The sequence below is a fragment of the Psychrobacter sp. DD43 genome, assembly GCF_904846555.1.
In the GTDB taxonomy this organism is placed as follows: Bacteria; Pseudomonadota; Gammaproteobacteria; order Pseudomonadales; family Moraxellaceae; genus Psychrobacter; species Psychrobacter cryohalolentis.
This window is the reverse complement of the sequence record NZ_CAJHBE010000009.1, coordinates 57,672-111,240: the sequence shown is the minus strand read 5'-3', so window position 1 is coordinate 111,240 and position 53,569 is coordinate 57,672. Positions and strand designations below refer to the sequence as shown.

Here is a 53,569-nt window from a genome sequence, read left to right as displayed (position 1 = left end):
CTCTAAGTTTGTCACTAAGCTCTGCTGCTGTGGGTGTGTATTATATAGATTTACACATGGCTGTCAAACACTATTTTGATATTTATCACAGATTTTTGCTTATTTTGGTGATTAAATTTATAAGCATCTGTTTTAATTGATTTTATAATTTCGCAGAATAGTTAATCTTTTTCACTCTAGTACTTACTTTGCCGCCAGCGCTTGTTCTATATCAGCCTTGAGCGCTTCAGGTTTGGTCGTTGGTGCATAACGAGCAATTACCTGCCCTTTACTATCAATTAAAAACTTGGAGAAATTCCATTTGATACTGTCTGTGAGCAGCCCGCCTTTTTGATTTTTTAGCCATTCAAACACACGATGAGCATCACTGCCATTGACGTCGACTTTTGCCATCATTGGAAAGCTCACACCATAGTTCTTTTGGCAAAATGCGCCAATTTCATCATTATTAGCAGGATCTTGATTGGCGAATTGATTACAGGGAAAACCGATAATTACCAAACCTTGATCTTTATATTGCTGATACAGCGCTTCTAAGCCTTCAAACTGCGGCGTAAAGCCACACTTGCTTGCGGTATTAACGATTAGCAACACTTGATCTTTATAGTCAGAGAAATTTTGCGTCGTGCCATCGATACGCTCAGCACTAAAATCATAAATAGTAGTCATTATTCATCCTTAAATGAGTTATTTGTTTGCTATCAAAGGTTAGACACTGTGGTTAATAAGCTTAGTGATATTAATAATAAGTAGGGAGATATCAATACTCCCTACTCTTTTTACTACTACCTCATTAGCTTACACGCCGCTGTCACTATTCTTCAGACTTATCTAAATCGATAGACAACGAGTTGATGCAATAGCGCATGCCAGTGGTCTCACTTGGACCGTCAGGGAATACATGGCCCAAATGCGCGCCGCAATTGCTGCAAGTCACTTCAGTACGGCGCATGCCTAGCGAATCATCGATATGCTCATCGATGGCGCTATTATCGATACCTTGATCAAAGCTTGGCCAACCGCACCCTGCATCAAACTTATTGTCTGATTCAAACAAGTTAGCACCGCAGCCTTTACAGCGATAAATACCCTTATCATTAATATCATTGTAAACGCCCGTAAATGGTCGCTCTGTGCCCTTCTCGCGCAACACATGATACTCCTCAGCACTTAAGCGCTCTTTCCAGTCAGCCTCGGTCAATTGGCTGATTTTTTCTTTGCTCAGTTGATTGTCTTGCATAACGTATCCTTATGGAATGACTGATTGTCTACTCTATTGTGAGTAATGGTTTATCGAGGCTTTATCGCTATTTTTTATAAAAACGATAGGCTTTATCTGTTGGCGAGCGTCTTATTATTCAAGATGTTTATAACAAGAATACTCACTGCATGGAATGGCAGTGCCAGATACTGTAGGCAATTTGATATCGAAAAATCACAAGTTAGATCGTTTATTATTGAGCTGAAGTCTCTTAATGCATTATAAATCTCTGCAATGCAAGATTTTCTTACATTTTAAAAATCTATAATATACAAAGAACTTGCATTTAATTTCTATATGCAATAATATCTTGCATTGACAGTTAATTAAAAGTAGTTCTCTTTTAAAGCATTAGCTTAATACTTATCCAAGAGAGTTGGTTTCGTTACCTGATTAATGACAGATTCATAAAATAAAAAAGGCTTACATAATGACGGCTGATGACAAGACTAAAAGCACACAGGCTGAACGACTGGTACAGCTGCGCCGTGACAAAGGCATGACGGCAGAGCAGCTGGCACAAGCGATGACTGCTGCTGGCGCTAAAGTCAGCCGCGGTGCTATCTCTAATTGGGAGCGTGGGACCAATGGGATTGTCTCATCTAAGCTACCTACCCTTGCACGACTCTTAGGTTGTAGCGAAGGGTATTTGTTGCGCGGTGAGCTTGAAAGTGATAGCAAATCAGATGACGATTCTGACAGTATATCGTCTGATAATGATAAAGCTGTCGATGCAGGTGAGCAACCTCATAGCACTAGTCAAAATACACCAACAACAACTACCTCTTCTACTCCCCACAAAAATTCACCAAATAACCTGATGAGTGGTCACTCTATGAACTCAATAAAAAAATCTGATAAATTACAAAACGTCTGCTACGACATTCGCGGTCCTCTGCTGCAAACTGCCAATAAAATGGAAGCCGAAGGCAAGCGTATCTTAAAGCTAAATATCGGCAACCCTGCTCCTTTTGGTTTAGAAGCACCGCATGAGATTTTGCGTGATGTGGCGATGAATCTGCCGGAAGCGACGGGCTACTCAGACTCGCAAGGGATTTTTTCAGCGCGTAAAGCCGTATTGCAATATTACCAATCAAAGGGACTGCTATCGGCAGTTGATGTTCGTGATGTCTATCTAGGTAATGGCGTCTCTGAGCTGATTGTCATGACCCTGCAAGCGCTGATGAATGATGGCGATGAAGTGCTGGTTCCGATGCCAGACTACCCACTGTGGACGGCAGCTGCCAATCTCGCAGGCGGTACGGCGGTACATTATCGCTGTAATGAAGAAGATAACTGGCATCCTGATATTGAAGACATCAAATCTAAAATCACCAGCAAAACCAAAGGCATCGTAGTTATTAATCCCAATAATCCGACAGGCGCGCTGTACAGTGATGAAGTACTGCTGCAAATCGTCGAGGTCGCAAAAGAGCATGATTTAATCATCATGGCGGATGAGATTTATGACCGTATTCTCTATGATGATATGGAACATACGCCGATGAGCACTTTGACCGATGAAGTATTGGTGTTGTCCTATAATGGTTTATCAAAATCACATCGTATCGCAGGCTTTCGTGCCGGTTGGATGATGGTTTCAGGTCGTAAAGAACATGCGGCTGACTTTATCGAAGGTTTAGATATGCTTGCATCTATGCGTCTGTGTTCTAACGTTCAAGGACAATATGCGATTCAGACAGCGATGGGTGGCTATCAAAGCATGAAGGACCTAACGTCTAAAAAAGGGCGCTTGTACAAGCAGCGCGAGTTGGCAGTGACCCGTCTTAATGCGATAAAAGGTATCTCTTGTACCATGCCACAAGGCGCGTTTTACTGCTTTCCAAAGATGGATCCTGAGATTTACCCTATCAAAGATGATATGCAGTTTATGATGGATTTATTGTTAGAAGAAAACGTCTTGATGGTACAAGGCACAGGATTTAACTGGGATAAAAATGACCATTTCCGCTTGGTGTTTTTACCCAACTTACACGACTTAGAAGACGCTATGGATCGCTTAGACCGCTTTTTTGCTAAGAAGCGTAAGCAGTTTGGTACTGACTAATATATAGATGACACCTATATTTTTCTATAAAAAAACGCTTACCGATATGATATCGATAAGCGTTTTTTATTTGTATTAATCAAAAATTAAATGACTTTGATTTCAACTTTTAAAAGATATTTATCAGCACTATATAACTGATTGCAGACATACTTGCTGCTGCAGGAAGGGTAATAATCCATGCCAAACCAATTGGTTTCATCAGCGCCCAGTTGGTATCTCTATTGACGATACCAATGCCAAGTACAGCACCGACCAAGGTATGCGTGCTCGATACTGGTAGGCCCATCGTCGACGCACCCATCACAACCGCAGCTGCAGCCAACTCAGCTGAGAAACCAGAAGCAGGATGCATTTTTGCCAAATTGGTACCGACAGTCTGAATCACTTCTTTACCGATGAACCAAAGACCGACAATCAATGCCACACCAAAGGTTAACATCACAGCAGGTGGTACTGCTGCTTCTGTTGAGATACTATTGGTACGGATAACATCCATAATCGCTGCAAATGGACCAACAGCGTTGGCAATATCGTTAGAACCATGACTAAAAGCAAACGCTGATGCAGTAAAGACTTGCATCCAGCTAAACATAATAAACGTGGCTTTGGTCAAATCTTCTTTGTGCTTACCGCGGATACTCTTAGTATAAATATAAGTCGCAAGCCATACTAATGCTGCGATCATCCCCATAATTAAAAAGCCTTGCAACGTCGTCATACCATTATTGACGTTTTTTAAACCTTTGAAGATGACCAAAGAGGCCATGACTGCGCCGCCTGCAGCCGCAATAATAGGCACCCATTGCTTGAGTGCTTTTAAGGTATCGAGGTTGCTGCGCTCGTTTTCAATCTCATAAAGTTCTTTGTAATAGTTCGTCTCTAAATCTTCAACGACGCAATCATCATCTTTATAGATTTCTTGGTCACGCAACATCGCTGACGTATAAGACAACTGCTCAGACTCGGTTAAACCATCCAAGTACTCTTTGTGCGTCAGCTTTAACGTCTTTTTACTGTCTTTCAGAGTAGCAATATGCGCCTCTGTTTTATCATTATATTCAATGATGTTTTTCTTAATCTGTCCATATAGCAGATAAGACAAAACGCCGCCTAGTAGCGGTGACAAAACCCAAGAGATGGCGATCGTGCCAATCTTGCCCCAATTCACTGTCGACAATGCCATTTCAGTACCACCTAAGGTGATACCCAATACAATAGAGCTACCAACTACGCCGCCAATAATCGCGTGTGTAGTCGAAACCGGCAGGCCTTTTTTGGTGGCAAACAACAGCCAAAATGCAGCAGCAATGAGCGCTGAAAGCATGACATAAATGAACTGGTTGGGCGTTACTGAAAGACCATCTAAATCGACAATGCCGCTTCGAATCGTATCGGTCACTTCACCGCCTGCCAGCACGGCGCCTGATACTTCAAATATCGCCGCGATACCTAGCGCTTGCGGGATGGTTAAGGTCCCTGCACCGACTGAGGTACCAAAAGAGTTGGCGACATCATTACCGCCGATATTGAATGCCATAAAAACACCAAAAGCAGTAGCGACAATAAATAGCGTCGTCTGCTGGTGCATGGTGTAATCTAGACCCCACCACAAAAAGTAGGCGGTCATTCCAATCATTAAAATGGCAAAAAATAGATTGATTCTCATAGAGCCGACTGATTTTGTTGGTTCTGTAGAGCTGCTGCTAATACCCATACGTTGATACGTCCTGCGTAAGCTGATTGAAATTATTGACAAATGATGACATTACGCGGCTATTAATGATGTGATTATTACTACCCAAAAATACAATAACATGCGCGCAACGTGGTTATTTGAAATACAATTTTAGAATACTGTGTTGAGACAGCTGCCTCAATGCTTTGACACCCTCCTTATTATCTTATCTTAGCGGTTATAGCCATTTGCAAATAAGCAATTGAGCTTAACGACAATCAGAAACTAAGATAAAACGCCTAAGTAAAATGTCATAAAGCCGCAAGTGGTATTGCCAAATCGTCTGATTAAAGCATCTTGCGGCTTACGTTTTTATGATAATAGCGTTCTTCTATACAAGCTATTTATCGTGAATAATACATTGATATTAAAGACAAATAAACAGAAGACCAAGCTATTTTAATAGATAGCAACGCTCATTACGCGCCTATTATATTAAATATAGACGCATAATGCATGATGATATTACAAGATTTGTAACTGTGAATATAAGATTTAAGAAATATACACTTTAGATCAGACGTTATAGGGTTATTTTTAGCCAACACACACTTGAATTGCCATAGTCAATTCAAGTGATAACAGCGGAAATTAATAGCTATAAATGAATAGGTAGCTGCTTAAGAATAGGCTTAAAAGTGCTTCTATAAGATAAATAATTTCCGCTTAGCATTTGCTACGCATTCCAAGGCTTTAAGAAAACTTATCTATGTAGCACTTTATGACTTAGCTGGCAGCAAGCAACGCGGATAGCTGCTCGATAGCGTGGTCTAACACCTCTAAACGCGCTTGGCGCTTGTCATTATTAGCGATCACACACCAAGGGGCGTTCTTAGTATCCGTACGTGCCAGCATATCAGCCGCCGATTGTACATAATCTGACCATTTATCACGGTTACGCCAATCGTCGTCGGTCAATTTAAATTGTTTGTATGCAGTTTCTTCACGTTCCTCAAAACGCTTAAGCTGCTCTTTTTTATCGATTGCCAGCCAGTACTTGATGACCAGAGTACCTGACGCTGCCAAGGCAGCTTCAAAGCGATTGATTTCATCATAAGCGCGCTGCCACTCATCATCCGTCGCAAAGACTTCAATACGTTCTACCAAGACACGCCCATACCAAGTACGATCAAAAATACCAATACGGCTGATGCGGTCTGTCTGCTCGTTCGGAAGCTTTTGCCAAAAACGCCACAAATAAGGATGCTGTAGCTCATATAACATGGGCGCGCCAATATTATAAATTTGATATTCACGTGGATCAAGTGGCGCCACCAGTCTTTTAATAGCGCCGCCCTTTCCTGCTGCATCCATACCTTCAAAGGCAAACACCACATGTTGACCTTGACGCGCACGTAACAGTTCTGCCAAGCGTGCCTGCTTCTTAGCCAATGCGTCATTGTAGTCAGATTTATCAATATCTGAATCTTCGATATCAGTAAGTACCTTAGGTATTTTTACTCGCTCAAACTTTATTGACTGATACTCTATTTGATTATTATGAGTACCCTTTGAATCTTGTGCTTGATCTGATTCTGCACTGTTTTCTCCTCGGCTGCTAAACAACGCTTTTTGCATCGCATGTAAGACTTCATGACAAAAATGTATGGCTGCTTGCAATTTATCTGCGCCATCGATGATAATCCAATCGCCTTGCTGGCGTAATAATTCGGCAGCAACTTCATTGAACTTAGCCACTATCGTCATATCATGCCAATCAATTTGGTATAGAAATTTCGGATCTGGCTCGTCATCATTAAGCCTCGCCTGCAAAGTCTCGATATCGACATGAAACCAGCACTTTAGTAGCTGCGTTTGATTTGCCACAAGGTCTTGCTCAAAAGCTTGCAATTCTGTTAGCTGCTGGCGTAAATAGTCTTGCCATTGACCAATTGGTAACGCTTCAATACCCCTATTCTTCTTATTTTTTTCTGACTTTTCGCTCTCTGCGCTTGCCATGCGCATCACGTTATAAAGTAAATCTGCATACCAGTTGCCAAAATATACCATCACATCACCGTGGCGCGGCATGGCTTTGGTATGCGTCTGCCAAATCGGTTGGTGTGCTAAAGGACAATAACCAATGGTCGCTTCGACCTTAAGCAGGCGCGGATCGACCCACTGGCGCAATTGCGTTACCGCCGTCCCCTTACCTGCCTGCTCCATACCATTGACTAATACTAATAGCCCAATGGCTTTATCAGTACTCGGTGATTCTGGCTGGCGCGTCGCACGCAGAGCGAACTGGGCTGTAACCAATGCCAATCGCAGCGCATCTTCATCCATTGAAAATTTGCTCAAAGGATTGGGCATCAGACGCTGCTCGACGACTTGCTCGTTAAATGGCGCGCTCACATCTTTTGCTGACTTGTCTGTTTTATTCTTTTTTTTGCTCATGTTTATGCTCGCTATAGTCTTATCAAATAACTGGTTTAAAATAATCGTCTAAAATAGCTAAGTTGTTTTATCATAGCATTACGCTCTTTTAGTAAATAACGTGGCTATGTAATTTGTGTTATAAAGTCTTATAAATTGACTACCTGAAAGCGCTGTGCAATCTTTATATGTAACAGTTTGGCATTTGTATTCTGTCTTATTTTCTTTTAAGGTGAACAAAATCTTAAGAGCATGGTTTAATAGCTGCCTATAAGCAGAAAACTTAGCGCTAACCAGCCCCCCTTATTATCCAGCTTTTATTATCAACTTGATGACTATTATTATTTTTATAGGATGACCTGCCATGTCTGCTTTAGCCAACTTACAACAGCACCTTGACCGCTTTTGGGCGCTGCCACATCATGAAGACGCTGCATTGAATGAGAAGCTTAATGAAGTACAATCATGGCAACAAGAGCGCATCAAACGTACCCATAGCACGCTGTTTGAGCAACCAAAAAACCAGCTAATGGCAGATTATTTTTTAACGCAGCTGTATGGTGGTGATGAATTTAAAGTACTGGCAGAACAATTAGGACGCATTCTCCCTAAAGCCAAGAAACTTGAGCGTCTTGCCAAAGAGTCATCTTTAGAAGCTGGCAGTATGGGTATTCAAGCGTCTATATTGGCGATTGAGCTCGACTTGCATTTGGCGCAGTGGTTACTCGAACAAGAGTTAGCTGTCAATGAAGAAAACATGCTACTCGCTTACCGTACGGTTGATGAAGCTATTGAGCGTCGCGTACAGATTAATAATTTAAAAGACGTTTGCTATCGTACTGACAAAGACTTGAATTCATTTATGCTCAAAAAAGCTTTTGCGATGGCTAAAGGCACCGCGTATCGCTATAACTTTCAGCCGCTTTATGATTTTATCGATTCAGGCTTTAAAGCTATGAAACCACTAAAAAGTGTGAGCAGCTTTATTGAACCGTTTTGCGCGCGCGAGCTTGAAGTTATTGATGAAGTCCATGCCATGGATAATGACGGTAAGCCCGCTGCGTTTGCTGTATGATAAGCGCTATTGTCTCAACAACTATTAGTATTTTATCTGACTAAAAACAAGCATAAAAATAAATCATAGGACACCGCGATGACTGATCATGTAAATAATAAAACGACTACTAATGGCCGTATACAAGATAAATTGGTTCAAGACAGTATCACTCATAACCAAAATATTACCGCTCAAGTAAAAGCACGTCAAAATACCGCTACAAGTGTTAATAACGTTATTAACAATGACTTTACTCATGTTGAAGATTTACCCATAGGAACGCCACAAGGGCAACAAACCACTATGCCAAATGCCAATACTGAAAACCACGCCCAAAATAGCACTGTAAATGACGCTGCACAGACAAATACTCAAGCCCCTAAGCAAACGCTTTTTAACCAGCGTGACGATATCAATAATCCACATACGTCTGATACTGATGGTCATGAAGAAACCCATTTTGGCTATAAGACCGTTAATAAAGCAGAAAAACAAGCACGCGTGGCTGACGTATTTACCTCTGTCGCCAAAAAATACGACATCATGAATGACTTGATGTCATTTGGTATTCATCGCTTGTGGAAGCGTTATGCCATCAGCTTATCTGGCGTGCGTGCTGGTCAACATGTATTAGATATCGCTGGCGGTACGGGTGATTTAGCCAAAGTCTTTAGCCGTGAAGTCGGTCGCAACGGTAAAGTCGTGTTGTCTGATATCAATGCGGCAATGCTAGAAGTTGGTCGTGAGCGCTTGATTAATGCTGGCTGTAATAATGTCGATTTTGTTTTGGCGAACGCTGAAACCCTAGCGCCATTTGATGATAATAGCTTTGATCTGCTGACCATCAGCTTTGGTCTACGTAACGTTACAGATAAAGATGCTGCATTAAAATCGATGTACCGTGTGCTTAAGCCAGGTGGTCGCTTATTAATACTAGAGTTCTCAAAACCTATCTTTGAGCCATTATCAAAAGCCTATGATTTATATTCATTCACAGCGCTACCGATGATGGGTAAGCTGGTTGCTAACGATTCCGAAAGCTATAAATATTTAGCTGAATCGATTCGTATGCACCCTGATCAGCAGACGCTAAAGCAGATGATGGAGCAAGCAGGCTTTGAAAATTGTGATTATCATAATCTGACCGCTGGTATCGTCGCGGTACATCGCGGCTTTAAAGCATAAGATTAAGTTTTAAATTACAATACATAGCGATAAAAATGCCATTATGTAAAATGATGGCAACTTATATTTATAAATAATGCGCTCTTTTAAGGCGCTCAACTGACTATGCGAGAGCCTTATGCTGACTGTTCTACTTTTGGCCGGTGCTGAAAAGCTGATTAATATGGCTATTGCCAGTGATGAGATTACCAAAGCGGGTTTAGCGCCACTTGCTGGCAAAGTGCTGCGTCTCAACATGGGCACGCCTGATGTGAATTTAGATGTGCTATTCACTGAAGAGCGCTTGCGTTTTGAGCCAGTGACGACTGAAAGTGTGTTTGAGCAAAGTGGCGCTATGAATGAGCGTCAAAAAGCCAGTATGGATCGTGCGCGTCTTGGTCATAGCCGCCCAGATTGTATTATTACCGTCGATAACCCTGCCCAGCTACTGAATCTCATGCGCGGTACAGAAGGCAACTTGCCTATTGAGGGCGATTACAAAGTACTTATGCAACTCAATCAATTGGTTGCAGGCTTTGATCCTGATGTTGCAGGACAACTTGAACCATTTATTGGTAAATCGATGGCAAGTCAGCTGCACCTCCTGATATCGCAGCTTAAAGGCAGCTGGCGTCATAGTGCCAAGCGTGCTTTTAACGATGTTAGCGATTGGGCAAACGATGTTGCAGGTAATAGTGCACCTGACCCAATAGATGTAACTGAAGTAAATGCGCTTAAGCAGCAACTACTGAAACTGCGCGCCGATGTTGAACGTGAAGAAGCCAAACTAGCCGCTATCAAAGATGAGCAAGCACGTTTAACTCATAGTAGATAATTGCCTTTTCTACAACGCCTACCTTATTTTTGACTTTATCTAGAGTATTTATATCTCATGCTATTATCCCATCGCGCCCGTTTACTTGAGCTATGGCGCATTGCCGCCACTTATCGTATTGACACCCATTTTTCTGTCGAAGAGGCGCCGCAGCTACAGCCTTTGGTGCGTTTAATCCGTATGCATCCAGCTGCGTGGGGTAAAAAGCATCAGCCTAATGCGATTAAATACGCGCTTGAAGATATGGGGACTCTATTTTTAAAGCTTGGACAATTACTCTCGACCCGCCGTGACCTCGTGCCACCTGAGATTATTGCGCAACTTATTCAACTGCAAGATAAAGTTAAATCTTTCGATTCTGATATCGCGATTGCGCAAATTCAAGACCCTAGACACGGTCTTGGTCAATCTATTGGCTCTTTATTTGCACGTTTTGACGTCAAGCCTTTAGCAGCTGCTTCTATTGCCCAAGTACATACCGCTGCGCTGCATGATGGGCGTGAAGTGGTGGTCAAAGTGGTTCGTCCTGATATTCGCACGACCATTATTGCAGATTTTGAATTGCTACGAGAACTCGCCAATTGGGCATCGGCGCGTATCGAAGCAGCTCGTGCAATACACATCATCGATATTGTTGAAGACTACCGTCAAGTCATGCTCAACGAGTTAGATTTGACATTAGAGGCAGACAATACAACGCAAATGCGCAACAACTTCTTGGGCTCGGCATTGATGTATGTGCCAGAAGTCTATGATGCCAATAAAAACGTCATGGTCATGGAGCGTATACAAGGCGTTCCAATCTCACAAATTGAGGTATTTGATCAATTAGGCTATGACCGTGCAGCACTGGCAGAAAAAGGCTTAACGATATTTTTTACCCAAGTATTCCGTGATAACTTCTTCCATGCCGATATGCACCCCGGCAATGTTTTTGTCGAGACGCCGCCAGTCAATACTTTGACTGCAAATATGGCCGCCGTGGACTTAGGACATGAGCCACGTTATATCGGGCTTGATTGTGCCATCATGGGCACCTTATCAAAGGACGATCAGCTTATCGTCGCGCGAATGTTATTGTCCGTGATGAATAACAACTTTACAGCGATGGTTGATATCGTCAGTCGAGCTGGCTGGATACCGCCAAGTGCTGATAAGCATGCATTGATGCGTGATATGAAACGCACTGTCGGTCCGATGTTACAAAAATCCATTAACGATATCGACTTTGCCGGTGTATTAATGCAAATATTAGATATCGCCCGCCGCCATCATATGAGTATTCCACCGCAGTTGATGCTACTGCTCAAAACTTTAGTGCATGTCGAAGGACTTGGTCGCGACTTGTATCCTAATCTTGATATCTGGTCGCTTGCCAAGCCAATCTTAAGCAGCTGGATTAAGGAGCAGCTTGATCCGATGCGTAATTTACAACAGCTACGTCAGCAGTTGCCTGAGATTTTATTATCGACCACTGATATCCCAAGACTGCTAGATCAAGGGTTACAGAGCCTTGCTTCACAAGGATCACGTCAAGACAGTCAACTGCGTGAGATTCAACAAATCCGTGCCGATATGCTAAACGACCGTCGCCGAGATTGGTTGGCGCTGGCGGGCTTTGCTATTTTCATAGCCATTGCAACACAAGTTATCGGTTGGCTATCACCTATTTTTTACCTCTTAGCGATTTTGGCAGTCGTGTGGCGTATCTTAGCCTAAACCGTTAGTAGCTTTGACTAAAAGACTTCTGACAATAACAAGTACTTATTAAAAATAGATAGGCATAAGCGTTTGGCTTGAGCCTTCATCCACTATTTAATAGATACTATAAAAAATAAAACAAAAAAAATGTGCCTACATTTAATATTCTAATTAAGTGTAGGCACATTTTTTTAGACTAACTTTATAGCATCTGATCGATCGCCATCTGCGTTAATACTCGACCACGTGCAGTCCGAAGTACATAGCCTTGTTGGATAAGGTATGGCTCAATCACATCCTCTAACGTACCGCGGTCTTCAGCCATCGCTGCTGCCACCGCTTCAACGCCAGCAGGTCCACCGTCAAAACGCTCGTGCAATATCTCAATATAACGTCTATCCAAATGATCGAGACCACGTCTATCGACTGCGAGCATATCGAGCGCACTACCAGCAATTGCGCCATTAATACTGCCATCGCCTCTGACCTGAGCATAATCACGTACACGTCGTAATAGACGGTTGGCAATCCTTGGCGTACCACGTGCACGGCGCGCAATTTCAACGGCCCCATCCTCACTCATTGGCACGCGCATCAACCGCGCTGCACGACTGACAATGGTGGTTAAATCAGCAATATTATAAAACTCTAGTCGCTGCACGATACCAAAGCGATCTCTCAGTGGTGACGTTAATAATCCGGCTCGGGTGGTTGCTGCAACTAACGTAAATGGCGGCAAATCAAGCTTAATAGAGCGTGCTGCTGGTCCTTCACCAATCATGATATCCAGCTGAAAATCCTCCATCGCTGGATAAAGAATTTCTTCAATTACCGGACTTAAGCGGTGAATCTCATCAATAAATAGGACATCACCAGCTTCCAAATTGGTCAGCATCGCTGCCAAATCGCCAGCGCGCTCAAGGACAGGCCCTGAAGTAGAACGTAGATTGCCACCCATCTCGCGAGCAATAATATTGGCAAGGGTCGTTTTTCCTAAGCCTGGTGGTCCAAAGATGAGCGTATGATCCAACGCTTCATCACGCGCCCGTGCCGCTTGAATAAAGACTTCCATCTGCTCGCGTACGACGGGCTGACCGATATATTCCGCCAATAATGCTGGTCGAATATTGGCATCAGGGGCATCTGACGCCCCTTCTAGCGGATTAATCAAACGATCTTGCATCATAGTTTTTGCCATTATGCTTAAAGCATTATTTTTAAAAGATTAGGTAATAAATAGCATAACCAAACGCTGCTCATAAGTCATGCAAAACATGATAAAGCAGGTGCTAAAACGAAAATAAGCGACATCTAATGTCGCTTATTTTCAATCGCTGTTTTTTTAATTAATGTTGTGTTGAAAGATACTCTTATTTAAAACTTTGAAATTGCTGCAAGGTAGCTTTTAACAAACTCTGTGTATCTGCAAATGTCTCACCATTACTTTTTGCCGCCTTAATAGCTTGCTGAGCTTCTTTTTCTTTGTAGCCCAAGCTAATCAACGCGCCTTCAACTTCAGCAATGATACTTCCTTCAGCAGATATTGGTACCGGCTGCATAGCAAATTCTAAATGACTGCTGTCGACTTCGATATTTTTCAGCTTATCTTTTAGCTCAATCAATAAACGCTGCGCTGTCTTTTTGCCGATACCTGGGATACGTGTCAATGCCGCTTCTGAATCTTGCTCGACATGCATTTTTAGCTCAGCAGCTGACATTGCAGATAGCATTGCTAATGCCATTTTTGCCCCAACACCGTTGATTTTAATCAGCTGGCGAAAGACATCACGCTCTTTACGGTCAATAAAACCATAGAGCAGCTGCGCATCTTCGCGCACATGGAAATGCGTCCAAATGCTCGCCTGCTCGTTAAGACGCAATTGGCAAAATGACGGCAATGGTAGCTCAATATCATAGCCAACACCAGAGGTGGTCATGATACAGGCAGTCGGTGCCATTAAGTATTGCACCTGTCCATTAATCAATCCAATCATAATCCACGATCTCTTATATAGACTATTATAAAAATGAGCTAAACCATCATCTAACTATCAATCAATCTCTTTTACCATGTCAGCTTACTAGTAAAAATTAACCATACCTTCAAGACTGATTGGACGAATCTTATGCGCTTGACCCGCTGAACCAAAGGCTTCAAAACGATTGGTACAGATATCTGACATCGCAACCATAGAGGCTTTGAAGTATTTACGTGGATCAAATTCGCTAGGATTTTCTGCAAGGAATTTACGAATCGCGCCTGTTGATGCCAAACGTAAATCGGTATCGATATTTACTTTACGCACACCATGCTTAATCGCTTCAACGATTTGCTCGACAGGCACACCATAAGTCTCACCGATGTTGCCACCATTTTCATTGATGACTTTTAGCCATTCTTGTGGTACTGATGATGAACCATGCATAACTAGGTGAGTGTTAGGAATACGGGCATGAATTTCTTTGACGCGCTCAATCGATAAGATATCGCCTGTCGGTGGACGCGTAAACTTATAAGCACCATGACTGGTACCGATAGCAATCGCTAACGCATCGACGTTAGTGTCTTTAACGAACTGCTCTGCTTCATCAGCACTGGTCAATAGCTGCTCGTGATCCAATACGCCTTCTGCGCCAGAGCCATCTTCTTCGCCTGCCATGCCAGTTTCAAGACTACCTAAGCAACCAATCTCGCCTTCGACTGAAACACCGCAAGCATGAGCCATTTTGACTACTTCGCGAGTCACGCTGGCGTTATAGTCATAATCCATCGGCGTTTTACCGTCTGTACCAAGCGAGCCGTCCATCATCACTGATGAGAAGCCAAGCTGAATTGAGCGTTGGCAAATAGCAGGTGACATACCGTGGTCTTGATGCATAACGACTGGAATATGTGGCCACTCTTCGATAGCAGCAATAATCAGATGACGCAAAAATGCAGAGCCTGCATAACTACGGGCACCGGCACTGGCTTGTACAATCACAGGAGAGTCACAGGCGTCAGCCGCCATCATAATGGCACGCATCTGCTCTAAATTATTAACATTGTAAGCAGGAACACCATAGCCGTGTTCAGCAGCATGATCCAAAAGTTGACGTAACGATATTAAGGCCATAAAACGCTCTCTGGTTATATTCTAAAAATAGTATTTTGAAAATGATATTAAAACATCATTTTTAACAATAAGACGTTGCCACATTTGCACTGCGACCTAGCTTTGCAATGGGTATTCCATTATAAGCCAACAAAAACCACTGCTTTCTGCTCGTCATTATTACGCCGTGATTATAGCAAAAATTACCAGCGCTTCGTAGCGCTTAACTGACTATTTGTTTGTCTGTTTGGTTTTTATACCTTATTTGCACAGCTAGATAGACGATTTCGTCTATAAAAAATTCATGACTTGCTTTTTATGGATCAAATTGATTATTTTTATCCATAAAAAAAGCCTTGGCAATTACCAAAGCTTTTATATATTTTATAGGCTTATAAAACAATTGATGTGTATCACTAATACTTAAAATCAAAACTGCTGATTAGTACTGCTGCTCTGCTTCTACTGCATTTTCACTAGCTTTATCTTCAACAGCAGCTGCGCCATCGGCAACCACACCAGCAGTAGCGGACACGGCTTCATTTGCGCCTACCACAACCGCTTCGCCAGTATTTGCTAGTGCATCAGTCGCAGCAGCGCCAGCAACTTCAGCATTTTCTGCAGCTTCAGCGCCCGCTTCTTGGGCAGCTACTTCAGCTTCAGCAGCAGCGGCTTCTGTATTCGCAGCAGCATCTTCGCCAGCTGATTCAGCAGCAGCATCGGTTTTATCTTGTGTTTCTTGGCTACATGCAGTGATTGCAAAAGTACCGGCAAGAACACTAGCAAGTAATAAATGACGTTTTAACATAATAAATCCCTCATAAATAAAGCATGTCAAATACATGGTTTGCGCTATTTTATAGAGTGCAAATTGGACATGCAATAACAATTTTCAGTATAGAAACAAATAATTACCACTTAATAATAATCGATGACGATTCGAACTTATTGCCTTGAAAACAATAAGATATGAATAGTAGCCAAAATATTATCCGTACAGCGTACCTTAGATACTGCGGCTAAGTTGTACGGCTAATGTTACTCATCTGCTGAAGTATCGTTAAGAGGTTATGCATTAATTTGTAAAGCAGCAACCGCTGGCAAGATTTTACCTTCTACAAACTCTAAGAACGCACCGCCACCCGTTGACATGTAGCTGACGCCATCAGCCACTTGATATTTATCAATCGCAGCAAGTGTATCACCGCCACCTGCAATCGAGAAACCTTGGCTGTTTTTGACCGCTTCTGCCACTATCTGAGTACCCTGACCAAACGCATCCACTTCAAAAACACCGACTGGACCATTCCATAAGATGGTTTTAGCATCGTTGATCGCCTCTGCCAATTTCATGGCACTCTCTGGTGCGATATCTAATATCATGTCATTATCGCCAATCGCATCAACAGACTTGATGCTAGCAACTGCCTTTTGAAGCGAGCCTGTGAAATCTGCAAAATCAATCTCATTTTTATCAGCAACGACGACATATTCAGGCAATAAAATCTCAGTTTTACCCATGATTTCACGAGCTGTATCGAGCAGATCTGCTTCATAAAGTGACGCACCAACACTATGACCTTGCGCGGCTAAGAAGGTATTTGCAATCCCGCCACCAACGATAATCTGTGAGCAAAGCTCAGCCAAACTATGTAAAACCTCTAATTTGGTAGAAACTTTTGAGCCACCAACGATAGCGAGCATAGGTTGTGCTGGCGTTTCAAGTGCTAGGCTTAAAGCATCAAGCTCTGCTGCCAATAAAGGTCCAGCACAGGCGGTCTTACCAGCTTTATACATCGCTTGGGTCACGCCTTCTGTTGATGCTTGGGCACGATGTGCTGTGCCAAAAGCGTCCATCACAAATATATCGCACAAATCAGCATATTTTTGTGCAAGCGCTGCATCATTCTTCTTTTCGCCTTCATTAAAACGTACGTTCTCTAGCAGTGCGACTTCACCTGCTTCGATAGCGACGCCTTGAGTAAGGTAATCACTATTCAGCGTAACAGGCGCGGATAGTTTATCGCTTAAATAGTCAGCAACGGGTGCTAACGAATAAATGGCTTCAGGATTGCCTTCTGTCGGGCGTCCTAAATGCGAGCAGACTATCACTGCTGCACCCTTTTCTAGCGCCATCTTAATCGTCGGCAAACTTGCTTGCAGGCGTGCATCACTAGCCACTTTACCCGCTTTAATAGGGACATTAAGGTCTTCACGAATCAACACTACTTTATCGGTCAAACTCAGCTCGCTCATACGCAAAAAATTCATTACCTGCTCCTATATATCATCTGTTATCAATCTGTATGACGGTTCGCCAACGGTTTATTGGATATTCTTTAGCAAATTTATTTCATCAAATCCTATTGCTGGCAGTTTTAGAAAACTGTCCTAACAAGTATTTAAGGCGGTGTATTCTAACAGTTTTATAGTCTGTACTTATATGTCACCTAAGATAAATTTAGCGATAAGCAAATTTATCTTCTCAAACTAATAACACTCTCATTAACATTTTGTGGTGGTACTGAGTCGTTTAGCTATCTATGATCAATAGCGTACTTGTGCCATAACAATAAACCATTCGGAGAAATCAATGAGTATCGACTTTGAAGCTGCCAAACAAAATCTATTACAACTAAAACAAGAGTACCAAACTCGGATTGCTGACATTGAGGACCATATCCAAAATCCGCAAGATGATCTCAATGAACATTGGGAAGATCAAGCGATTGCTTATCGTCAGAATGACATGCGCAAGAACTTAATGGTTGAGGCACAGCAAAGCTTAGGTTTTGTAGACCACGCTTTAAGCCGTATCGACAGTGGCAGCTATGGAGAATGTGAGGTATGCGCTGAGCCTATCGAAGCACAGCGCTTGCAAGCATTGCCTTATGCAACTTTATGTATGCAGCACGCTGAATAAATTCGTGCTTATATTTTAAAATAGTATTTATTCAGCAGGCACATTCCACTTATTAAGTACTTGATGCCACTGTTGACAACGCATCGCGATTTGATGGACAGGTAAATCCATGATATCGCCAACGATTGCTATATAAGCAATAGGTAACCCTGCCAGCTCTGAGATGTTTTCTGCCGTTAAACCGCCTATCACGCATATTTTTATATCTTGCTGGCAGCCTTCTATCAGTTGCTGGCGTAAGATAGTGGCAGCATTGGGCTTGGTTGTTGAAACAAAGATTGCACCCATGGCGGCATAGCTTGCGCCTTCATTTTTCGCAGCTTTGACTAGTGTTATATCGCCATGACAAGTGCGACCAATGATTTGTTTCGGGGCTAAAGATTGTGCTGCCTCACTAAGATCACCATCTTGCTGTCCCAAATGCACGCCGATACCAAGTTTTTCGGCCAAAGCAATATTGTCATTTATCGATACTGGCACATTGTAGGTTTTAGCCAAATTAACGATTTGTAGCGCTTCTTTATAAAGAACAGACTCACCGTCAGGCAATGCCAATATCTGCTTACGGCGTATTTGTAAAAGAGCAATCAATCCTGTTGCTAAAGCGGCTTCTAACTTTTGATATAAAAGGCTAAACTCATCATCATTAGTCAGCAAATATAGCTTAGGTATAGTATGAGAAACCGTAGAGACTGATGGCTGAATCATGTAATGCTCCTTAATATCAATACGTTTTTGACATAATAAAAAGGCTGTTATATCGCATAACAGCCTTTTATTATAAATGTCTTTTGATACTGCTCATTTAACGCTGTAATTTTATACCGTGCGGCGTGTTGCCAAGCTATTTAAGATATTTTTGGCGTCACCCCAGCGCGTTGCTGAGCTATTGGCACCCAAAATTACGATAATAGCAGGACGATTATTGACGCGCGTCTCCATGACAACACAACGCCCTGCTTCATTGATAAAACCTGTCTTTGAGATGCCGATAGGATAGCTGCCATCACGAACTAAGCTGCTGGTGTTATTGGCTTTGTAAGTACGGTTACCACTTGAGAAGTTAGAGACAAAAAAATCATAGCTCTTAGTGGTTGAGAAACGACGAATCACGTCATAGTTACCAGCAGCACGAACCATTTTAACCAAGTCATTTGAGGAAGCTACGTTGCGCTTATCCAGACCAGTTGGGTCACCAAAGAAAGCGGTACTCATACCAAGCTCTTGTGCTTTACGGTTCATCGCACGTATAAAGGCGCTATAGCCACCCGGATAATTACGGGCAAGACTTTTTGCTGCAGGATTTTCTGATTTCATTAATGCCATTAATAGCATCTCAGCACGATTGAGACGATCGCCTGACTTTAGGTTAGAGCTGGCACGCTTTGGACCAACGAAATCTTCTGGATCAAGTGTTAGCTCTTCACGCATATCTAAGCCGGCATCAAGTACCACGATAGCCGTCATTACCTTGGTAATACTGGCCATTGGACGCGCGATATCCGCATCTTTTTGATAAATTGACTCACCGGTTTCTGCATCAATAACCGCGACACTGCGCGAATCAGTGCTGATCGGAATCATATTACTGTTGCCAAAACTACCGCGATACGTGGTGTTGTAGCTATTGGCATTATTATAACTGTTGTTATTACTACTACCAAAACTGGTCGTATTGGTAATACTGGTTGTACCAGAACCGTTATCTATTTTTTTAATCGTAGAGCTGTTGCCAGACCTAGACATGATACTGCGCGCTTCAGACAAGCTATCGGCACCGCCCCAGCTCAAGCGAGCACTAGACTCAGCGCTGGCGCTACCATTAATTGTAAGTGCGGCTTGTGCGACACTGCCCAAACTCAATGAAATCATAGCAGCGATTAATTGCTGTTTGGTTAATGGTAGTTGCTTCATTCTGCCTCCTGCTTACGTGCTGTCATCAGTGACATACTGACTGACGCCAACTACGTACGTAGCGTTTATAGGTGTGTTTGTAGATACTCACATAGAGTTTTTGTATTTTTAGTGTATCATGGTTTACATTTAAGTTTAATGTACTAAATCAATTAGATGGCATTTCAGTGCCACATTCAAATTTTACTACACTTACTTGATGTTACAGCAATATTAGTTAACATTAGCGCAATATAGCATTACATTAACGCTGGTAGACACCTTATTACGTCTCTACTGTCCAAATAAAGCAATTAATATTGGCTTTTTTATGCGTAAATGAGTGTTATTGGTCAAATAGATTGATTAAGATGACTTAAATTTAGCAGTGCACCCTTTATTCTGATAGATAGAAAAGAGTATAACAATGATTCGAGTATTAGTAGTAGATGATCATGATTTGGTGCGGATGGGTATTAGCCGTATGCTGGCAGATAGTGCAGATATCGAAGTCGTCGGTGAGGCAGACAGCGGTGATATGGCGATAAAGATGGCAAAACAGCTGCGTCCTGATGTGATATTACTGGATGTCAATATGCCCAATATCGGCGGTCTGGAAGCAACCAAACGCTTGATTCAGCTGGATATGGGTATCAAAATTTTGGCAGTTAGTAGTATGTCAGCTCAACCTTATCCCTCAATGTTGATTAAAGCAGGCGTCAATGGCTATATTACTAAAGGCACACCGCTTGATGAGATGATACGAGCGGTCAAAAAAATCTATCAAGGTGGACGCTACTTTAGCCAAGACGTCGCTGAACAATTAGCTGACGTACTATTATCTGATAATGCCAATTCCCCTTTTGATTTGCTCAGTGATCGTGAGAAGCAAGTAGCAATGATGGTGGTCAACTGTCAAAGCCCTCAACAAATTGCAGACCAGTTATTTGTCAGTGTGAAGACCATCAATACCTATCGTTATCGTATTTATGAAAAAGTAAATGTCGATAGTGATGTGAAATTGACGCATTTGGCGATTCGCCATGGTCTTATTCAACCCTAATTATCAAGTCCCTCTCATTAAGCACATTAGTTATTAATCCATGAATCCTGCCAAATCTGCCTCCAAGCTTATCGCTGTTATTACTGACTATCTAGAGCAAGATGATATTTTGCCTGTGCCGCAGTTACGCAAACTGGGGATGATTTATAGCAGTTATCGCTTTATCGTCAGCTTGTTTTTTATGCTGATGGTATATATTACGGTTCGCACGGATGGCAGCCCATCATTGCCAAGTTTCTTGCAGCAAACCGTGCTCAGTTTTTACGTTTTGCTGAGTTTAATCTTGCTAGGATTATTTTATACCGTTGGTAAGCATATGCGCCGACAGCTGGCTTTTGGGTTGGCGCTAGATGTCATTATCCTAAGCTTACTGCTCTATACCGCTGGCGCACCTGATTTGCAGCTGACCATGCTATACATGGTGGTGGTAGCAGCAAGCTTTATGTTATTACATGGCTCACAAGCATTAATTATTACTTTGCTTGCCATTATTTTTGTGATTTATCAGCAGTTTTTTTATGCCATTGCCAATAGTATGAGTTTGGCAAATTTAGGCAGTGCCCTACTCATGTCAGCCAGCTTTTTGGCAGTAGGCGGTCTAAGCTGGTCGATATCGCAGCGCTTGGTACAGCTTGAAAAAGTGGCGGTTCGCCATGCCAAAGAAGTCGAGCGTTTAAATAGTATCAATCAAGAAGTCATCTCTCAAATGGTCAATGGTGTCATCGTCATTGATGACAAACAAGTGGTCTTAGCCAACCTTGCGGCTTATCAGCTACTTAGCATCCCAAGCCGTCATGACAATCAGTCAAAACCAGTAGCCGCTTTTGAGCAGCAACTTGGCCAACAACATCTGCAATTGTTTAATGCTTGCTTATCGGTAGCCGCAGGACTAACGCGTACTTTTATTTATGAGCTGCCTGCTGTTGCCAACTCTTCTATCATTGGCAAGCTACGTGTCGATATTATTCCGTTAAAAGACGACAGTAAACTCATTATATTAGAGGATTTACGCCGTGAACAAGCCAGTGCGCAACAATTAAAGCTCGCCTCACTTGGACAGTTGACCGCCAGTATCGCTCATGAAATCAGAAACCCTTTGGCAGCTATTTCGCAAGCTAGCCAGTTGCTAATAGAAGATGTTATAGAAAGCGAGATGGACAATGACAATGCCCTAAGTCCTTTCGCTAATAATGATATAAATAGCCAGATGACTGGCAACCATGAGCTTTATAAAATGATATTTTCGCAAACAAAACGCGTTAATCGCATTATCGAAGACGTATTAAAACTGTCGCGCCAGCAAACGGCCAATCAACAAACCATTATCCTTGCTGATTGGATGCCTGTATTTTTAGACAATTACTTTAAAGGACATGATGTCTTTCTACATGTTCTTACCCAGCCTACCATCTCTTTTGATATTCATCAGTTAGAGCAGGTACTCATCAATTTAATCAATAATGGTTTACGCTATAGTAGTTACGCCCACCCTCATGCCTTTGTGGAAATCGAAATTTATTGTGCCGATAACGATGTTATAATCGATGTTTTGGATGGCGGTACTGGTGTTAATGCAGATGATTTAAGCGCTTTATTTAATCCGTTTTTTACCACCGAACAATCAGGCACAGGGCTTGGGCTATATTTATCACAAGCCTTTTGTGAAGCCAATCAGGCACGCTTACTGTATGTGCCTGAGCATCAAAAAACCTGCTTTAGGCTAATTTTTCCTGCTGTTCATAATGACATCGTTAGTCCAACTTTTATCTAAAGAAAAAAATTACTTCTCAAAAAAAATTGAAAGAAAATGTAAAACAAAAGGCTTTATATTGTTCATTAAAAAATACCTGTAACCAATGCAGTTATTAAGACTGATAAACCCTTAGAGCGTTATTTTATATACTTTTGTAGCACTTGAAAACAATGAGATGATGTATGACAACCACCGCGCTAGTCGTTGATGACGAAGTAGATTTATGCCGTTTGATGCAAATCACCCTGACCAAAATGGGTATCAAAAGTGATGTTGCCTATACATTGTCGCAAGCGAAATCGTACTGGCAAGACAATGACTATGATTTTTGTCTAACCGATTTAAAACTCCCTGATGGTTCAGGATTAGAGTTGGTCAAACATATCAGTGCCAGCTCCAGTAAGCCCATTGCGGTGATTACAGCGCATGGTAGTATGGATTTAGCGATTGAAGCACTAAAGCTTGGAGCTTTTGATTTTGTCAATAAACCGCTTGAGCTACCACGCTTACGGCAATTGGTTGAAAACGCGCTAAAGGTAATACAACAAGATTTGACTGCCAAGTCCACGCCGCAACGTTCACCTGAACAGCAGATGCTTGATGAGCGCCTTATTGGTGATTCGGCGGTAATGCATCCTTTAAAAAACACTATTTTAAAATTGGCTCGCTCACAAGCGCCGGTATTTTTGTCAGGGGCTTCAGGTACAGGTAAAGAAGTCGTTGCGCGGCTCATTCATGACTTAAGCCCCCGGCGTGACGGCAGTTTTGTGCCGGTAAATTGCGGGGCGATACCATCAGAGCTGATGGAATCAGAGTTTTTCGGTCATAAAAAAGGCAGCTTTACAGGTGCCGTTGCGGATAAGCAAGGGCTGTTTCAGCAAGCCAATGGCGGTACTTTGTTTTTAGATGAGGTAGCTGACCTGCCTTTGGCTATGCAAGTGAAGTTACTGCGGGCTATTCAGGAAAAAACTGTACGCGCGATTGGTGATACCAAAGAAGTACCTGTCGATATTCGTATCTTGTCAGCCACGCATAAAGATCTGAACCAGCTGGTACAGACAGGGTTGTTCCGTCAGGATTTATATTACCGCATTAACGTGATTGAGCTTAAATTACCAACATTGAATGCACGGCGCGATGATATACCAGTGTTAGCCACGCATTTTTTAGCGCTGATTGCTGAAGAGTGGCAGTTGGAGTCGAAGCCTTTATTAACGACAGAGGCTTGCCTGCGTCTACAGCAGCATGATTTTGCGGGTAACGTCCGTGAGCTGCGTAATGTACTTGAACGTGCCGTTACTTTGGCTGAAACCTCAACTATTGATATAAGCCATCTCGGCTTATCTGACTTAGATGCCCATCAACAGGCGCGTATGCCTCAAAAAATCAATGAAAATAACACATCTGATTCAATAGAAAATATAGATAAAGACGATAGAGAAGAAGCATCATCTATCAAAAGTGTCTCGACGCAGCAAGCAACGGCTAATTTGCACCCTTATCGTACGATGACTCATCACTATGCTGCAGTGAAGCAACCTTCGATATCCGGTACGATATCTGACTCATCGTCTTCCGCAATAGGAATAGAGCAGCAATCAGTGACAGCAATGGCGGAGCGCGCTGAGTCAGTAAAAAAGGATGCAAATAGTGATAAGACCGATTCTGTAGCCAATCTCGACAGTAGTATTGATGGCAATATTGATATATTAAACAGTAACGTGATAAAAAGCAGCGTCAGTGGTCAGCTACCAGCACAAGGGTTAGAGCACTATCTTCAAGAGCAAGAAAGACAACTTATTATCACTGCCCTTAAGCAAACTGGCTGGAATAAAACCCAAGCCGCTGAACTATTAGGGACCACTTTTCGATCCTTACGCTATCGTATGACCAAACTTGAGATTGCAGAAGATCAAGCTGAATAAGGGGCTTTGATATAGAATTGCAACTAGATTAGAGCTTTACCTTAGATGTTGGTTTTTCAATAACATTCTTTATAGCTGTATTGTTTTTGATAATACTATTTTTAGGATCGGGCTTTTTCTCAGAGCGTACAAATCGAATACCTGAAGTAAGTGCTTTCTTTCGTAATAAATCAAGCGCTTGCTGCTCCCACGTGCTTTCACTGCCCGATAGAGCGATATCAGGCTCTACCCCAATACCATCTATCTTTTTACCTGAAGCAGTCATATAGTTGGCAACCGTGAGCTTGACCGCTTGCTCATCGTTAAGCGGTATCACCGATTGTACAGAGCCTTTGCCGTAACTGACCTCACCTAAGACAGTGCCACGCTTTTGCGCTTGCAAGCTACTGGTCAACACTTCTGCCGCTGACGCCGAATAGCGATTTTGCAATACCACTACTGGTAACGCCTCAAGCAATGCTGCACCTCTAGTCGACAATGTACGGGAATCTGCTTGGCGACTCTTTATCTGTACCACATCCGTATCTGTCATAAATAGGCTAGCAACGCTCACAGCGGATGCCAATACGCCACCTGGATTATCACGTAAATCTAGTAGTATTCCTGTGACAGGCTTATCCAAATCGATCAAACTTTGTAGCAGTTTTTCACGGCTATTATTTTGAAATGCTGGTAACCTCACAATGGCCATACCATCTACAAAACGAGTTTCGATAATTTGAGGATGGCTATTATTACGTTGTAAAGTGGTGACATGTTTACGGCGTCCTGCCTTGGACGTCACCACATCTACTTGGGTACCGGCAATGCCTGTCAAAAGCTGCTCGATATCGTTACTTTCTTCATCTTCGCCAAGCTTAAACTCATCGACTTGGTGTAGATAATCGCCAACTGCGATACCCTTTTTATCGGCAGGTGAATCATCAAGTACCTCAGTGATGACCCAATAGCCCAAGGCTGATTGATACTCAACCTTGATACCAATATCGCCGACATCGCCTTCTGTAAAAGCACGTAGATTTTCATAGGCTTCAGCGTCCAGAAATTCCGCATGACTATCGAGCTTGGTTAACATGCCGCTCATAGCATTATTAAACAGTTCTTCATCATTAACCGTATCGACATATTCACGACGCACCAAATCAATCAAAGCAACAAAGGTCTTCAACGTTTCAGGAGAAATAGCATTTAATGACACTTGAGCCACTTCAGCAGGAATGTCGGTATTAATAATAGGCGATTCATTGTTAAGCACAGTTTCATCCGCCACACTATCAATTAAATCGTCAGCTTGATCAGCAGATTCAAGCATATCAGCTATATCTGATAGATCATCTGCGCCGTTATCTAATGGTACATTATCAGCATTTAAACTGATGAGTTGTAAGCTTGCCGTACGACTTGCGTTGCGCCCTGCCGCAGTATCTTTGACAGCCGCTTGCGCTGGTATAGCAATCATACTTAAGCCCAGAAAACCCACGATAAGCGTCGGCTTTAAGACATTAGTGTAGCTAGATATCGTACTCATTGACTGCTCGAGTCTTTTAGAGGTCAATGGAAAGGTACGACTGATAGGATTGTTAAAATGCATAAAAATCACCTGAAAATTTGTCCAAAGTTAAGCCATCATTATTATAGGATTGTTATATGGTTATTATTGAATGATAGCTCATAAGATAGCATCAAGCACCCTTATAAGAATAGGAGAGTATTGCAAGTAACTTAGGTGAAATGTTAGACAAAATGTAGCAACAAAAAAGGGAGAGCTGATCAATAGCTCTCCCTTTTAATATCAATTTACTTTGAAAGTAATGTAACGCTACTAGTATAAATTTCTAGCGCCTTACTATAATTGGATTATTGAGCGGCAACCAACAGACTTTCGCCTGTCATCTCTTTCGGCGCTTCGATATCCATTAAGGCCAGAATAGTAGGTGCAACATCACTAAGCTTACCGCCGCTACGGACTTGTAATTTTTTCTCACCGACATAAATCAGTGGCACGTGCTCAGTAGTATGCTGAGTATGGACTTGACCACTCTCATAGTCTTGCATCTGCTCACAGTTGCCATGATCTGCTGTAATCAGCATATCGCCTCCTGCCGCACGTACTGCTTCTGCCACGCGCCCAACGCAGATATCTAACGCTTCTACTGCTTGTACTGCAGCATCAAAGATACCAGTGTGACCGACCATATCACCATTGGCATAATTGACAACTAGCACGTCATATTTACCAGATTCAATCGCTTCCACCAATCTATCTGTCACTTCAGGCGCGCTCATCTCAGGCTGCAAGTCATAAGTAGCAACATCCGGCGATGGCACTAAGATACGTGTCTCACCTTTATATTCCTCTTCACGCCCGCCACTAAAGAAGAATGTCACATGCGCGTATTTTTCAGTTTCAGCAATACGCAGCTGGGTTTTGCCCTTATCTTGCAAATATTCGCCAAGTGTATTGGTCAATGAATTTGGATAATAAGCGATGCTGGTTTTAGGATTATCTGCTAACACATCAGAATACTTGGTCAACATCACAAATGCCGCAAGTTTTGGCTGCTTATTGCGGGCAAATCCTGAAAACTCATGATCCGGTAATACGAAAGCTTGCGCAAGCTCACGAGCACGGTCAGCACGGAAATTCATAAAAATAAGGGCATCATTGTCATCAACGGTATAAGGCACTTCATCACGCCCAATTACGACCGTTGGATTAATGAATTCGTCGGTTTCGCGTGCTTTGTACGCAGCTTGCACTGCCCCATCAGCACGAGTTGCTAAACGATCCGCTTTACCTTCAGTGATCAGCTCATAAGCTTTTTGCACACGATCCCAGCGATTGTCACGATCCATCGCATAGTAACGCCCGATAATACTGGCAATCTGTACACGACCACTCTCATAATGCGCATTCAGCTTTGCGATATGATCACGAAGACGATTGATATATTTATCAGCCGACTTAGGCGGCGTGTCACGTCCATCTAAAAAGCAATGCACAAAGACGTTTTTGGCACCATGTACCAATGCGGAATGGCACATTGCTTCAATATGGTCTTGATGAGAATGGACGCCACCATCTGACAGCAAGCCCATAATATGCACATTGCCGCCCAATGTGTTGGCAGCTTTTACTGCATTTACCAAGGCTTCATTTTTATAAAAATCACGACTGGCAACTTCACTTGAGATACGAGTTGAATCTTGATAAAGCACGCGCCCAGCGCCCAAATTCATATGCCCAACTTCTGAATTACCAAACTGACCATCTGGCAAACCAACATCTTCTCCTGACGCTGATATCAATCCATGCGGATATTGCTCATAAATATTATCTAAATTTGGCATATTAGCGGCAGCAATGGCATTGTCTTTATCGTCTTCACGATGCCCAAACCCATCTAATATCATTAATACACGCGGCACTTTCTTATTATTATCACTATCCTGCTGCTTGCTTAATTGTGCCTGATTATCGTCGATAGATTCTGATTGTTGCTGGGTATTGGTCATGGATTACCGCTCCTCAAGTGAATGAACGCCTATAATGCTGTATTAGGATGTCTAAAGTTGTCTATATTAGCACACATCTTGAAATAGCTGAAAAGTGAGCTTCTAAGTCAACAATTGATTACTATATAAATAGATTAGGATTTAATAATGATCTAATGGTAATCATGCTAATTATCAAACTCACGTAGCAATCTGTAAATCGTACTTGCAATCACTCAAACCATTGGTTAAGATAATTATATTCTGAAGTGTTGGCTAGCAGATGTTTATTCCCTGAGCCGATAATGCTTTACCAGGATGTGGTACCTATTGCTTCATTGTGTATGCCTGCACCGCTTGCGGTGTATCAGGAAACCTGCCGAGGCAGTGACGCATCCGCCCTGAACTTCACGGTTCATGGGTCACCATCTTGCGGCGGCACTTCGGTTGTTATATTCGGTTAGTAGTTTTTTTATTTATAAGTACTATATTTATAAACAATGAATTACAGCTACTAAAAAGCCCCTTTTGTCATTGACGAAAGGGGCTTTTTCTATGCTTGTCTATTAATTCAACTATTCGTCATTAGCAGATTTAGTGATTTTTTTCACATCTTTAGGAATGGTTTTTGCTGTCCCATCAATCGTTGTATGCTGCTTAAACACATCACCAAACGGGTTTTGCTGTTGACCAAACGGGTTCTGATTATTCATACCACCTGCGCCGCCAAACGGGTTTTGACCACCCATGCCGCCAGCACCACCGAACGGATTTTGTCCGCCGCCCATTTGTCCACCCATCTGCTTGGCCATCATCTCCATCATTTTTTGTTGATTGTTCATGACGTAATTATTGGCGAAGTCTTTGAGCTTTTTCTGCACGGGTGGCAAGATAACCAGTAACGCCAATAAGTCACTAAGCACACCAGGAATGAGTAGCAAAATACCAGCCGCTGCCATAGCCACACTTTTGATCATGGTTGACTCTTGCGGACGCATCGACGGATTCATCATACCGCCTGCTTTCATCTGCTGGGCCATTGGGTTGAGAGCTGCCATGCCTTTGCGCAGGAGCGAAATACCGATGACGGCGGCGATAATAAACCAAATAAACACCAACCAGCCACTCGTAAATTGAGCAAGCAAATACCAAAGCAGCATCTCGATAATAAACCATACGATGGCAATACCAACTATCTGACCCATAAAGTGTCGTCCTATAAAATAAAAACCAATAAATTGAGCGCCATGCAAATTAAAATGGCTAACATATGATGTATATGGGGATTGATTGCTATACTATCAAACTTACGGCTAATTTTTAAGCCATAAAACAAAATGTAAGTAAGACGGAACACTATGGCAATTATTATCGGGATTGATCCAGGCTCACGCATGACCGGCTATGGCATCCTTCAACAAACGGGCGATAAGCTCACCTATATTGATTCAGGCACCATTCGTACAGATACCAAAGAGATGCCTGAACGCCTAAAACGTATTTTTAATGGCTTGACGCGTATTACTCAGCATCATCTAAAATATGCAGATGAGCCTATTTATACGGCAATTGAACAAGTATTTATGGCAGAAAACCCTGATTCAGCGCTTAAGCTTGGGCAAGCACGTGGCGCAGCCATTGCAGCAATGGTAGCCCTGGATTTGGAAGTTTCAGAATATACTGCACGCCAAATCAAACAAGCCGTTTGCGGCTATGGCGCAGCAGCAAAAGAGCAAGTACAAGAAATGGTGTGCCGGATACTGACTCTGGATTTTGTACCACAACAAGATGCGGCAGACGGTCTTGCCTGCGCCATCTGTCATGCGCACTCAAGCCATTCAATGAACAAATTGATATTAAATAGTGCTATGCGTGGGCGCGGTGCGTCTAAGAAAAAGGGACGCTGGCGTTTAACTGAAGAAGACTTAGGTAATTTGCGTTAAAACAATTAAGCAAGCATAAAAAAAACACGCGTTCAAATGGCGCGTGTTTTTTATTATCAATATTTAATGTCACTACTTGATGTATTCATTCGTTAATAACCAATCAGCCCTATTCTACGACTGAGCTTTCAATAACGGCGTCCAATACATAGGCATATTCTTCACCTTCTGATACCTTATCGCTGTCTAATTGATAACGTTGTAGGCGTAGCACTTCATCATGCTTACCATCATGCTCATAGCCATCAATCTCACCATTAAATGCAGACCACTTGCCTTCACTGACTTTAATACCCTGATCATTATAAGTGACTGGTTTCACTTGCAAACACATCTCTAAGCTATTATCAGAGCACACTGTTTCATTGGCATTTACGGCCCAAAATACCGTCTCACCTTTACTATTGTACTTAGCTTGTGACGTCAACCTACCTTTCCAAGTCAAAGTGACCGCATTGCTGGTCACTTGCGTTAGGACTGGGTTATCACCTTCAGTGACACTTAGCTCACTAGTACCTTGCATCAAGGTATCTAAACGATTTTCTGCCTTGTTTAGATTTTCGCATAGCATTTTGGTACTCATGCTGTCTTCTGTCATTAACGTATGACCTTTCAACTCATAACCTGCACTCATAGTGTTACAACCTACACCATAATTCAGGGTGTTATGACCTTGGTTTTGTTTAAACGACAGCATTACTTGGTTCTTAATATCTACAAGCGTCGTTATGACAGGTCCACCACTTTTATCATCTATATCAAGTAGTGTCCAACGATAACGCGCAAGATTTTCAATCATTTGTTCTTCAGCACTCATCTCGCTTGCCTTAGCTAACGTGGCATTATTATTCGCTATATCAGCATCTGCAGTGCTAACATTGGTATCAGCTGACTCGAGATTTGCATCCGTTGGAACAGACGCATCTTGGCAAGCACTTAATGCCAGACTTATCGCTAGCATACTTGGCAATAGGGCGGATTTAAAAGATAGTGTCATGAAGATCATACCTTGCAGTTATACTTTTTAATTCAACTTTTTGACCCATTTAATCTACAAAATCTGACTGTCACAATTATAAGAGGGATATCAGTCAAATTATTCAAAGGGCATTTAAAAAGATGCTTATAAAAGGGTAATAATCTGACCACTATAGCGCTCATAAGTGATATGGGTGTAACGAAGTGTTTAATTTTATAGATTCATAGTAAATTTCACATATATGCTAATCCTATTTTTAATGTTAACCATAGCAAAACAGCCCTGCGTCGTTAGGAATTATCCTCGTTACGCAAAGCTGTTGCTGCTTATAATTACATTTTTAAAAAATTTATTACTTTAATCTTCTTTATGAACAGGTTTGGCTTTTGCCATGTTTTTGATGCTAAAACGCTCGTTCATCATCTGGTAAAAACGGGCAAGATTGTCGCCCTGTTCATTGGGATTGACTTGCAGGACTTTGCCAAAATCTAAACCCAAATATAGCACAATATCAGCAAAGCTCAGCTGGTCACCGACCAGATACTCATGATCCTCCAACAGGGTTTCAAAATATGCTAATGCTTTGACAGCACGTGCGATAGATGGCTCGACAAACTCTGGTACTTGCTCAACACGCTGGGCTTTTGATGGGTGGCTATGCTGAAAGGCGAGCATAAAGTTATATAGCACCTCAAATTCGGCGATACGGCGCATAGAGCATACTTGCGCACGCTGTACCACATCATTGCCCATCACCGAGCGCTCACCATAAACACGGTCGAGATATTCGCACACTGCCTGCGAGTCATTGAGTACAGTACCATCATCTAATGTCAAAACAGGTACGGTTTGCATGGGATTTATTTCGGTAAATGCCTCTGACATTTGCTCGTTGGCAGCAAAATCGATATCAATCACATCGAGGTCGTCCATATCATCAATATCGATACCTTTTGATGCTAGCAAAATAAGTGCTTTCCGTGGATTAGGTGCTGTACGGGTGACATATAGTTTTTTCATAAAAACTCCTTGTAAGGTGGGCTTAAAAGCGACTTAGCGCTGCTATACTTTATTATGATTGTTGTGTCATCAAGTATCAAATGCTCTATTAACTCAAGTATTAACGATAACGATTCATCTCTAAATCACGCATACTTGATTTACTAGTTATAGCGTACTCTGTTCATCATAGCAAAGCCTTATTTAGCTGATGTTTCTGATGTTAAGCTGAATAACAGAAAGCCCCACAATTTTGCATTATGGGGCTTTTTAAATCATCTCTTCATCAAGCTCACATGCTCCAACTTATTATTTATTAGGTGCAGGAGTGGTACGTAGATACGGCTTGATTTCTGTGTGACCTTTTGGATATTTGGCAGCGATATCTTCGTTTTTAACACTTGGCGGAATAATAACGTCATCACCATCTTTCCAATCTACTGGCGTTGCGATGTTGTATTCATCAGACAATTGCAGTGCGTCAATCACGCGAAGGATCTCGTCAAAGTTACGACCACAGCTAGCAGGATAGGTCAGCGTTAGTCGAATCTTTTTGCTTGGGTCAATAATAAAGACGCTACGTACGGTATGCGTGCTGTCTGCATTTGGATGCATCATGTCATACAGCTCAGCCACTTCTTTATTAGGATCAGCGATGATTGGGAAGTTCAGTTCAGTACCTTGAGTTTCACCGATATCTTTTGCCCAAGCATGATGGTCATCGATACCGTCAACAGAGATACAAATTGGCTTCACGCCGCGCTTTTGAAATTCGCCATTTAGCGCAGCAGCACGACCAAGCTCAGTGGTACATACTGGGGTAAAATCGGCTGGATGTGAGAAGAAAACCACCCAGTTATCGCCCGCCCACTCATGGAAATTGATATCACCTTCAGTAGTGGTTGCATCAAAATTTGGTGCGATATCGCCTAAACGTAAATGTGCCATGCTTGATTCCTTATTTATGATTGTGACGAGCGCTATTATCGAATGCTATCTACGCGCTCTCTTATTATCAACGACATACTCAGCGGTTAAAATATCTACCAAGCATCTCAACAAAAAAACTGACTTTATCTTAACAAACTGGTTATGAATGTCTTGTGACGGATTGTAATGCGGTTATTCCTTTTATTACTAATACGAATGTAGCAAAATTATTCTTTGAAAACAAAGTAATGAGCTAAAAAGTGAGAAGTTAAGTTGACTTTTATATCACCATCCCTGAATCCCATAAACAAAAATCACCGAATTTACCTTTTTTACTAGTGCCACCTGCTGCACGCCCAGCATCTGTTAATGTAAGCTCACCTTCTTGCTCTTGCAAATATCCTGCTGTCAGTAATTTATCGTTTAATTCTTGGGTTTTAAGACCCAGCTCTTTGGCAAGCTTTGCCGTCGTTAACTTAGAATAATTAGGTGTTGCTATTTCTGTAGGTTTAGCAGAATGAGTTTCAGTAGGGACTCGAGAAGCACTCTCAGAACTAAGGTTGTTATCAATACTATTATTAGGCTCAATTATTTTTTCAAGTGACATTCTGACTTCATCACTGATACGAATAATGCGCTGGGCCTCTTCATAAGTATCGGCATAGAGTTTCGCATCTTCATTACGGTAAATCAGTACGCCCATTTCATTATTATTGACTTGGATGAATTCATAAAGGTTTAAGCTCGTAATAATGCACTCATTTTCGTTCAGGTAGCATTTCGCATGCAAGTTTTTACAAAAGCTGGTGCGAATAAAAGTCAGATTTTTGAGCCAGTTTATTTCTTCAGGGTGCAAATCATTTTTACCATAAACGATACGGATATCAATTTTGAGACGATTACGATCTTCTAACAGCTCTTTGATACGCTCATTAAGCTTTAGATAGGGGCTAATAATAATCAATCTATCAGACGCATTTTTAATCAACTCTTCTAAATGATAAGTCGTGCCACTGCTGTTTAAAAATTTTGCCATTTCAATACCCTCACCATCTACGATTAAAATTTATACTTATTCACAAAAAAGCCCATCCCTAGCGTACTAGAAATGGGCAACATTGCAAACCACTATTGTTCAGTATTTTCTTACAATAAATATGAACTGCGCTAATGATAAATTAAGCGGGTTTATAACTATCACGTAAGCTGACGATTTGGTTAAAGACAGGCTTATCACTGCTATGATCTTCGCTATCAGAGATAAAGTAACCTTCACGCTCAAACTGGAAGCGCGTCCCAGCATCTGCATTGACCAATGATGGTTCAACCACGGCATTGAGTTCAGTCAATGAGTTAGGATTCAAGGCTTGATGGACGTCAGCGACGCCACTTGGGTCTTCAACACTAAATAGCTGCTCATACATGCGCACCGTTGCTGGAACGCCTTGGCTAGCCGATACCCAATGAATCACGCCTTTAACCTTACGACCTTCAGGATTGTTGCCCAAAGTCGCCGGATCAATCGTTGCTTTAAGCTCAATCACGTTACCGTTATCATCTAAAATATGCTCCGTCACGGCCAATACATAGGTATTACGCAGACGAATTTCATTCTTCTCTGGTGATAAACGCTTATAACCTGCTGGCGGCTCAATTTCATAATCGCCTTGGTCAATATAAATGGTCTCAGTAAATGGAATTTCACGTTCACCCATATCGACATTGGGATGATTGGGCTGAGTTAACCATAAAGTCTGCGAGGCATCGTCAAAACGAGCTTGAACGGTGTCAGCCTTTTGCAACTCCCAACTGCTAACAGCATCGCTAAAGTTGGTAATGGTCACTTTTAATGGCTTGAGCACTGCCATGCCACGTGCAGTCGTCGTCTCTAGTGACTGACGAATACTAAATTCTAATAAGCGAAAGTCTACAACACTGTCCACTTTGGTCACGCCAACACGCTCACAGAAATCACGTAGGCCTTCTGGCGTATAACCACGGCGACGCATGCCCGCAATCGTCGGCATACGTGGATCATCCCAACCGCTAACGATATTTTCATCAACCAACTGCTTTAATTTGCGCTTACTGGTCAATGTATGGTCGACATTTAGACGAGAGAACTCATATTGATGCGGCGGTTGCTCAAAGCCAACTTTTTCTATTGCCCAGTCATAAAATGGACGATGGTCTTCAAACTCTAACGTACATAATGAATGGGTAATGCCTTCGAGCGCATCAGATAACGGGTGAGCAAAGTCATACATCGGATAAATGCACCATTTATCCCCCGTTTGGTGATGTGCTTGATGCATAATTCGATAGATAACAGGATCACGCATATTCATATTAGGGCTTGCCATATCAATCTTGGCACGTAGCACTGCTTTACCTTCAGCATATTTGCCCTCTTTCATATCATCAAAGAGTTGCAAATTTTCTTCAACACTGGCATTACGATGTAGTGACGCTGTACCTGCTTCATTAAATGAGCCACGATTTTCTTTGATTTGCTCAGGCGATTGTAAGTCTACATAAGCATCGCCTTGCTTGATCAACTGAATCGCCCAAGCATGAAGTTGGTCGAAATATCCTGAGGCATGGTACGCCTCTCCTGCCCACTCAAACCCCAACCATTTCACATCATTCTCGATGTTATCAATGAAGTCTTGCTTTTCTGCGGTTGGGTTGGTGTCATCAAAACGCAGGTTGCAGATACCGCCAAACTCCTCAGCCACACCAAAGTTTAGGCAAATGGATTTCACGTGCCCCAAGTGCAAGTAACCATTTGGCTCAGGTGGGAAACGAGTGACAATCTGTTGGTATTTTTGCGCATTAACATCATCACGAATAATATTACGAATAAAGTCGTTTTTGTGTTCGTCTTTTTGTGCATTATTGCTTGAGTGCTCACTCATCGGGCATTGCTCCTAACGCAAATGGTCAATTCATGCGACGTGCCATCACGCCTCATGGAAAATTCAAAATATTTGATAAAGTAAAACGATATCGTAAAACAAGCCTCAGCCATTAAATTTAAGCCAATTTACAAAAATTTGGGTTATAAAAACAGTGTGTTATAAACACCAAGCTATGATGACTTTTTGTCAAAATCGTTTAGAAATGGGTAAAGTTGCGTTATTCTATCAGCTTTTGCAAACGCATTAACAGCCTGATACATGACACGGGATAAAAAAGCCGTTAGACTAGCCATAACTTTTTATCCACCAAATTTTCATCCACCACTTAACAGCGTCATTTTAGGCGCTGCAATAAAGAGGAATATCCTATGGTAGACATGCCACCAGTAGTAGAACTTGACACCAGTATGGGTGCGATCGTTATCGAACTCAATGAAGAAAAAGCACCAAAAACCGTTGAAAACTTTTTAAACTATGTAAAATCTGGTCATTATGATGGCACGATTTTCCATCGCATTATTGACGGCTTTATGATTCAAGGCGGTGGAATGGACGCTGACATGAATGAAAAAGCCACCAACAAGCCAGTAGAAAACGAAGCAGACAACGGTCTAAAGAACGACGCTGGCACGATTGCTATGGCGCGTACTCAAGATCCACATTCAGCGACTAGCCAATTTTTTGTCAACGTAAAAGACAACGATTTTTTAAATCATTCTGGCAAAAACATGCAAGGTTGGGGTTATACCGTATTTGGTAAAGTAACAAGCGGTATGGACGTCATCGAAAAAATGCGCGGCGTCCCAACTGGTCGTTTCGGTATGCATGCTGATGTACCAAAAGAGCCAGTGGTTATCAATTCAGCCACCATCATCACTCAGTAATCATTCTTCAATAGTTATTACTTAGTAGCGATGAATCAGTGAAAGCTTATGAGTCGTTACTGTTTAAAGTTATGAGGATAAGGATAAATGCAAAGTTTCAGCCATCTAATTACCACCCGCCCTCATGAGGTGCGACAAGTATTGATTAGCGATTTGCATTTATCGCCTGAAGAGCCTGCCTTAGTGCAGGTTTTTTTGGCGCTGCTTGATGATTGCCTTGCCTTACCTGCCCTTAAACGTCTATTTATATTAGGTGACTGGTTTGAAGTCTGGCTTGGGGATGATTTTTATTTGTCTTTATCCGAAGAGGAACGACAAAAACATTGGCTCACACCACTTATCATTAAATTAAAGAAACTGCGCATAGCTGGCTGCGAGATTTTGGTCATGCATGGCAACCGCGATTTTTTGTTAGGGCAGCCTTTTTGTAATGTATTCGGTGGCGAGCTTATTTATGAGCCGTATACCTTAACCGTTGGACAGCAAAACTATCGCTTAGAACATGGCGATGCACTATGCGTTGATGATAAAAAGTATCAGTTTTTTCGTAAAGTAATGCGTAATAGTTTGACGCAGTGGTATTTGCTCAATAAATCGTTAGAGAAACGCTTGGCAATCGCCGATAATATGCGGCAAAAAAGTCAGCAAAATAATGCCAATAAAGCGGCGCATATCATGGATGTTAATGAAGCAGCAGTGAATAAAGCTATTTATCGCTTTGACGCCCTACTACATGGCCATACCCATCGTCCTGAAATCCACCAAAGTAATGAGGGCAAAACTCGCTATGTACTTGGTGATTGGCGACTGTTAAATAAGGACAAGCGCCAGCAAAAAGTGAGTGCCGTGATTGGTGCAATTACAGCAAGCGTAGATGAAGGTATTATTGCTGAGAGTGCAGAGTTTAACTTATATGAATTTAACATTACTATTTAAATACCTAAACATCAAAACTGCTGCTGTTATCCTTATACAATGAAAAACTCCGTTATAAAACGGAGTTTTTTTTATTTATTAACATCGTTATTTTTAAACAACCTTTGAAAACAACGATTATCCAAAAATAGTGATTTCAACCTATCTCACCACCCCGCCAATGAAGACGCGCTACGCTGAGTAATAAAACCATCTGGCGTTTGACCATTGGCTGCTTGCCAGCGCTGGAACGCATTGCGAGTATTGGTACCTACGATACCATCAGAGCCTTTTGTATCGTAGCCTGAGCTTGTCAAACGCTGTTGTAAATTGCGTACTTGCGACGTTGATAACGGACGCTCATAACGTGGCCATGACTTTTGTAAACCACCTTGTCCAATCAGCGCTTTACCCAATAAGCTAACACCAAGGGCATAGCTTGATGAATTGTTATAGACTTTTATGACATCAAAATTTGGACTGAGTAGCAGTACTGGACCGTCTTTACCCGCTGGCAGCCACAACTCCATTTGAGTGTTACCATCTAAGGACACATCGGCTATGGTATCGACGCCCATTGACGCCCATCTAGCAGCAGGCTGCTTAGTACCAACCAGTGTGTAATCAAATGATGACGGAATGGTTGCTTCATAGAACGGTGCCAAACCACGTACCCAACCTGAATTGCTCAGATAATTAGCAGTAGACGCCAAGGCGTCGCCCGTCGACCATGGATTGCGATGTCCATTACCATCACCGTCAACCCCATGCTTAAGCCACGTATCAGGGATAAACTGCGTCTGCCCCATACCGCCTGCCCAAGAGCCATCGAGCTGTGACCAAGACACATCGCCGCGCTGTAATAGTGTTGCTAGTGATAATAGCTGAGTTTCGGCAAATTCTTGACGGCGCCCATCATAAGCAAGGCTAGCTAGCGAGCTTGGAATACTACTATTGCCCGTTACTACGCCGTATGACGACTCCATGCCCCAAATCGCTGCAATGATTTCTGCATTGACGCCATACTGCGACTGTAACTGCGATAAATACGTGCGTTGCTCAGCGAACTTACGCTTACCAGTACTGACGCGACCATCTGATACCGCAGAATCGACATACTCCCATGGCATTTTTGAAAACTCTGGCTGTCCTGAATCAAGCGAGATGACTTGTTGATTTAAGTAAGCAGAATCGAGCAGACGACGAACCGTAGCAGCATCATGACCTGATGAAATGGCACGCATAGAAAAATCAGACTTCCAATCAGAAAAACTATTGTAGCTTGGCTTTGCGGGTGTTGGTTTAATGACCGGTGCTGGAGTCGGCTTCACTTGAATGGTTTGAGTCTGGGTAAGTTGCACATTACCTTGACGAACTGGCTTATTAGGTTGCTGCATCGCCTGCTGACTGGTACAGCCAACCATCACTAAGGCAGGGAAAAAGGCAAGGTAGTGTTTATTTAATCGCATAAGAAGTCTCAAGTATCCGTAAGTAAGGTGCAATGTGGCTTAGATAATTCCATTTAATCGCCAAACAATAAGAAATTTAACGCCCTAGTACCGCTCGTGGATCAATAGGGTTGCCATTTAAGCGTACTTGAAATTCCAAACCCACTTGATTGGTCTGACCACTATTACCCATATTTGCGATACGTTGACCGCGTTGGACGCTATCGCCTTCTTTAACCAATAGCTGACTGTTATGGGCATAAGCAGTGATATAGTTGTCACTATGACGAATCATAATCAAGTTGCCATACTCTGGCAGACCGTTGCCCGAATAAAGAACCGTACCTGATTGACTTGCTTGCACTGGATCACCTACGTTACCAGCAAACCACATGCCCATCGTGCTAGATGCTGCATCGAAATTACGGGTTATTTGATTGCGAGTCGGATACTCATAGCCTGACGTTGCATTGGCAGTCACTTCATAGACGGGCGGTTGTGAATAGTTAGGCGTGCTGGTCACAGGCGGTGTATAGGTTGGCTGTGTAGGTGTAGAGTTATTGTTCGAAGCATTGTAGCGATTACTATTATTAGCGCTTGCCGGCTCACCTTGCCACAGTTTGAGCCACTGACCACTATAAATGGTGTATTTACTGTCTAGGCCATTCAGTGAACCAATTTGACGGTAATTGAGATTATAGCGCGCCGCCACTTGACTGACCGTATCGCCGCGCTGCACCCGATGATAGTTAGGAACCCCTTGATTATTGGTAATAATCTTCGGTCCCGCTTGGTTGGCTGATTGGTAAGTGGGTTTGGTAGCACAGCCTACCATCGTTACTGTGGCAGCAGCCATCGTGCCCAGCAATGCCACTGTGATAAATCGCGATCCAGCAATAAGCTTCTTCATACAAGATTTCCTATTCTTTATGTTACGTACAAACTCCTTGTGTGACTCACAAGCATTTTGCTAACTGTTATACCGTTTAAGTGTTTAGCTATCTTAGCTGCCATCATCAATATTCGATTCATCTTACAGCATTAACGCTGATAGCATATCGAGTGTGGCGGCTGGCGTATGGTGCAAACGTACAGGCGATAGACTGATGTAACCTGCGGCAACCGCTTGATCATCAGTCATAATAGTACCAGACGAATCATGATCAGTATTATCTGCCAATATATCCTGACGCTTGCGTAGTGATAACCAATATGCATCTCGCCCGCGTGGATCTACCACATGATGGACAGGACGCGCTATTTTCCTATGCCCCAAAGCTGTCATTTTGCGACCGTTAATCTCATCAGCATTACTCACATCAGGAATATTAACGTTTAATACGTGATAGGGCAAATTTTTGCAAATATCCAATATTGGCGTATCTCTCAATAATTTCACAATCTCACTTGCTGCCATTTGATAATGACGCTCACATTCCTGCTCACTGCTTTTTGCCCCACCGCCTACCAATGAGGTCGCAATAGCGGGTATGCCAAATAACTGAGCAGTTAATGCCGCCCCAAAAGTGCCTGAAAACAAAACGTCTTGACCAAGATTGGCACCTGAATTGATCCCCGTAATCACACAATCAAAATCTGTGTCAGAATATATTTCGTTTAATGCCAGATAGATACAGTCAGCTGGTGTGCCATTGACAGCAATAAAACCAGAAGGCAATTGATGCGTATATAAGGGTGTGGTGATACTTAAGGCACTGGCGCAGCCACTTTGCTCACTATTTGGCGCAACCACCATGACCTCGGCAATAGTAGATAATGCCTCATATAGTGCCAGCAAACCTGGTCCATAAACACCATCGTCATTGCTCATTAAAATCTTCATATTTACTCAATCTATTTATGAATGACCGTTCATCCACTTATCTACGTTATTTGCGTAAAGTTGCTATAATCACCGCTATTGCTACTAATATCATTCTATTTAAAAGTATGATACTTAAAGCTATATCAGTTATTTATACTGCCCGTCTATGTTTGTTTGCATAGTAAATAGCTATGATTATTTCGGGCGATTATACCCTAATAGACTATTGAGACGAACCCACTCTTTATACATAATTTGCATGATAACTTAGCTTTTTGAATGATTTTCCCATAGTAAGACCCCTATTTTTCAGCATTAAAAACCTGCGCTGAGGTTACAGTAGGCTACAACCCACAACATTTACAACTTATACTTTTATGTTGAGGTAACTTACCGGTTTATAATACCGCTATGTTGCTGGAGAGCTGATTTAGCTCACAATATCTCTACACATAAATCAATATTTTATGTGACATTTGTTTTTTTACCCATTAACATAGCACCATTAAATAAAGATAAGCGAGTGTGATACTGAATGAAAAATCAATCGATATTATCTATGACTTCTGTATTGGCAAGAAGTGCCTCAAAAGTCGGGCTAGCAGCATTGATAACATCTATTGCGATGCTGTCTCAAGCCACAAATGCTGCATCCAACTCTGCGACGACCATACCTTTAGATTTATCTGGTATCAATATCACAAAACATGAAATTGCGGTTATGCAAGTGCTGTCAGAGATATGCCCGCCGATGCTAAATGGTAAGCAAAAGCAGCGTTTTTATAAGTCTTATAACGTGCAGCTTCATGAGTTGATGCCGTCATTAGAAGACCCAAAAGCAGCTATCCAGTACTTATCTACTCAGCAAGATTATCGTCAAATTCTGCAAGGCATTCGTAGCTGGACGATGGGATTTGCTAAGCAAGACAATAAAGCATTGTGTGAAGATTTAGCGAATGCTGAATATCAGTAGTAGCCCTTTATTGATACGCTATGTTATCGAAATACGTTTTTAAGCCATATTAAGAGATTAAATAGGTAAAGATCGCCATAATTAACGATAACAATCTACTTTCTTATCTCTTTAACATCTGTATAAAGTGGTCAAATAAGTATTATATAAGCCAGTTCTAAATGCTTATTTATTTAGATGACTCGCTACAAAAAGCTTGCTGCCATCCCTATTATTTAATAAGGATAGCAGCAAGCTTTTTTATGAGTGAAGTTTATAAAATTATTCGCTTTATTTTTAATAACGTCTTATTTTATTGTATTTATCGTTTCCCCATCGGGCGGCATTTTGCTAAGATAAGGCGTTAATTTTATGTCCGTTGCTTTAGTCTCCTCTACTCTCAAAAAATCCATGGTTTAACTTGAGATTTAACATAGTCTGCCAAAGATTGTGTAAAGGTAGTGGTGTTGGGGAAAAGCGACCGATACATTTGGTTTTATGATGCGGTGTAACAATCTATGACAGTAAAGCGTGTGAAAAAACAGCTGGTGCAGCTGGTAGTGGGTGTCAGTATTTCTATGGGTGCAGTGATGGCAAGTGCAGCCATACAGCCGCCTGAGATGGCAAATACTGCGTATGTATTAATGGACTATAACACGGGTGAAATTTTGGCACAGAAAAATGCCAATCAAGCCTTGCCGCCAGCATCTTTGACCAAAATGATGACCAGTTACATCATTGAACAGCGCTTAGCTTCAGGCGATCTCAAAGAAACCGATCAGGTATTGATGAGTCCAAATGCTTGGTGCCGCGGCAGTAGTAGCCAATCGTGCATGTATGTACCGGTGAATAAGAGCGCGAGTGTTATAGATATGCTACGCGGTATTATTATCCAATCAGGTAATGACGCCTCAAAAGCAATGGCTGAGCATATAGCTGGTAGCGAAGCATCGTTTGCTATCTTGATGAATGAGCAAGCGCAAAAGATTGGTATGAAGAATACCCATTTCGTTAACTCTACTGGTATGCCTGATGAGGGTCACCAAGCATCTGCTCTAGATTTGGCCAAGCTATCACGCGCCATTATCAAAAACAGCGGCGATTACTACAGCATTTATTCAGAAAAAGAGTTTACCTATAACGGTATTACTCAAGGTAATCGTAATGCCCTACTCGCTACCGACCCTACTGTTGATGGTCTAAAAACAGGACATACGGATGCAGCTGGGTATTGCTTAGCAGCCTCGAGCAACCGTGAAGGTATGCGCCTAATCTCTGTCATTATGGGCACTGAAAGTCAGCAAGCACGTGCTGATCAGTCGCGTGAATTGCTCAATTGGGGTTTTGGTCACTTCACAACGGTTACTCAAGCACCTGCTGGGCAGTTTGTCAGCAAAGTTCCTGTCTGGTTTGGTGAAGCAAAAGAGATAGAAGTAGCGACTGGTGATAATTTGCAGATTTTGACCACTAAAACTCAAAAGAATAAAATCACTACTGTGGTCGATATTCCTGAAAGCTTAGAAGCGCCTATCAAAAAGGGTCAAGAAATCGGTAAAATGATGGCTGTGATAGATGGCAAAGCAGTGGCTTCTGTGCCTGTGATTGCGACAAGCGATATTGAGCAATCAGGCTTTATGAGCCGTATCTGGCAACGTTTTTCTCGTTGGACCCAGAACTTATTTTAAGCACAATGATAGCGTTTTGAAATAATGCTTTTATCATGAAGTTCAACATAAAAAAGACGTCTCATATCGAGGCGTCTTTTTTATGTCTAAAATTTTATATTTCTAGCTATTTTTATGACCATGTCAGCCAGCTTTTTAGTAAATCACTTAACGCTTTGTCTTCGTATTTGGCAACTTCGCAGTAGTCTATACCTGCAGCCTTTAGACCAAACTCAAAATCGGCTAAATGTTTTGCTTGCTGCTGTGGATACCAAAACACCAGTAACGTTCGATATTCTGTCTCAGCCGCACGAATATGACTCGCTAATGAAGCTGCTTTTCTGGGGAACACATCTTCTGCAAACATCAGCATGTCAAATTGCTTTGCATGTACCTCATCTATGACCAGCTGTTCATGTTGATAGCAGGCCACATCAGCACCCAAATGCTGTAATTGATCTACCAACAACCCTTTTTCATGATAGTAGTAATAAATAATTTTTAAGCCACGCAGATGTTGCTGTTGTTGAGAATGGTGTTGATTAGACATAGGAATAGTAACTGTAAAATTCGTACCAATACCTAAAGTGCTATCCACTTCAATGCTGGCCCCCATCAGCTGAGCCATTTGCTTAACCACTGGCAGACCAATTCCCGACCCTTCGTATTGACGGGTTTGCGATGAATCTACCTGAAAAAATGGATTAAAAATATCTTCAATAAAACTGCTATCAATCCCGATACCAGTGTCCTTTACGCTAATCTGCCAGCGATTGCTGTTATCAAAATGGGTCAGTTGCGACGTAATGGTGATTTGACCTGCTGGTGTGAACTTCATGGCGTTACTGACCAGTATCGCTAAAATTTGCTGTATTCTTTCAGCATCGCCTTCGAGGATATAATCGTTATGATGGATATGACTGATTAACGTTAAGCCCTTTTTCTTAATAGCTGGCTCAAACTCTGCCAATAAGTCAGCGATTAGTTGCAATGGATTAAATTCGTGCACATGTAGGCTGATTTGACCTTTCTGGATTTGATTTAACTGAATAATTTGATCTAAGGTTAAGACCAGCTTTTCACTACCCTCTCGAATAATATCAACCGCGTCTCTTTGCTCGTGATTTAACTTTTCATCATCTAGTAGCTGTAAGCCGCCAACGATCGCATTTAGCGAAGTTTTTAGCTCATGGGTAATCATACTTTGAAAGTTATGTAGCTGCACATCAAGTGACACATCTTTATGATGCAGTTGTTGCTCGAAAGCCGCAAGTGCCTGATAATCTTGCTTTGCAATTTGCAGGCGATCAAATAGGCCAATAAAAGCCTGTTTAATCTGTACCAACTCCTGAAACTCAAAACGCTGTTGAATCAGAGGTAACTGCTCAATATCTGGATTTTTTATAACTATATCGCAAGCTGCCGTCAGATTAGCGATATCTTTTGACGGCCAATTCAGCTTACGCAGGATAAACAACGCCCAAATAATCGCCAATAGCGTTGTCGTAAGCCATAGCAGTAGGTTCTTTTTAATCCAATTTTCACGCAGCGTCGCCACATCTAAAGTGATATTCAGATAACCAACCAAAGCATCTTCTTTAGGTGAAATAATTTTATTAGTAGGATCGCCAACGACTGGATAGTTAAAGCTAACTGTATTAGCAAATAATGCATTTTTCCAATCATCTCTTAATTGATTGGCTTCAACAATAGGCTGAGAGGTGGTATAAAATAAAATACTCTCAATGCCTTGCTCTTTTTCTAATAAAAAACGTATTTGTTCATCGACGATATCGGTGGAATCTGCTATCGATGCGCTGATGGTCAGTAATGTCGCTAAATCCTGAATATGCTGGCGCGTGTCTTTGTAATAGTGAACAAAGCCATAAATAAAAGACACTAATAGACCTGCCAAAACAGCCAAAACCATGGTCTGCATGATAGAGTGCCAGATAAGCGTAGGAAGTGTTTGATGCGGGCGGTTGTTCATATCACTCAACTGAGTTAGACAACTTTTGATTATAGTACAGGTATTTTATAGCGGTTATAAGTGAAAATTGATATTTTAAGGCAATTAATAAATAGTTCCCTAAATTGCAAAATGCCATGACAACTGATACAGCCGTCATGACAAAGCACATTTAGAAAGCCTGATAAATAGTATCAAAGGGTTTTTATCGGCTAGCTACTACTACCCAAAAGCGCAAATATGATTACATTAACGCTTTTTATCTTTGTTGGTAAATCTCGGCTTATCTTTGGTAGTAAATTTCTGCGCACGATTACGTTCACGTTGACGCAGTTGTTGGGTTTTGGCTTTGGTTGGCGTATCGCTTTTATTAGCATACGGGTTTTCATTCAGTTTAAAGACCACGTTTAGTGGCGTGCCTTCTAACTTGAATACCTGACGGAATTGATTTTCAAGATAGCGCTGATAGCTCTTAGGTAACGAACCAGTTTGATTACCATGAATGACGATAACGGGCGGATTGTGTCCACCGATATGCGCATAACGCAACTTAATACGGCGACCAGCGACCGTTGGTGGTGGATTGGCAGTAACAGCATCTTGCAAAATCTGCGTCAAACGGTTAGTTGATACCTCAAACATTGACGATTGATAAGCACGCAAAATAGACGGATATAAATTACCCACGCCCGTACCATGTAATGCTGAGATTTGATGGACTTTTACATAAGGGATAAAGTTGAAACGACGATCCATCTCAATTTTGATATAGTTCTTTTGATCGGCAGTCAGACCGTCCCACTTATTAATCGCAACCACTAGCGCACGACCTGCGTCCAGCGCATAGCCAATCATATGCAAATCTTGATCGACAATACCTTCATGAGCATCAATAACAATAACGGTTACGTTAGAGTCTTCAATCGCTTGTAAGGTTTTGATAACTGAGAATTTCTCAACTTTTTCATCGATTTTACCACGGCGACGAACACCAGCCGTATCAATCAATACGTAATCTTTACCTTCACGCGTATATGGGATATAGATACTATCACGAGTGGTACCCGGCATATCAAAGACGACAACGCGGTCTTCACCAAGCAAACGGTTGACTAGCGTCGATTTACCAACGTTTGGACGACCGATAATAGCAAGTTTCAAACCTCTTGGCTCAACCACATTTTCCTGACTAGGCATATCAGCGGTTAATACTTCGAGCAGATTGCCGACCCCGCGACCGTGACTTGCCGCCATTGGATATGGTTCGCCTAGACCTAATGCATAAAATTCAGCAGGCGCTGAATCATGCACACCATCGACTTTGTTGGCAACGACATATACAGGCTTGCCAAGGGTGTGTAAAAACTTACCAATCTCAGCATCGGCACCAATCATCCCTGCGCGTGCATCAACCACAAACACAATGATATCGGCTTCATGAATGGCAGTATACGACTGCTCAGACATATAATCATCAATATCGCCTCTGCCATCGTCCGCTTCACCAATACCACCGGTATCAACGACAATAAAAGCTTTGTCTTCGTAGGTCGCATCACCGTATTGACGGTCACGAGTCAATCCTGACAAATCAGCAACCAATGCCTGCCGACTTTTAGTGAACTGATTAAATAAGGTGGATTTACCGACGTTTGGACGACCAATTAAGGCGACCACAGGCTTGATACTCATGGGTTACTCTCAGTGAAAGGCACAATGACGGACAGTGCAACTACTTAGATACAATCTCTTTTACAACGTAAATTTACCGTTATAAAAAAGCAAAAAGTAGCAGCCGTTGACCGCAAATTTAAATGAATGATAAGATAAAACGATAGTCAGAAAATAGTTCTTGGCTATCTTACAATGAATAAATGATATTCAGAGGAATGCATCATATATGGATATTATCTGTCACTATTATATATAGATAACGCCAATAATGCACCGGTCGCATAGCGTACGCGAAAGCCGATATGTAAACAAGCAATTTTACAAGGCATTAAACGCTGACTATGCAGCGTTTTCTGTTCATTTTACTACTAGGCCACCTATTTAATGAGCAATATAGAAAAATGCCCATTAAATAGGACTGCAAGTGACTAAGATTAGCGTGCCAACTGCCAAATCGCTACTTGACCTGAGGTGCTTTGGGTCATTAAGCGGCTGCCTTGCACTTGCAAATTGGTCAATGCGCCTTTGGTCTGTACACGGCTGACAATCTTACCCGTGGCTGGGTCAAATAAATGCACAACCCCATCAAAATCACCAACTGCGATATAGTTACCAATCATCACAGGATTGGTCAAATGGCGATAGGCCAATTCTTCACTTTCCCAGAGAACAGCACCATTACTGCGGTTGTAAGCAACCACTTTACCGTCTAAGCTTGTCGCAACCACTTGCTGATTGTTGACTGCAAGCGCTTTTAAACTGGCAAGCTCATTAACAAACATCACTTGGCGCGATGCCAAATCAATACCGAGTAACTGACCACTATAGCTAATGGCAAATAACTGATTGTTATCTACAATTGGCATACCATCAACATCGCTCATGCGTTCAACTTCGCTGCTGCCTGTACCCACACCAACGCGTCTTGACCATAGCGGCAAACCATTATCTACCGTGACAGCATGTAAGCGTCCATCGGCAGTCGCTAGCAACGCTGTCTTAGCATCTAATAACGTTGGTGCAGCGCTACCGCGTACACTAATCGCTGGAACTTGGGTAGCAAACTGCCAAACTGACTGACCAGTCTGCAGCGATAAGCCATGTAGAAAACCATCATTGGCTGACAAGATAACGCGGTTATTGCTAATGAGCGCTGGCGTTAATACTGAACCAGTAAGCTGTTGCTGCCAGCGTTTTGCACCTGTTACACTATCGAATGCCATAACCAGACCGCCACGAGTACTAATAATAGCAGTTTGGCTTAGCTCGTCTATCGCAACACCACCTGTAATCTGGTCGCCAACATTTACTGACCATAAACGCTGACCAGCTTTGTCAAAACCCACCAAATCACCACCGCGCGAGGCAGTAACGATTTGCGAATTGGCATAGCCGACTTGCAAAGTAAGCGGATCTTTTTTACTGACGTTTTTATTACCAAGGTCGGTACTAAAAACCGGCTGCAATACGCTAACAGGTTGCACGATTTGTACCAATTTTACAGGGTCGTTGACGACTGGCTTGATACCTCGATTACACCCAATGACCGCAGTTGCCATCACTGCAATTACGGCTACATGCATGGCCGTTGAGCGCATGGTCTTGGCTTTGATGGTTTTGTTAAAGCGAATAGCTTGAGTCATTATAGGTCTCACTACAAATAAATTAATCATTAATAAATTAGCATTTAATCAGTGATAAAAAACGATAATAACTTAGTACAAATAAGTATTAGTTACCACCATATTACTTCCGACTGATTAGGCTACTTCCTTTGTAGAACGGTTTGAGGTATTACCATGTCTATCGAAATTAGTACTCAAATTTTTGATACTAAGTCTTTATTGCCGAATATTTAGCACTACTATTTTATGCACCAGCACCGGTATTGGCTGCTACTGAATCTTCGCTTACTGGTGCTTGCGATGTTGCCGTAGACTCTTGAATAAGGCTGGTCTGCTCAGCGATAGGCTCAGGGACGATACCCAAACTTTCCATTTTCAATGCCAATACTGCGCGAGTTTCTTGACGCTCACGTAATAAGCTCCAAGCATTATTATAGGATTTAATCGCTGAATCTGAATTGTCTTGTGCCAAATAAATATCACCCAATAATTCTTGCTGACTGGCTTCAAATGAGCTTGGCATATCACGACTGGCTTCTGTCAATGCTGCTTTTGCATCGCCTGCTGCCAAAAGCGTGGTCGCATAGCGCAAACGGGTAATTGCCTCTAGACCTGCATCACCCAAATCTATCGCCAATGCCTTTTTAAAGGTCTCGCCTGCTGCTTTAAAATCATCATTGTCAACTTGCTGACGCGCTTTAATCATTAAAGCCTGCCAAGCATAGACCGATTCTCCATGAGTGCCAACTAAAGTATCAATGTTCTTATCTAGCTGAGTACGACTCTTCTCTAACGATGCTTTTGCCTCCGCTCCTAGATCTGGATTTTGCGATGCCAAGCTCACTTCTTCATTAAGACGTTGAATATCCGCATATTGATCGGCTGCAACGGTATCGACACGTGCATGATTATCCTGCCAATAAGTCCAGCCAAAATAAGCGGCTAACGCCAATAAAATCGCGGTGACAATATAGCTGCCATACTGCTTTAACGCTTGCATTGAGTTGTCTGCATTCGGCGAATTAGGGGTCAGAGCCATATACTTTTACCTGATCAATTTATATTAAAGTGCTAATGCTACGCTCACTACTATTTATGGCGAGAAAAGTTATCTTTATCCGACAGCCAATCTTGCGCTGCTGTTTTTTGTTCGCCAGTTTGCATATCTTTGATGCTAATGGTTTTATCATCCAGCTCTTGCTGGGCGATAATAACGGTCAATGCAGCACCTGACTTATCCGCCTTTTTCATTTGTGCTTTTAAGCTGGTGGCACTTGCCATTTTGACGCGCAAATCTGGACGGCTATAACGCAGGTTTTGCGCATAACTAATACCCGCACTATAAACCTCAGGATGGGCGACCACAAATACATCACAAGCAGGCATATCAGCAATAGGTGCGACAACTTCCATAAGAAGTAATAAACGCTCAAGTCCCATGGCAAAACCAACTGCAGGTTCAGATTTAACCGGTTTATTATCACCTTTACCATCACGGTTATCAGCAGATTTTAGCTGTCCAACCAAACCATCATAGCGACCGCCGGCACAGACAGTTGCTTGGCTACCAAGTTTGTCAGTCACCCACTCAAAAACAGTTTTATTATAGTAATCAAGACCACGCACCAGATGCGGGTTGATTTCAAAGTTGATACCAAGCTCCGTTAAATAAGCTTGTACTTGCTTAAAATGCGCCACGCTTTCTTCACCTAAAAAGTCAGCAAGCTTAGGCGCGTCTACCAATAGGGCTTGGGTGCTGGCTTCTTTGCTGTCTAAAATACGTAGCGGATTGGTCGTCAGGCGGCGCTTACTATCCTCATCTAACTGCTCTTGCTTATCGGTCAGATAGGTGACCAACGCTTCACGATAAGCATGACGCTCATCAATTTCGCCCAGACTATTTAGTTGCAAACGCATCTCATCTTTTAGACCCAGCTCTTGCCACATCAAATGAGTCATCGCAATCAGCTCGGCATCAGCGTCTGGTAAGGCACTACCAAAGCTTTCAACACCTATTTGATGAAATTGACGATAGCGACCCTTTTGTGGGCGTTCATAGCGGAACATTGGACCAATATACCAAAGCTTAGGCGTATCACCGCGTAGTAGATTGTGCTCATTCACCGCTCGTACTGCCCCTGCCGTACCTTCAGGACGCAAGGTAAGCGGCGTTGGTGGATCAGATTTATCGGTAAAGCTATACATCTCTTTTTCAACGATATCCGTAGCACCACCGATCGCGCGAGCAAACAAATCGGTTTGCTCAACGATAGGCAAGCGAATATGCTCATAACCGTATCTGCCTAGCACATTAGCTAATATAGACTCTAGATACAGCCATTTTGCAGACTGTGCAGGCAAAATATCATTAAACCCTTTAATCGCTTTAATCATGGTACAGTTATGTCCTTTAATTTTTAACAAACAGCTCTATAATTTTTATTAATGAAACGCTTTATTATCTAACACGTATAATCTCGTTTTCACGTTTTTTTGCCAATTCTTCTGCATGGGCGCGTACCATACCTTCTATCTCATCAACCAGATTATCAGTATCAATCAGATGACTTTTTTCGCCCATACGATAAACCAATGATTTTGGTGCGGCGCCAACAATACCGATATCAGCTTCCTTCGCTTCACCTGGACCATTTACCTTACAGCCAATCACTGATAAGTTCATTGGTTCACGAATATCCTCTAAACGCGACTCTAACGCGGTCATCACTCTAATCACGTCGAACTCTTGACGTGAGCAGCTTGGGCAAGCAATGAAATTGACACCATTAGAGCGAATATTGAGCGATTTTAAGATATCAAAGCCAATCTTAATTTCTTCTTCTGGCTCTGCAGCTAAGGAGATACGAATCGTATCACCAATACCGTCTAATAATAAACCACCCAGCGCGATAGCAGATTTGACCGAACCAGTACGGTAAACACCAGCTTCAGTCACACCTAAATGCAGAGGATTATCAATTTGTGCTGAAATCAGACGATAGGCATCCATGGTCAAAAATACGTTGCTGGCTTTAACCGATACTTTATATTGATCAAAATTAAGACGTTCTAATATATCAATATGACGCATTGCCGATTCGAGCATCGCTGCGCCATTTGGCTCTTTATACTTACGCTGAATGTCTTTTTCTAAAGAGCCAGCATTGACGCCGATACGAATAGGAATATTGTAATGCTTGGCACAGGCGACTACTTCGCGTACTTTAGCGTCACTACCGATATTGCCCGGGTTAATACGTAAACAATCTGCGCCCGCTGCCGCAACGGCTAAAGCAATTTTGTGGTCAAAATGCACATCTGCTATCAAGGGTACGCTGACCAACTTGCGAATTTCACCAAACGCTTTAACGGTATCCATCGTGGGAGTAGAAACTCGCATCAAATCAGCGCCTGCTTCAACACAGCGCTCAATTTGGGCAACAGTCGCTGCCACATCGCAGGTATCGGTATTGGTCATACTTTGCACACTAATCGGCGCATCACCACCAATCGCGACATCACCGACATATATTTTCTTCGTAAGACGACGGTTAATAGGTGCTGACGTTGACATAGACAAACCCTTTCATGAAAGCAGTAAAAACGAGAATAACAATAAAAACAAGGTAATACTATTTACTTTAAAAACTGAACCAATTGATAAATTAAGGTGCCAATTCAAAACTGGCTTGGCTACCATTTGCATAGCTGTTTAAAGCGACAGATTGCTGATTAAGCATCAAGCGCACGTTATTGATATCATCGATCTGTACATTAAAAGGTGGCATACCTGATAACTGATAATCACCCGCATTCTGCGAGCCCGCTATCAAGCTGCTACCAGTAGCATCTGTAATAGTGACGACAGCAGCATCCGTCAGCTTAACATCCAAAGTGGCAGGAGCAACGTCGCCACCGCCCAAGTTTAGTGCTGAACCTGAAGCGCTAACACCTGTAACATCGGTATTAATAGCTGCGCCTTGTGCTTGTTCTACTGCTGAGATATCTTCAGAGCTAGATATAGGCTGCTCGGTATTTTCCTTGCTGGCATTACTAACCATACGGAATAGGAAAATCGCTAAAATAATGACACCGATCACTGCGATAATTAGTAGCGGATTAAAGCGAATACGATTGTGTGTATCACGCTGTAGCGTACCCATAGGCTGCAGTGGCGACTGAGTATTATTAGCCGAACGCGATTTCAGCTCATTTGGGTAAGCGGCATCAAAGCTACTGGCTATTCTGACTGGGTCGAGACCCAAATATTTGGCATAGTTGATCGCAAAACCGCGCGCAAACGCCACTTGCGGTAAATCTGCAAAATCTTCATTTTCTAACGCTTGCAGGTGACGTTTTAAAATAAACAATTCATTTGCCGCGTCGTCCAAGCTTACTTGCTTAGCTTTGCGAGCTTGCTGCAACATGGCACCAAATGATCCCTGAGCGTTAAAGTTTGTGTTTGATGATGGGGTGGTCATTTCCATGGTGCCT

Annotated in this window: 44 protein-coding genes and 1 other RNA gene (1 of these 45 running past the window's edge); 15 read left to right on the top strand and 30 right to left on the bottom strand. The window is 42.2% G+C overall.

Features of this window, described 5'->3' with window-relative positions:
* Positions 1-183: 183 nt before the first annotated feature.
* Together JMX89_RS06905 and msrB are read right to left on the bottom strand one after the other, a co-directional pair.
* Positions 184-669 carry a glutathione peroxidase gene (locus JMX89_RS06905; RefSeq protein WP_201532076.1) on the bottom strand — a complete coding sequence of 162 codons (486 nt, stop codon included), beginning with the start codon at positions 667-669 and terminating at the stop codon, positions 184-186.
* A gap of 145 nt (positions 670-814) precedes the next feature.
* Positions 815-1,240 carry a peptide-methionine (R)-S-oxide reductase MsrB gene (gene msrB / locus JMX89_RS06900; protein ID WP_201532077.1) on the bottom strand — a complete coding sequence of 142 codons (426 nt, stop codon included), beginning with the start codon at positions 1,238-1,240 and terminating at the stop codon, positions 815-817.
* 451 nt (positions 1,241-1,691) lie between these two features.
* Here msrB and JMX89_RS06895 point away from each other — a divergent pair, with 451 nt between their 5' ends.
* Positions 1,692-3,329, top strand: a complete 1,638-nt coding sequence (locus tag JMX89_RS06895; RefSeq protein WP_201532078.1) for an aminotransferase class I/II-fold pyridoxal phosphate-dependent enzyme — start codon at positions 1,692-1,694, stop codon at positions 3,327-3,329.
* 109 nt (positions 3,330-3,438) lie between these two features.
* Here the strand turns inward: JMX89_RS06895 and JMX89_RS06890 are convergent, their stop codons facing one another.
* Together JMX89_RS06890 and JMX89_RS06885 are read right to left on the bottom strand one after the other, a co-directional pair.
* On the bottom strand, positions 3,439-5,046 hold the full coding sequence (locus JMX89_RS06890) for an inorganic phosphate transporter (RefSeq protein ID WP_011513041.1): 1,608 nt from the start codon (positions 5,044-5,046) through the stop codon (positions 3,439-3,441).
* Positions 5,047-5,793: 747 nt separating this feature from the next.
* Positions 5,794-7,464: an ATPase gene (locus JMX89_RS06885; protein WP_201551221.1), complete on the bottom strand. Its 1,671-nt coding sequence runs from the start codon at positions 7,462-7,464 to the stop codon at positions 5,794-5,796.
* A gap of 343 nt (positions 7,465-7,807) precedes the next feature.
* Here JMX89_RS06885 and JMX89_RS06880 point away from each other — a divergent pair, with 343 nt between their 5' ends.
* The 4 genes from JMX89_RS06880 to JMX89_RS06865 all read left to right on the top strand — a co-directional run bounded on the left by JMX89_RS06880 (position 7,808) and on the right by JMX89_RS06865 (position 12,218).
* The gene (locus tag JMX89_RS06880; protein WP_201551219.1) at positions 7,808-8,518 is read left to right on the top strand and encodes an FFLEELY motif protein; all 711 of its coding nucleotides are present in this window, start codon (positions 7,808-7,810) and stop codon (positions 8,516-8,518) included.
* A gap of 78 nt (positions 8,519-8,596) precedes the next feature.
* Positions 8,597-9,685, top strand: a complete 1,089-nt coding sequence (gene ubiE / locus JMX89_RS06875) for a bifunctional demethylmenaquinone methyltransferase/2-methoxy-6-polyprenyl-1,4-benzoquinol methylase UbiE (protein WP_020442954.1) — start codon at positions 8,597-8,599, stop codon at positions 9,683-9,685.
* 118 nt (positions 9,686-9,803) lie between these two features.
* Positions 9,804-10,499, top strand: coding sequence for an SCP2 domain-containing protein (locus tag JMX89_RS06870; protein WP_201551217.1), 696 nt, complete (start codon positions 9,804-9,806; stop codon positions 10,497-10,499).
* 57 nt (positions 10,500-10,556) lie between these two features.
* Positions 10,557-12,218, top strand: a complete 1,662-nt coding sequence (locus JMX89_RS06865) for an ABC1 kinase family protein (RefSeq protein WP_201532083.1) — start codon at positions 10,557-10,559, stop codon at positions 12,216-12,218.
* A 184-nt stretch (positions 12,219-12,402) separates the two neighbouring features.
* Here the strand turns inward: JMX89_RS06865 and ruvB are convergent, their stop codons facing one another.
* The 5 genes from ruvB to JMX89_RS06840 form a co-directional block, all read right to left on the bottom strand.
* Positions 12,403-13,383, bottom strand: a complete 981-nt coding sequence (gene ruvB, locus JMX89_RS06860; RefSeq protein WP_041772439.1) for a Holliday junction branch migration DNA helicase RuvB — start codon at positions 13,381-13,383, stop codon at positions 12,403-12,405.
* A 187-nt stretch (positions 13,384-13,570) separates the two neighbouring features.
* Positions 13,571-14,194 (bottom strand): Holliday junction branch migration protein RuvA, encoded by a 624-nt coding sequence (gene ruvA, locus JMX89_RS06855; RefSeq protein ID WP_201532084.1) that lies wholly within the window; start codon positions 14,192-14,194, stop codon positions 13,571-13,573.
* Positions 14,195-14,281: 87 nt separating this feature from the next.
* A complete protein-coding gene (gene fba, locus JMX89_RS06850; RefSeq protein WP_020442949.1) occupies positions 14,282-15,316 on the bottom strand; it encodes a class II fructose-bisphosphate aldolase in 1,035 nt (344 codons plus the stop codon).
* 421 nt (positions 15,317-15,737) lie between these two features.
* The gene (locus JMX89_RS06845; protein WP_201532085.1) at positions 15,738-16,103 is read right to left on the bottom strand and encodes a hypothetical protein; all 366 of its coding nucleotides are present in this window, start codon (positions 16,101-16,103) and stop codon (positions 15,738-15,740) included.
* Between the two features lie 260 nt (positions 16,104-16,363).
* Positions 16,364-17,566, bottom strand: a complete 1,203-nt coding sequence (locus tag JMX89_RS06840; protein ID WP_201532086.1) for a phosphoglycerate kinase — start codon at positions 17,564-17,566, stop codon at positions 16,364-16,366.
* 322 nt (positions 17,567-17,888) lie between these two features.
* On the opposite strand from JMX89_RS06840, the gene JMX89_RS06835 reads away from it, so the two are divergent.
* The gene (locus tag JMX89_RS06835) at positions 17,889-18,218 is read left to right on the top strand and encodes a TraR/DksA family transcriptional regulator (RefSeq protein WP_133105227.1); all 330 of its coding nucleotides are present in this window, start codon (positions 17,889-17,891) and stop codon (positions 18,216-18,218) included.
* Positions 18,219-18,245: 27 nt separating this feature from the next.
* Here JMX89_RS06835 and JMX89_RS06830 read toward each other — a convergent pair whose 3' ends face one another.
* Positions 18,246-18,926, bottom strand: coding sequence for a thiamine phosphate synthase (locus JMX89_RS06830; RefSeq protein ID WP_133105228.1), 681 nt, complete (start codon positions 18,924-18,926; stop codon positions 18,246-18,248).
* Positions 18,927-19,037: 111 nt separating this feature from the next.
* On the bottom strand, positions 19,038-20,132 hold the full coding sequence (locus JMX89_RS06825) for a serine hydrolase (protein WP_011513028.1): 1,095 nt from the start codon (positions 20,130-20,132) through the stop codon (positions 19,038-19,040).
* Between the two features lie 406 nt (positions 20,133-20,538).
* On the opposite strand from JMX89_RS06825, the gene JMX89_RS06820 reads away from it, so the two are divergent.
* From JMX89_RS06820 to JMX89_RS12940, 3 genes are all read left to right on the top strand, one after another.
* A complete protein-coding gene (locus JMX89_RS06820) occupies positions 20,539-21,174 on the top strand; it encodes a response regulator (RefSeq protein WP_011513027.1) in 636 nt (211 codons plus the stop codon).
* Positions 21,175-21,214: 40 nt separating this feature from the next.
* Positions 21,215-22,945, top strand: coding sequence for a sensor histidine kinase (locus JMX89_RS06815; protein WP_011513026.1), 1,731 nt, complete (start codon positions 21,215-21,217; stop codon positions 22,943-22,945).
* Positions 22,946-23,109: 164 nt separating this feature from the next.
* Complete coding sequence (locus JMX89_RS12940) at positions 23,110-24,852, top strand: sigma 54-interacting transcriptional regulator (RefSeq protein WP_201551215.1); 1,743 nt, start codon at positions 23,110-23,112, stop codon at positions 24,850-24,852.
* A gap of 28 nt (positions 24,853-24,880) precedes the next feature.
* Here JMX89_RS12940 and JMX89_RS06805 read toward each other — a convergent pair whose 3' ends face one another.
* Both JMX89_RS06805 and gpmI read right to left on the bottom strand, forming a co-directional pair.
* The gene (locus JMX89_RS06805; protein WP_201551213.1) at positions 24,881-26,443 is read right to left on the bottom strand and encodes a S41 family peptidase; all 1,563 of its coding nucleotides are present in this window, start codon (positions 26,441-26,443) and stop codon (positions 24,881-24,883) included.
* Positions 26,444-26,709: 266 nt separating this feature from the next.
* A complete protein-coding gene (gene gpmI, locus JMX89_RS06800) occupies positions 26,710-28,368 on the bottom strand; it encodes a 2,3-bisphosphoglycerate-independent phosphoglycerate mutase (protein ID WP_201551211.1) in 1,659 nt (552 codons plus the stop codon).
* 237 nt (positions 28,369-28,605) lie between these two features.
* Here gpmI and ssrS point away from each other — a divergent pair.
* A non-coding RNA gene (gene ssrS, locus JMX89_RS06795) (6S RNA) lies at positions 28,606-28,801 on the top strand.
* Between the two features lie 121 nt (positions 28,802-28,922).
* Here the strand turns inward: ssrS and JMX89_RS06790 are convergent.
* The gene (locus JMX89_RS06790) at positions 28,923-29,552 is read right to left on the bottom strand and encodes an FxsA family protein (protein ID WP_020442939.1); all 630 of its coding nucleotides are present in this window, start codon (positions 29,550-29,552) and stop codon (positions 28,923-28,925) included.
* Between the two features lie 153 nt (positions 29,553-29,705).
* Here JMX89_RS06790 and ruvC point away from each other — a divergent pair, with 153 nt between their 5' ends.
* Positions 29,706-30,290, top strand: coding sequence for a crossover junction endodeoxyribonuclease RuvC (ruvC, locus tag JMX89_RS06785; RefSeq protein ID WP_011513021.1), 585 nt, complete (start codon positions 29,706-29,708; stop codon positions 30,288-30,290).
* 109 nt (positions 30,291-30,399) lie between these two features.
* On the opposite strand, the gene JMX89_RS06780 is transcribed toward ruvC, so the two are convergent.
* The 5 genes from JMX89_RS06780 to JMX89_RS06760 form a co-directional block, all read right to left on the bottom strand.
* Positions 30,400-31,287, bottom strand: a complete 888-nt coding sequence (locus tag JMX89_RS06780) for an META domain-containing protein (protein WP_201551209.1) — start codon at positions 31,285-31,287, stop codon at positions 30,400-30,402.
* A 339-nt stretch (positions 31,288-31,626) separates the two neighbouring features.
* Positions 31,627-32,289 carry a glutathione S-transferase family protein gene (locus JMX89_RS06775; protein ID WP_201551207.1) on the bottom strand — a complete coding sequence of 221 codons (663 nt, stop codon included), beginning with the start codon at positions 32,287-32,289 and terminating at the stop codon, positions 31,627-31,629.
* A 288-nt stretch (positions 32,290-32,577) separates the two neighbouring features.
* Entirely contained in the window at positions 32,578-33,216 is a 639-nt protein-coding gene (locus JMX89_RS06770; protein ID WP_201551205.1) for a peroxiredoxin, read from the bottom strand.
* 262 nt (positions 33,217-33,478) lie between these two features.
* Positions 33,479-34,234: a phospholipase D family protein gene (locus JMX89_RS06765; RefSeq protein WP_201551203.1), complete on the bottom strand. Its 756-nt coding sequence runs from the start codon at positions 34,232-34,234 to the stop codon at positions 33,479-33,481.
* 142 nt (positions 34,235-34,376) lie between these two features.
* Entirely contained in the window at positions 34,377-36,116 is a 1,740-nt protein-coding gene (locus tag JMX89_RS06760; protein WP_201551201.1) for a glutamine--tRNA ligase/YqeY domain fusion protein, read from the bottom strand.
* 371 nt (positions 36,117-36,487) lie between these two features.
* On the opposite strand from JMX89_RS06760, the gene JMX89_RS06755 reads away from it, so the two are divergent.
* Both JMX89_RS06755 and JMX89_RS06750 read left to right on the top strand, forming a co-directional pair.
* On the top strand, positions 36,488-37,003 hold the full coding sequence (locus tag JMX89_RS06755) for a peptidylprolyl isomerase (RefSeq protein ID WP_020442935.1): 516 nt from the start codon (positions 36,488-36,490) through the stop codon (positions 37,001-37,003).
* Positions 37,004-37,090: 87 nt separating this feature from the next.
* On the top strand, positions 37,091-37,939 hold the full coding sequence (locus JMX89_RS06750; protein ID WP_201532094.1) for a UDP-2,3-diacylglucosamine diphosphatase: 849 nt from the start codon (positions 37,091-37,093) through the stop codon (positions 37,937-37,939).
* 146 nt (positions 37,940-38,085) lie between these two features.
* Here JMX89_RS06750 and JMX89_RS06745 read toward each other — a convergent pair whose 3' ends face one another.
* The 3 genes from JMX89_RS06745 to surE form a co-directional block, all read right to left on the bottom strand.
* Positions 38,086-39,387, bottom strand: coding sequence for a lytic murein transglycosylase (locus JMX89_RS06745; protein ID WP_201551200.1), 1,302 nt, complete (start codon positions 39,385-39,387; stop codon positions 38,086-38,088).
* Positions 39,388-39,463: 76 nt separating this feature from the next.
* Positions 39,464-40,276, bottom strand: coding sequence for a M23 family metallopeptidase (locus tag JMX89_RS06740; protein ID WP_201532095.1), 813 nt, complete (start codon positions 40,274-40,276; stop codon positions 39,464-39,466).
* Between the two features lie 123 nt (positions 40,277-40,399).
* Positions 40,400-41,209, bottom strand: a complete 810-nt coding sequence (surE, locus tag JMX89_RS06735) for a 5'/3'-nucleotidase SurE (RefSeq protein ID WP_201551198.1) — start codon at positions 41,207-41,209, stop codon at positions 40,400-40,402.
* Between the two features lie 541 nt (positions 41,210-41,750).
* Between surE and JMX89_RS06730 the strand changes: the two genes are divergently transcribed.
* Both JMX89_RS06730 and JMX89_RS06725 read left to right on the top strand, forming a co-directional pair.
* Positions 41,751-42,164: an MCR_0457 family protein gene (locus JMX89_RS06730; RefSeq protein WP_227673035.1), complete on the top strand. Its 414-nt coding sequence runs from the start codon at positions 41,751-41,753 to the stop codon at positions 42,162-42,164.
* A 497-nt stretch (positions 42,165-42,661) separates the two neighbouring features.
* Positions 42,662-43,828, top strand: a complete 1,167-nt coding sequence (locus tag JMX89_RS06725; protein WP_201532097.1) for a D-alanyl-D-alanine carboxypeptidase family protein — start codon at positions 42,662-42,664, stop codon at positions 43,826-43,828.
* A 112-nt stretch (positions 43,829-43,940) separates the two neighbouring features.
* Here the strand turns inward: JMX89_RS06725 and JMX89_RS06720 are convergent, their stop codons facing one another.
* The 8 genes from JMX89_RS06720 to pilW form a co-directional block, all read right to left on the bottom strand.
* Positions 43,941-45,797: a sensor histidine kinase gene (locus tag JMX89_RS06720; protein ID WP_201551196.1), complete on the bottom strand. Its 1,857-nt coding sequence runs from the start codon at positions 45,795-45,797 to the stop codon at positions 43,941-43,943.
* A 228-nt stretch (positions 45,798-46,025) separates the two neighbouring features.
* Positions 46,026-47,468, bottom strand: a complete 1,443-nt coding sequence (der, locus tag JMX89_RS06715) for a ribosome biogenesis GTPase Der (protein ID WP_011513006.1) — start codon at positions 47,466-47,468, stop codon at positions 46,026-46,028.
* Between the two features lie 416 nt (positions 47,469-47,884).
* Positions 47,885-49,093 (bottom strand): outer membrane protein assembly factor BamB, encoded by a 1,209-nt coding sequence (gene bamB, locus JMX89_RS06710; protein WP_133105242.1) that lies wholly within the window; start codon positions 49,091-49,093, stop codon positions 47,885-47,887.
* A 226-nt stretch (positions 49,094-49,319) separates the two neighbouring features.
* Positions 49,320-50,114 carry a YfgM family protein gene (locus JMX89_RS06705; protein ID WP_133105243.1) on the bottom strand — a complete coding sequence of 265 codons (795 nt, stop codon included), beginning with the start codon at positions 50,112-50,114 and terminating at the stop codon, positions 49,320-49,322.
* A 50-nt stretch (positions 50,115-50,164) separates the two neighbouring features.
* A complete protein-coding gene (hisS, locus tag JMX89_RS06700; protein WP_133105244.1) occupies positions 50,165-51,469 on the bottom strand; it encodes a histidine--tRNA ligase in 1,305 nt (434 codons plus the stop codon).
* A gap of 64 nt (positions 51,470-51,533) precedes the next feature.
* A complete protein-coding gene (ispG, locus tag JMX89_RS06695; RefSeq protein ID WP_011279968.1) occupies positions 51,534-52,649 on the bottom strand; it encodes a flavodoxin-dependent (E)-4-hydroxy-3-methylbut-2-enyl-diphosphate synthase in 1,116 nt (371 codons plus the stop codon).
* Between the two features lie 91 nt (positions 52,650-52,740).
* The gene (locus JMX89_RS06690) at positions 52,741-53,556 is read right to left on the bottom strand and encodes a helix-turn-helix domain-containing protein (protein ID WP_133105245.1); all 816 of its coding nucleotides are present in this window, start codon (positions 53,554-53,556) and stop codon (positions 52,741-52,743) included.
* Positions 53,553-53,569, bottom strand: the end of a protein-coding gene (gene pilW / locus JMX89_RS06685; RefSeq protein ID WP_227673034.1) for a type IV pilus biogenesis/stability protein PilW. The gene runs 916 nt beyond the window's last position; the window shows 17 of its 933 coding nt (coding positions 917-933); its start codon lies off the right edge, out of view — the gene reads right to left on this strand; its stop codon occupies positions 53,553-53,555. Before pilW ends, JMX89_RS06690 begins: the two co-directional genes overlap by 4 nt.

Excerpts from the sequence above, each read along its gene's own strand:
- JMX89_RS06905 (WP_201532076.1), bottom strand. The coding sequence starts at position 669 with ATGACTACTATTTATGATTTTAGTGCTGAGCGTATCGATGGCACGACG.
- msrB (WP_201532077.1), bottom strand. The coding sequence starts at position 1,240 with ATGCAAGACAATCAACTGAGCAAAGAAAAAATCAGCCAATTGACCGAG.
- JMX89_RS06895 (WP_201532078.1), top strand. The coding sequence starts at position 1,692 with ATGACGGCTGATGACAAGACTAAAAGCACACAGGCTGAACGACTGGTA.
- JMX89_RS06890 (WP_011513041.1), bottom strand. The coding sequence starts at position 5,046 with ATGGGTATTAGCAGCAGCTCTACAGAACCAACAAAATCAGTCGGCTCT.
- JMX89_RS06885 (WP_201551221.1), bottom strand. The coding sequence starts at position 7,464 with ATGAGCAAAAAAAAGAATAAAACAGACAAGTCAGCAAAAGATGTGAGC.
- JMX89_RS06880 (WP_201551219.1), top strand. The coding sequence starts at position 7,808 with ATGTCTGCTTTAGCCAACTTACAACAGCACCTTGACCGCTTTTGGGCG.
- ubiE (WP_020442954.1), top strand. The coding sequence starts at position 8,597 with ATGACTGATCATGTAAATAATAAAACGACTACTAATGGCCGTATACAA.
- JMX89_RS06870 (WP_201551217.1), top strand. The coding sequence starts at position 9,804 with ATGCTGACTGTTCTACTTTTGGCCGGTGCTGAAAAGCTGATTAATATG.
- JMX89_RS06865 (WP_201532083.1), top strand. The coding sequence starts at position 10,557 with ATGCTATTATCCCATCGCGCCCGTTTACTTGAGCTATGGCGCATTGCC.
- ruvB (WP_041772439.1), bottom strand. The coding sequence starts at position 13,383 with ATGCAAGATCGTTTGATTAATCCGCTAGAAGGGGCGTCAGATGCCCCT.
- ruvA (WP_201532084.1), bottom strand. The coding sequence starts at position 14,194 with ATGATTGGATTGATTAATGGACAGGTGCAATACTTAATGGCACCGACT.
- fba (WP_020442949.1), bottom strand. The coding sequence starts at position 15,316 with ATGGCCTTAATATCGTTACGTCAACTTTTGGATCATGCTGCTGAACAC.
- JMX89_RS06845 (WP_201532085.1), bottom strand. The coding sequence starts at position 16,103 with ATGTTAAAACGTCATTTATTACTTGCTAGTGTTCTTGCCGGTACTTTT.
- JMX89_RS06840 (WP_201532086.1), bottom strand. The coding sequence starts at position 17,566 with ATGAATTTTTTGCGTATGAGCGAGCTGAGTTTGACCGATAAAGTAGTG.
- JMX89_RS06835 (WP_133105227.1), top strand. The coding sequence starts at position 17,889 with ATGAGTATCGACTTTGAAGCTGCCAAACAAAATCTATTACAACTAAAA.
- JMX89_RS06830 (WP_133105228.1), bottom strand. The coding sequence starts at position 18,926 with ATGATTCAGCCATCAGTCTCTACGGTTTCTCATACTATACCTAAGCTA.
- JMX89_RS06825 (WP_011513028.1), bottom strand. The coding sequence starts at position 20,132 with ATGAAGCAACTACCATTAACCAAACAGCAATTAATCGCTGCTATGATT.
- JMX89_RS06820 (WP_011513027.1), top strand. The coding sequence starts at position 20,539 with ATGATTCGAGTATTAGTAGTAGATGATCATGATTTGGTGCGGATGGGT.
- JMX89_RS06815 (WP_011513026.1), top strand. The coding sequence starts at position 21,215 with ATGAATCCTGCCAAATCTGCCTCCAAGCTTATCGCTGTTATTACTGAC.
- JMX89_RS12940 (WP_201551215.1), top strand. The coding sequence starts at position 23,110 with ATGACAACCACCGCGCTAGTCGTTGATGACGAAGTAGATTTATGCCGT.
- JMX89_RS06805 (WP_201551213.1), bottom strand. The coding sequence starts at position 26,443 with ATGCATTTTAACAATCCTATCAGTCGTACCTTTCCATTGACCTCTAAA.
- gpmI (WP_201551211.1), bottom strand. The coding sequence starts at position 28,368 with ATGACCAATACCCAGCAACAATCAGAATCTATCGACGATAATCAGGCA.
- JMX89_RS06790 (WP_020442939.1), bottom strand. The coding sequence starts at position 29,552 with ATGGGTCAGATAGTTGGTATTGCCATCGTATGGTTTATTATCGAGATG.
- ruvC (WP_011513021.1), top strand. The coding sequence starts at position 29,706 with ATGGCAATTATTATCGGGATTGATCCAGGCTCACGCATGACCGGCTAT.
- JMX89_RS06780 (WP_201551209.1), bottom strand. The coding sequence starts at position 31,287 with ATGACACTATCTTTTAAATCCGCCCTATTGCCAAGTATGCTAGCGATA.
- JMX89_RS06775 (WP_201551207.1), bottom strand. The coding sequence starts at position 32,289 with ATGAAAAAACTATATGTCACCCGTACAGCACCTAATCCACGGAAAGCA.
- JMX89_RS06770 (WP_201551205.1), bottom strand. The coding sequence starts at position 33,216 with ATGGCACATTTACGTTTAGGCGATATCGCACCAAATTTTGATGCAACC.
- JMX89_RS06765 (WP_201551203.1), bottom strand. The coding sequence starts at position 34,234 with ATGGCAAAATTTTTAAACAGCAGTGGCACGACTTATCATTTAGAAGAG.
- JMX89_RS06760 (WP_201551201.1), bottom strand. The coding sequence starts at position 36,116 with ATGAGTGAGCACTCAAGCAATAATGCACAAAAAGACGAACACAAAAAC.
- JMX89_RS06755 (WP_020442935.1), top strand. The coding sequence starts at position 36,488 with ATGGTAGACATGCCACCAGTAGTAGAACTTGACACCAGTATGGGTGCG.
- JMX89_RS06750 (WP_201532094.1), top strand. The coding sequence starts at position 37,091 with ATGCAAAGTTTCAGCCATCTAATTACCACCCGCCCTCATGAGGTGCGA.
- JMX89_RS06745 (WP_201551200.1), bottom strand. The coding sequence starts at position 39,387 with ATGCGATTAAATAAACACTACCTTGCCTTTTTCCCTGCCTTAGTGATG.
- JMX89_RS06740 (WP_201532095.1), bottom strand. The coding sequence starts at position 40,276 with ATGAAGAAGCTTATTGCTGGATCGCGATTTATCACAGTGGCATTGCTG.
- surE (WP_201551198.1), bottom strand. The coding sequence starts at position 41,209 with ATGAAGATTTTAATGAGCAATGACGATGGTGTTTATGGACCAGGTTTG.
- JMX89_RS06730 (WP_227673035.1), top strand. The coding sequence starts at position 41,751 with ATGACTTCTGTATTGGCAAGAAGTGCCTCAAAAGTCGGGCTAGCAGCA.
- JMX89_RS06725 (WP_201532097.1), top strand. The coding sequence starts at position 42,662 with ATGACAGTAAAGCGTGTGAAAAAACAGCTGGTGCAGCTGGTAGTGGGT.
- JMX89_RS06720 (WP_201551196.1), bottom strand. The coding sequence starts at position 45,797 with ATGAACAACCGCCCGCATCAAACACTTCCTACGCTTATCTGGCACTCT.
- der (WP_011513006.1), bottom strand. The coding sequence starts at position 47,468 with ATGAGTATCAAGCCTGTGGTCGCCTTAATTGGTCGTCCAAACGTCGGT.
- bamB (WP_133105242.1), bottom strand. The coding sequence starts at position 49,093 with ATGACTCAAGCTATTCGCTTTAACAAAACCATCAAAGCCAAGACCATG.
- JMX89_RS06705 (WP_133105243.1), bottom strand. The coding sequence starts at position 50,114 with ATGGCTCTGACCCCTAATTCGCCGAATGCAGACAACTCAATGCAAGCG.
- hisS (WP_133105244.1), bottom strand. The coding sequence starts at position 51,469 with ATGATTAAAGCGATTAAAGGGTTTAATGATATTTTGCCTGCACAGTCT.
- ispG (WP_011279968.1), bottom strand. The coding sequence starts at position 52,649 with ATGTCAACGTCAGCACCTATTAACCGTCGTCTTACGAAGAAAATATAT.
- JMX89_RS06690 (WP_133105245.1), bottom strand. The coding sequence starts at position 53,556 with ATGACCACCCCATCATCAAACACAAACTTTAACGCTCAGGGATCATTT.